At 45.3% G+C, this 57,671-nt stretch carries 45 protein-coding genes (2 of these 45 running past the window's edge); 12 read left to right on the top strand and 33 right to left on the bottom strand.

Annotation, left to right across the window (positions count from 1 at the left end):
* The 14 genes from MKY63_RS12200 to MKY63_RS12135 all read right to left on the bottom strand — a co-directional run.
* Positions 1-47, bottom strand: the beginning of a protein-coding gene (locus tag MKY63_RS12200) for an FAD-dependent oxidoreductase (protein ID WP_339813022.1). It extends 1,318 nt beyond the left edge of the window; 47 of the gene's 1,365 nt are visible here — the first part of the coding sequence; it begins with the start codon at positions 45-47; its stop codon lies beyond the left edge, outside the window.
* 335 nt (positions 48-382) lie between these two features.
* The gene (locus tag MKY63_RS12195) at positions 383-2,017 is read right to left on the bottom strand and encodes a formate--tetrahydrofolate ligase (RefSeq protein ID WP_339813019.1); all 1,635 of its coding nucleotides are present in this window, start codon (positions 2,015-2,017) and stop codon (positions 383-385) included.
* Between the two features lie 248 nt (positions 2,018-2,265).
* Positions 2,266-2,742 (bottom strand): glutathione peroxidase, encoded by a 477-nt coding sequence (locus tag MKY63_RS12190; protein WP_339813016.1) that lies wholly within the window; start codon positions 2,740-2,742, stop codon positions 2,266-2,268.
* 141 nt (positions 2,743-2,883) lie between these two features.
* Positions 2,884-3,750, bottom strand: coding sequence for a M15 family metallopeptidase (locus MKY63_RS12185; protein ID WP_076123968.1), 867 nt, complete (start codon positions 3,748-3,750; stop codon positions 2,884-2,886).
* Between the two features lie 200 nt (positions 3,751-3,950).
* Positions 3,951-5,756 (bottom strand): DEAD/DEAH box helicase, encoded by a 1,806-nt coding sequence (locus MKY63_RS12180; RefSeq protein ID WP_339813013.1) that lies wholly within the window; start codon positions 5,754-5,756, stop codon positions 3,951-3,953.
* Positions 5,757-6,146: 390 nt separating this feature from the next.
* On the bottom strand, positions 6,147-7,814 hold the full coding sequence (locus MKY63_RS12175) for an AarF/UbiB family protein (RefSeq protein WP_339813011.1): 1,668 nt from the start codon (positions 7,812-7,814) through the stop codon (positions 6,147-6,149).
* On the bottom strand, positions 7,815-8,162 hold the full coding sequence (locus MKY63_RS12170) for a phasin family protein (protein ID WP_036681962.1): 348 nt from the start codon (positions 8,160-8,162) through the stop codon (positions 7,815-7,817). It abuts the gene before it with no gap.
* Between the two features lie 98 nt (positions 8,163-8,260).
* Positions 8,261-8,899 (bottom strand): ThuA domain-containing protein, encoded by a 639-nt coding sequence (locus MKY63_RS12165; RefSeq protein WP_339813009.1) that lies wholly within the window; start codon positions 8,897-8,899, stop codon positions 8,261-8,263.
* A 205-nt stretch (positions 8,900-9,104) separates the two neighbouring features.
* Positions 9,105-9,917: a uroporphyrinogen-III synthase gene (locus MKY63_RS12160; protein ID WP_339170288.1), complete on the bottom strand. Its 813-nt coding sequence runs from the start codon at positions 9,915-9,917 to the stop codon at positions 9,105-9,107.
* A 103-nt stretch (positions 9,918-10,020) separates the two neighbouring features.
* The gene (locus MKY63_RS12155) at positions 10,021-12,024 is read right to left on the bottom strand and encodes a methyl-accepting chemotaxis protein (protein WP_339813006.1); all 2,004 of its coding nucleotides are present in this window, start codon (positions 12,022-12,024) and stop codon (positions 10,021-10,023) included.
* 229 nt (positions 12,025-12,253) lie between these two features.
* A complete protein-coding gene (locus tag MKY63_RS12150) occupies positions 12,254-12,649 on the bottom strand; it encodes a transcriptional repressor (RefSeq protein WP_076123979.1) in 396 nt (131 codons plus the stop codon).
* Positions 12,650-12,740: 91 nt separating this feature from the next.
* Positions 12,741-13,838, bottom strand: coding sequence for a Ger(x)C family spore germination protein (locus tag MKY63_RS12145; RefSeq protein WP_339813003.1), 1,098 nt, complete (start codon positions 13,836-13,838; stop codon positions 12,741-12,743).
* On the bottom strand, positions 13,835-14,935 hold the full coding sequence (locus MKY63_RS12140; RefSeq protein WP_076179205.1) for a GerAB/ArcD/ProY family transporter: 1,101 nt from the start codon (positions 14,933-14,935) through the stop codon (positions 13,835-13,837). The genes MKY63_RS12145 and MKY63_RS12140 overlap by 4 nt, the downstream gene beginning before the upstream one ends.
* Positions 14,935-16,293, bottom strand: a complete 1,359-nt coding sequence (locus MKY63_RS12135) for a spore germination protein (RefSeq protein ID WP_339813001.1) — start codon at positions 16,291-16,293, stop codon at positions 14,935-14,937. Before MKY63_RS12135 ends, MKY63_RS12140 begins: the two co-directional genes overlap by 1 nt.
* Positions 16,294-16,452: 159 nt before the next feature.
* On the opposite strand from MKY63_RS12135, the gene MKY63_RS12130 reads away from it, so the two are divergent.
* From MKY63_RS12130 to MKY63_RS12120, 3 genes are all read left to right on the top strand, one after another.
* Positions 16,453-18,000: an FAD-dependent oxidoreductase gene (locus MKY63_RS12130; RefSeq protein ID WP_339813000.1), complete on the top strand. Its 1,548-nt coding sequence runs from the start codon at positions 16,453-16,455 to the stop codon at positions 17,998-18,000.
* Between the two features lie 147 nt (positions 18,001-18,147).
* Entirely contained in the window at positions 18,148-18,867 is a 720-nt protein-coding gene (locus MKY63_RS12125; protein WP_036681981.1) for a 3-ketoacyl-ACP reductase, read from the top strand.
* A 1,039-nt stretch (positions 18,868-19,906) separates the two neighbouring features.
* Positions 19,907-20,218, top strand: coding sequence for an antibiotic biosynthesis monooxygenase (locus MKY63_RS12120; protein ID WP_038573690.1), 312 nt, complete (start codon positions 19,907-19,909; stop codon positions 20,216-20,218).
* A 522-nt stretch (positions 20,219-20,740) separates the two neighbouring features.
* Here MKY63_RS12120 and MKY63_RS12115 read toward each other — a convergent pair.
* From MKY63_RS12115 to MKY63_RS12085, 7 genes are all read right to left on the bottom strand, one after another.
* Positions 20,741-22,966, bottom strand: a complete 2,226-nt coding sequence (locus MKY63_RS12115; RefSeq protein WP_076099695.1) for an MMPL family transporter — start codon at positions 22,964-22,966, stop codon at positions 20,741-20,743.
* Between the two features lie 211 nt (positions 22,967-23,177).
* The gene (locus MKY63_RS12110) at positions 23,178-25,076 is read right to left on the bottom strand and encodes an ABC transporter ATP-binding protein (protein ID WP_076099696.1); all 1,899 of its coding nucleotides are present in this window, start codon (positions 25,074-25,076) and stop codon (positions 23,178-23,180) included.
* Positions 25,073-26,833 carry an ABC transporter ATP-binding protein gene (locus tag MKY63_RS12105; RefSeq protein ID WP_036681991.1) on the bottom strand — a complete coding sequence of 587 codons (1,761 nt, stop codon included), beginning with the start codon at positions 26,831-26,833 and terminating at the stop codon, positions 25,073-25,075. The genes MKY63_RS12110 and MKY63_RS12105 overlap by 4 nt, the downstream gene beginning before the upstream one ends.
* A complete protein-coding gene (locus MKY63_RS12100) occupies positions 26,826-27,203 on the bottom strand; it encodes a MarR family transcriptional regulator (RefSeq protein WP_162164270.1) in 378 nt (125 codons plus the stop codon). Before MKY63_RS12100 ends, MKY63_RS12105 begins: the two co-directional genes overlap by 8 nt.
* A 423-nt stretch (positions 27,204-27,626) precedes the next feature.
* Positions 27,627-29,027 carry a DNA-binding protein gene (locus MKY63_RS12095; RefSeq protein WP_076099697.1) on the bottom strand — a complete coding sequence of 467 codons (1,401 nt, stop codon included), beginning with the start codon at positions 29,025-29,027 and terminating at the stop codon, positions 27,627-27,629.
* 164 nt (positions 29,028-29,191) lie between these two features.
* Positions 29,192-29,461, bottom strand: a complete 270-nt coding sequence (locus tag MKY63_RS12090) for an aspartyl-phosphate phosphatase Spo0E family protein (protein ID WP_076099698.1) — start codon at positions 29,459-29,461, stop codon at positions 29,192-29,194.
* A gap of 114 nt (positions 29,462-29,575) precedes the next feature.
* Complete coding sequence (locus tag MKY63_RS12085) at positions 29,576-30,505, bottom strand: LysR family transcriptional regulator (RefSeq protein WP_036682015.1); 930 nt, start codon at positions 30,503-30,505, stop codon at positions 29,576-29,578.
* A gap of 111 nt (positions 30,506-30,616) precedes the next feature.
* On the opposite strand from MKY63_RS12085, the gene MKY63_RS12080 reads away from it, so the two are divergent.
* Both MKY63_RS12080 and MKY63_RS12075 read left to right on the top strand, forming a co-directional pair.
* On the top strand, positions 30,617-30,991 hold the full coding sequence (locus tag MKY63_RS12080) for a CidA/LrgA family holin-like protein (RefSeq protein WP_036682017.1): 375 nt from the start codon (positions 30,617-30,619) through the stop codon (positions 30,989-30,991).
* The gene (locus tag MKY63_RS12075; protein WP_036682019.1) at positions 30,985-31,668 is read left to right on the top strand and encodes a CidB/LrgB family autolysis modulator; all 684 of its coding nucleotides are present in this window, start codon (positions 30,985-30,987) and stop codon (positions 31,666-31,668) included. Before MKY63_RS12080 ends, MKY63_RS12075 begins: the two co-directional genes overlap by 7 nt.
* 77 nt (positions 31,669-31,745) lie before the next feature.
* On the opposite strand, the gene MKY63_RS12070 is transcribed toward MKY63_RS12075, so the two are convergent.
* Together MKY63_RS12070 and MKY63_RS12065 are read right to left on the bottom strand one after the other, a co-directional pair.
* Positions 31,746-32,714 carry a Gfo/Idh/MocA family oxidoreductase gene (locus MKY63_RS12070; protein ID WP_038573694.1) on the bottom strand — a complete coding sequence of 323 codons (969 nt, stop codon included), beginning with the start codon at positions 32,712-32,714 and terminating at the stop codon, positions 31,746-31,748.
* Positions 32,715-32,767: 53 nt separating this feature from the next.
* Positions 32,768-35,080, bottom strand: coding sequence for a helicase C-terminal domain-containing protein (locus MKY63_RS12065; RefSeq protein ID WP_076099699.1), 2,313 nt, complete (start codon positions 35,078-35,080; stop codon positions 32,768-32,770).
* A 283-nt stretch (positions 35,081-35,363) separates the two neighbouring features.
* On the opposite strand from MKY63_RS12065, the gene MKY63_RS12060 reads away from it, so the two are divergent.
* A complete protein-coding gene (locus MKY63_RS12060) occupies positions 35,364-37,229 on the top strand; it encodes an LTA synthase family protein (protein ID WP_038573700.1) in 1,866 nt (621 codons plus the stop codon).
* Between the two features lie 114 nt (positions 37,230-37,343).
* Here the strand turns inward: MKY63_RS12060 and MKY63_RS12055 are convergent, their stop codons facing one another.
* A complete protein-coding gene (locus tag MKY63_RS12055; protein ID WP_051491215.1) occupies positions 37,344-37,775 on the bottom strand; it encodes a MarR family transcriptional regulator in 432 nt (143 codons plus the stop codon).
* 243 nt (positions 37,776-38,018) lie between these two features.
* On the opposite strand from MKY63_RS12055, the gene MKY63_RS12050 reads away from it, so the two are divergent.
* The gene (locus tag MKY63_RS12050) at positions 38,019-39,716 is read left to right on the top strand and encodes a methyl-accepting chemotaxis protein (RefSeq protein WP_038573703.1); all 1,698 of its coding nucleotides are present in this window, start codon (positions 38,019-38,021) and stop codon (positions 39,714-39,716) included.
* A gap of 77 nt (positions 39,717-39,793) precedes the next feature.
* Here MKY63_RS12050 and MKY63_RS12045 read toward each other — a convergent pair whose 3' ends face one another.
* The 5 genes from MKY63_RS12045 to MKY63_RS12025 all read right to left on the bottom strand — a co-directional run bounded on the left by MKY63_RS12045 (position 39,794) and on the right by MKY63_RS12025 (position 49,750).
* Positions 39,794-41,809 carry an EAL domain-containing protein gene (locus MKY63_RS12045; RefSeq protein WP_038573706.1) on the bottom strand — a complete coding sequence of 672 codons (2,016 nt, stop codon included), beginning with the start codon at positions 41,807-41,809 and terminating at the stop codon, positions 39,794-39,796.
* 233 nt (positions 41,810-42,042) lie between these two features.
* On the bottom strand, positions 42,043-43,701 hold the full coding sequence (locus MKY63_RS12040) for a hypothetical protein (RefSeq protein ID WP_076099700.1): 1,659 nt from the start codon (positions 43,699-43,701) through the stop codon (positions 42,043-42,045).
* Positions 43,694-44,500: an ABC transporter ATP-binding protein gene (locus MKY63_RS12035; protein WP_036682032.1), complete on the bottom strand. Its 807-nt coding sequence runs from the start codon at positions 44,498-44,500 to the stop codon at positions 43,694-43,696. The genes MKY63_RS12040 and MKY63_RS12035 overlap by 8 nt, the downstream gene beginning before the upstream one ends.
* Positions 44,501-45,189: 689 nt before the next feature.
* Positions 45,190-48,909: an S-layer homology domain-containing protein gene (locus tag MKY63_RS12030; RefSeq protein WP_076099701.1), complete on the bottom strand. Its 3,720-nt coding sequence runs from the start codon at positions 48,907-48,909 to the stop codon at positions 45,190-45,192.
* Positions 48,910-48,982: 73 nt separating this feature from the next.
* Entirely contained in the window at positions 48,983-49,750 is a 768-nt protein-coding gene (locus MKY63_RS12025; RefSeq protein ID WP_076099702.1) for a hypothetical protein, read from the bottom strand.
* A 356-nt stretch (positions 49,751-50,106) separates the two neighbouring features.
* Between MKY63_RS12025 and MKY63_RS12020 the strand changes: the two genes are divergently transcribed.
* A complete protein-coding gene (locus tag MKY63_RS12020; RefSeq protein WP_036682429.1) occupies positions 50,107-51,462 on the top strand; it encodes a dicarboxylate/amino acid:cation symporter in 1,356 nt (451 codons plus the stop codon).
* A gap of 87 nt (positions 51,463-51,549) precedes the next feature.
* Here the strand turns inward: MKY63_RS12020 and MKY63_RS12015 are convergent, their stop codons facing one another.
* The 4 genes from MKY63_RS12015 to MKY63_RS12000 form a co-directional block, all read right to left on the bottom strand.
* Positions 51,550-52,545 carry a Gfo/Idh/MocA family oxidoreductase gene (locus MKY63_RS12015; protein WP_076099703.1) on the bottom strand — a complete coding sequence of 332 codons (996 nt, stop codon included), beginning with the start codon at positions 52,543-52,545 and terminating at the stop codon, positions 51,550-51,552.
* Between the two features lie 163 nt (positions 52,546-52,708).
* Positions 52,709-53,662 carry a 1,4-dihydroxy-2-naphthoate polyprenyltransferase gene (gene menA / locus MKY63_RS12010; protein WP_036682041.1) on the bottom strand — a complete coding sequence of 318 codons (954 nt, stop codon included), beginning with the start codon at positions 53,660-53,662 and terminating at the stop codon, positions 52,709-52,711.
* Between the two features lie 38 nt (positions 53,663-53,700).
* Positions 53,701-54,477, bottom strand: a complete 777-nt coding sequence (locus MKY63_RS12005) for a DUF6081 family protein (RefSeq protein WP_249267652.1) — start codon at positions 54,475-54,477, stop codon at positions 53,701-53,703.
* Between the two features lie 35 nt (positions 54,478-54,512).
* A complete protein-coding gene (locus MKY63_RS12000; RefSeq protein ID WP_036682043.1) occupies positions 54,513-55,430 on the bottom strand; it encodes a prenyltransferase in 918 nt (305 codons plus the stop codon).
* Positions 55,431-55,766: 336 nt separating this feature from the next.
* Here MKY63_RS12000 and MKY63_RS11995 point away from each other — a divergent pair, with 336 nt between their 5' ends.
* The 4 genes from MKY63_RS11995 to MKY63_RS11980 form a co-directional block, all read left to right on the top strand.
* Entirely contained in the window at positions 55,767-56,390 is a 624-nt protein-coding gene (locus tag MKY63_RS11995; protein ID WP_036682044.1) for a GPR1/FUN34/YaaH family transporter, read from the top strand.
* Positions 56,391-56,444: 54 nt separating this feature from the next.
* Positions 56,445-56,762, top strand: a complete 318-nt coding sequence (locus MKY63_RS11990; protein ID WP_051491217.1) for a hypothetical protein — start codon at positions 56,445-56,447, stop codon at positions 56,760-56,762.
* A 121-nt stretch (positions 56,763-56,883) separates the two neighbouring features.
* The gene (locus tag MKY63_RS11985) at positions 56,884-57,360 is read left to right on the top strand and encodes a DsrE/DsrF/DrsH-like family protein (protein ID WP_036682046.1); all 477 of its coding nucleotides are present in this window, start codon (positions 56,884-56,886) and stop codon (positions 57,358-57,360) included.
* Positions 57,361-57,485: 125 nt separating this feature from the next.
* A protein-coding gene (locus tag MKY63_RS11980) for an aminotransferase class V-fold PLP-dependent enzyme (RefSeq protein WP_036682047.1) crosses the window boundary here: on the top strand, positions 57,486-57,671 show its beginning. 1,326 nt of this gene lie beyond the right edge of the window; only the first 186 of its 1,512 coding nucleotides appear in the window; its start codon is at positions 57,486-57,488; the stop codon falls past the right edge of the window.

The following is a 57,671-nucleotide window of genomic DNA, read 5'->3' as shown; positions in this document are numbered from 1 at the left end:
ATTGCGGCGGTTCCGGCATGGGTACATCCAATGACAGCTACTTTCATTATTTCTTCCTCCTTCAAATGGACAATCGGGTTATATATTTGACTTGCATGACCGATCAATGATGGAATCTGATCAACAATGGGCTAGTTGTGATTTATTTCACTTTATAAACTGATTATATTGTGATATTTATCACATTACAAGTCTTTTTTACCTATATCCTCATATTGTTCACAATTTTAAGTTTTTTTCCGCCACTGCTGCCGAATGCGACTCCGTTAGCTTTGCCACGTGGGAGGTACATTATGATCCGCATTTGCAGGAATCCAAAGGAAGCATAAAAAAAGGCTTCCCCTCTAATACCAACAAGGAGAAGCCTTTTATTAAAACACTTTTACACCAGACCGTGAATCTCTCCGTCCTCATCCATCCATAGTCCCTCAGCAGCTGGCTTAGCTGGCAGACCTGGCATCGTAACGATATTGCCTGTAATAACTACCGCAAAACCTGCACCAAGCGAAAGGGTAATATCTCGGACACCAATCGTAAAGCCTTCCGGTGCTCCGAGTAGTCTAGGCTGGTCGGAGAAGGAATAAGGCGTTTTCGCCAAACATACTTGAAGATCATTTAGGCCAAGCCGCTCGATAACCGCCAGACTCCGCTTAGCCGCCGGAGAAAAGTTCACTTCTGCCCCGCGGTAGATCTCACGGACAATTTTGTTGATTTTGGATGAAATGTCGAGATCCTTCTCATACAGAGGAGCAAACTGGCTCGGCCCACTATTGTCCAAGAGCTTGTTCAGCTTAGAAGCCAGCTCCTGTCCACCTGCACTACCTTCCGCCCATACTTTTGAGATCGCAGCCGGCACGTTTAAATTGCGGCAGGCCTCCAATACATCATTAATCTCGCCCTCACTGTCCCCTTCAAAATGATTTATGGCAACTAAAACAGGGACTCCAAATTTACCGAGATTCTCTACATGACGTTCTAAGTTCACCAATCCCGCGCGCAGCGCCGTCCGATTCTCGGTTAGAAGCTCGCCTTTAGGCACACCACCGTTATATTTTAAGGACTTAACAGTTACGACAAGAACAGCAGCAGAAGGGGTTAACCCGGCCTGTTGGCATTTGATATCCATGAATTTCTCTGCACCAAGATCCGCTCCGAAGCCTGCTTCGGTGACTACAACATCTCCCAGCTTAAGGGCATAACGAGTGCCAATAACACTGCTGCAGCCATGAGCGATATTCGCAAACGGCCCCCCGTGCACAATAACAGGCGTACCTTCCAGAGTCTGTACCAAGTTTGGCTTAACTGCTTCCTTAAGCAGCGCTGTCATCGCTTCAACGGCCCCGATTTGCTCGGCTGTTACCGGTTGTCCCTCTTGGTCATAACCAATCAGAATACGGTTTAAACGCTTCTTGAGATCCATGAGGTTATCGCATAGGCATAACACAGCCATAATCTCAGAAGCCGTTGTAATCTGAAAGCCACTTTCCCGTACGGCTCCATTTCCGTCTCCCAGCCCTGTCACAATACTGCGCAGGCTGCGGTCATTCATATCCATGACACGTTTCCAAACGATACGCTGCGGATCCAGTCCCAGCTCATTGCCTTGGAAGATATGATTGTCAATCATTGCGGACAATAAATTATGCGCAGAAGTTACCGCATGAATGTCACCGGTAAAGTGCAAATTAATCTCATCAGCCGGAACAATCTGCGACTTTCCGCCGCCTGTTGCGCCGCCCTTCATCCCTAAACAAGGCCCAAGCGAGGGCTCACGTAAAGCAGCCACGGTCTTCACTCCTGCTGCATTCATTGCCTGCGCCAACCCGATGGTTGTTAAGGTCTTACCCTCGCCAGCAGGGGTCGGATTCACCGCAGTGACCAGAACCAGCTTGCCATCTGGCTTGTTTTTCATATCCTCCCATAAGGAAGGTGAGAGTTTGCTTTTATATTTTCCGTATAGTTCCAGATGCTGCTCGTCGATTCCTGCTTGTGCTGCTACCTCTGTAATTAACTTCATGCTTGTATAAAACCCTCCTGCCGTTATTATCCTGCTGTACTCCGCTTTTTTATGCATGTTCGCTCAGTTGCTATATTCTCTTCAAAGGATACATCGTCTTTTTAAAGCGTCAAGTATAATTTATCACAATAAAAATTCAAGGCAATCTCCATTAATCCTTTAAAAAAAGAAAATCCCCGCGAGCATCGGTCGAAACCGAGTCGAAGGGATACTTGGAAGATCACTCTGCAACTGACCCCATAATGGATCTACAGTAGTGCCTCAATATGTTGTTTCATCGTTTCCGGCGATTCTTTGGGCTCCACACGAGCTACTACATTGCCGCTGCGATCAATAAGAAATTTGGTGAAATTCCAGCTAATGTCGCTGCTGTCTCCAGCACCAGGCTGCTGCTCCTTCAAATAATTGAAAAGCGGGCTGGCATCCGGTCCATTAACATCAACTTTGGCGAATACCGGAAAGGTAACTCCATAATTAATCTGACAGAATTCCTCAGCCTCTTCACTCGTACCTGGCTCCTGGCCCGCAAACTGGTTGCAGGGGAATCCTAATACTACAAGTCCTTGATCGCTATACTGTTCGTATAGTTTCTGAAGATCTCCATACTGTGGCGTAAGCCCGCACTTACTAGCCGTATTAGCAATCAGCAGCACCTTACCTTCATACTCCGCAAACGGCACTTCTTTACCCGAAGGTGTAACGCCGGCAAAATTGTAGATCGACATCTTTATTCCCCTTCCTTCCTTGTACTTAGACTACACTACGTATCTTACCCGAACTGTAAGGGAATGCAACTTCTGAACTTTTTTTATTGCCATAGAAAAAGCAGCCCTACAAATTTCATAGGACTGCCCTCTGCGTCTATGTTATTTCGATACCGGAATTGCGTCATAATATTCTTCCAACGTAATATCCTTCTCATTGATATAGGCAGCAATGTCCTTACCTACATAACGGATATGCCAAGGCTCGTACTTATATCCGGTAATGTCTTGCTTACCTTCAGGATATCTGATGATAAAACCATATTCCCCTACATGCTTGGCCAACCACTCGGCTTCCTTCGTCCCACCAAAACAGCTCTCGGCGGCACACTTGCCATCACTTCCCGAGACATCAATAGCCAGCCCGGTCTGATGCTCGCTATAGCCAGGGACTGCACTGTAAGTACGGGCTTTTTCTTCCCCATCTCTCTCCACATAACGGTTATACAAAGTCGTCTGGGTTGCCTGTGAGCGGTATGCAGAAACGCCTGCTAAATAAATCCCGTCTTCCTCTGCACCTGCGAACATCTTCTCCAAGGCTTTAGCGGCTTCGCTGCGCATCATACGCTTTTCGATTTTCTCTTTGAATGTAAACCGGACATCAGGATAGACAAGATCCGTTGGCTTATAATTATCAGGCAAACCGTACTGCTTATTTACCATCACTGTAATACTATCAGGCTCTGCAGATATAGGATCTGGAACACTACCTGCATTATCACCGCCTGATTCAGGCGGACTAGAGGGTTCTGATGGATCTGGTGTATCCGATGGATCAGCTACTGCCGGGTCTGTAATCCCCCCTCCATCACTTTCCCCCGTATCCCCAGGCTCACCTTGAAGATTATCCCCCACATTTATATTTGAACCGTTACTCTCCGAAGCAGAAGGAGACGTGTACTTTCCTATTCCCCAACCGACAGCAATAACGACAATTAACAAGATTATAATTTTAAATTTTTTTGACATCTGTAAGTTCTTCCTCCTCGAAGCCGAACATTCTATTTATCTATTAGACAGGCTTTCTTTCATAAATGTTTCACTAAGAACCTAATTTAAAAATAAAAATCAATATGTTCCACGCTATAAAATAAAGGTTACCATAGGTCATTAGCTTCAGCGCTAACTGCCCTATGGTAACAAGTTTCATCTATAAAACTCTACTAACTTTATCTGGAAGTGCCGCGACCGCCGCTTTTAAATCCACCGGATCCATTGCTACGGCCACCGCGTGAAGATCCGCCGCCGCTGTTGCGGCCGCCTTTGCCAGCAGCGCCACCCTTGGCACCGGCGTATCCACCTTTGCTGCCTTTACCACCTTTGCCGCCTCTAGACGGGCCTGCACCGTAGCCGCTGCCTAAGCCGCCACGTGGAGTGCCTCCAGTGTAAGCACCGCCGTCCGCACCTCTAGCTACGTTCTCACTGTAGCCAGTGCTTGGTCCGCCCTTCCGGTTCGCACCGCGCGAACCGGCGCTAGGCGTTGCCGCGTTGCCGCTGGCAGACGCTTCGCCTCGGGAGGCGGAGGCGAAGGCGCCATAGCCGCCGCCTACTCGCACTACGCCGGCAGCCTTGCCGCCGCCCTTAGGAGCAGCAGCGTCATAGCCGCTGCCGCCACGCTTGCCCGCCGCCGCATCGGAACGACCGCGGCGACCTTCTGCAGGCGCGCCCCAGCCGCCTGCTTCTTTACCGCGGCCACGGCCACCTTGCCGCGCTCCGCCTTCGCCGCGCGGAGCTCCGCCGCGGCCAGAGCCGCCGGTCTTCGGCCCGCGGCCCGTGCGCGCTGCTTCAGCGCCGCCGCTTTGGCGACCGCCGTGGCGTCCGCCGCCTTGCACAGGGATGAATTCGCCAACGCCGAATTCATCCTTCTCGTAACGGCGGCGATCCAACCGCTGCGAGATGCCATGCTCGATCAAATCCAGACCCTCTTGATCACGTGGAGATACGAAAGTAATTGCAAGCCCTTTGCCTCCAGCACGGCCAGTCCGGCCGATCCGGTGAATATAGCTATCCACATCAAGCGGCATATCATAGTTAAAGATGTGAGTAATACCTTCAACATCCAGACCCCGAGCTGCTACGTCTGTCGCTACAAGCAGCTGCAGCTTCGCATCACGGAATCTTTTCATCACGCCTTCACGTTTACCTTGGGACAAATCACCGTGCAGCTCGTCACATTCATAACCGGCTGCTTGCAGCGCTTCGTTCAAATTGGATACCCGTCGTTTCGTCCGGCAGAAAATAATAGCCAAGTAAGGACGATCCCGTTCAATGAGGGATTTGAGCGCTTCTTCTTTATTACGGTCCGAGCATTCCACAACTTGCTGTTTGATATTATCCAGCGGAATCGGCGAACCACTCTTAATGATGATATCCAGTGGCTCTTTCATGTAATTAGCAGCGAGACGTTTAATCGGATCAGGCATTGTCGCGGAGAACAACATAGTCTGACGGCGATAAGGGACAGCCGTAATAATTGTCTCAACATCCTCCAAGAAGCCCATGTGCAGCATTTGATCGGCTTCGTCCAGAACGAGCATTTTTACGCCGCTAAGATCCAGCGTCTCCCGTCGCATATGATCCAAAAGTCTGCCCGGTGTACCGATGATAAGATGTCTGCCGCCTTCCAGCTTACGCAGTTGCTTCTCTACATCCTGACCACCGTAAACCGCCAATATTTTGATATCCGTGTGACGCGCCAGCTTGCGTGCCTCTTCTGTAATCTGCAAAGCCAGCTCACGTGTTGGAGCCATAATCAGCGCCTGAGGGTAAGCCCGCTCCGTATGGATCTTGTCCATAATTGGCAGCAAAAAGGCCAAAGTCTTCCCTGTACCTGTCTTCGCTCTAGCTATTACGTCCAAGCCCTGCACCAATGGCGGAATTGCTTCCTGTTGCACTGGCGTAGGCTTAACAATGCCTTGACTTTGAAGCAATGTACACAGTAATTCTGAAACTCCTAAATCTTTAAATCCCGGCAAATTCTCCACCTCACTATTTTCTCGGTTTAATTTGATTACATCTCTTTCTTAACTTCCGTCTTCAAAAGCCCTGTATGAGGCAGCCTGCATAGGCTGTCCTGTTCTGGGGCATATGCTTCAGATTCAGCTATATTCAAACAAAAGCGGAAGAACACCGTCACCGGCATCCTTCCGTCCCATGTATCCCTTGACCCGTTAAAAGAGTGCGGTCAAAGTTCGGTTTCTGGGCAGCAGCGATCCACCGGACGTTAAGACGGCACTCCATTTGCGTTCCATTCCACTTTATACAATAGAAGTAAAGTTAAGCTTAGAAAGTTATCTTTTATATTGTACTTGATAGAAAGGCATTTGTGTGAAACTGCTGAAGAATAATTATTCAAATCCCTTAAGCTAGAACCTTCCCGATTTAAAAATCGCATAGATCAGCCACAAGAACATCAGAAGTGCCACTACGCTGCCAACCTCCACTGTAGGGAAATTCCATAACACTGAAGGCTGTCCACGCATCGCAGTACCAATAATGAGTCCTGTCATGATGATGCTAAACGCGAGCATCACAATACTGAATGCTAAACGGTTACCTACCCGGTCCAGCTTACGCTCCAGATTCTGCATCTCAGGTGCCACAATCTCCACCTTTATCTTTCCCTTACTGATCAGCGCGGATAACTGCTTAGCCTGCCCAGGAAGCTCCAGCAGACTCTCTGTTAAGTCGGCTACGCCTCCCAGGAACTTACGCTGCAATCGACTGCCGCTAAAGCGCTGCTTCACAAGTTCCCGCCCAAAGGGTTCCGCCATCTCCAAAATACTGATGGTTGGATCTAAGTTGCTGATGACTCCCTCCAGCGTGAGCATTGTCTTCCCTAACATCGTCAAATCCGGCGGCAGCACTAGACGGTGTTTTCGCGCTATGCCGAACAGATCATTCAGGGCTTTGCCTATACTCATTTTGCTAAATGGAACATCATAATATTCATCCCGCAGCCGATCCATATCATCATGCAGCGCACTTCGATCAGCATCCTCAGGAATGACTCCAAGACGCAAAATTGCCCGGACCATTGCATCCGTATTTTTGCGCATTAGGGCGATAATAAGTGCAGACAGCTGCTCCTTCATCTCCTCATTCAGCCGACCCATCATGCCAAAATCAATCAAAGCCAGCTTTCCATCACCCATCCGTATAACATTGCCCGGATGAGGATCAGCATGGAAAAAACCATGAATGAAGATTTGTCTAAGCATCATTTCCACAAGTTGCTGTGCAATGGTTTTAAGCTTAACGCCTTTACTCAGCAACTCATCGCGACGACTCAGCGTTGTCCCTACCACATATTCCATCGTCAGTACTCGTGCTGACGTATAGTCCCAATAGATATCCGGGATGTACACTCCCTCATAATCCATCTGCTGATCGATTTTCTCTGCATTACGCCCCTCTTGGCTATAGTCCAGCTCGCCAAGCAGCGATTTCGAGAACTCCTCTACCATACGGCACAGCTGATATTGCCTCGCCCAGCTGAGCCGCTTTTCAGCAAGCGTGCTTAAATCTTTGAGAATTTCCAAATCCCTGCTCATCGTTCGCAGAATACCCGGACGTTGAACTTTAACAGCTACGACTTGTCCACTGTGAAGCACAGCCCTATGCACCTGACCAATGGATGCCGCAGCAAGTGGCGTATCCTCAAAAGAGTTAAAGATTTCATCCATATGCTGATCAAGTTCCTGCTCAATGATCGCGCGCACGCGGTCGACAGGAAAAGGAGGCACATTATCCTGTAGTTTTACCAATTCCTGAATAATAGAATCAGGCAGCAGATCTGAACGGGTACTGGCGAGTTGTCCCAGCTTAATAAAGGTCGGGCCCAAATCCTCCAGCACCAGCCTAATCCGCTCCCCAAGCGTAAGGCTTGTGTGTGCTTCCTGCGTTACAAGACGACGTGGAAGGGATAGTAAGTGATAGAGCCCCAGCTCTTCCACCATATAGCCAAAACCATGGCGCATAAGCGCCATGGCGATTGCCCGGTAACGTCCGGCATGTCTAATGCGTACTGCCATTTAGTCCGAACGCGTTTCCGCCGATGTTCCCTCTAGATGGGAAATCCCCTCTAGCTCGGCCAACCGGCGCTCCAATACTGCAATTCGCCCTTCCAGCTCGGCAATATCGTTTTGTACAGGCACATTCATTTCCTTCAGCACGCGTTGTACTTGCTCTTGTACAGCAGACTTGAACATACCTCGTTCTTCCTCACCACGTTCAATTAACCGATCGACGAGAGCCCTAGATTCTGAAGGAGCAAGCTCCCCACGTTTCACTAGTTCTTCAACAACCTTCTCTACTTTTTCCTTACTGACAATGGTGAGGCCCACTCCTAAAGAGATCGCTTTTTTAAACAAATCACTCATGGCACTTTCCTCCCAAAGATTCCGTTTCATTACATAACGGAGTTTATGATTAAAGTATACCCCACTGTGTACGTATTTCAAAAAAAACACAACATTGCTTAGTTAGTGACCGGAATACGGGCAGCCCAAGTAGCCGCTTGTAGAATTAGTTTACGTAGTGCCGGATGACGGAAAGAGGGTTCATGATGACCAGGCATAAGGAATACTACTCGTCCTAAACCATAGCTATGGCACCATGCAGCTGGAATCCATTGCCCATCAGATTCATATTGAAGCAGAATAGTCCGTTCTGTGAACGGGTCAAATTCAAAATGATAGGGCTCCTCATCCAATTGGAAATCTTCCACACCTTCGGTGATGTCATGTTCCAGCACCTTGAAGTTCAGGGGTTCGTAAGCTGTGTGTCCGTTAAATCGACCCCCGATTAGCTGAGCAAGCTCGTTACGTTTCGTCAGCGAAGCTCCCGTATGAAGAACAATGAGCCCTCCTCCTCCGCTTACATAGCTGAGCAAACCAGCCGTTTGTTGAGGGGAGACTGTTTCGTTCCACAATTCATTGTAAGCAATACATAGGTCATAACTTGCTAAATGCTCAATGCGCATTAATTTTTTATTTTCTGAACATTGCACGGTTAATAAATCATTTAAGATCTCGCTAATTTGTTGGTCCACTCCTTGAAGTGGATGAAACCGGGGATGGGTGTAATCACCAAGTAATAGACATTTTCTCTTGTCCATGGGATCCTCCTCCTTATTCGTTGTTATTATTCGTCACATGTTGCCTATATTCTAAGGAAAACTGCCGCGAATGTCTATGCAGATGGCAGGTATATTGCTCTTTGGGCTTATTTCTCCGGGTAAAAAAGCATCCCCGGCCATGATAACAGGCGGGAATGCTTCTGTGTGATAACGTCATTCGTGTAAAGCTGACGCAACTTGTGACTTAGCGATTCGCCGCCACATATTTGCCTAGCTCTACAATCATGCTTCCCATCCGTTCATGCTCAGGCATAATGATACGCTGTACGCCCTCTTCTTTAAGCGCCTCAGAGGTAATCCGCCCTACAGAAACAGCAAGCACTTTATCCTCAAAAGACTTCAGCATTTCTTCCAGCTTTCCCTGTTCCCGGGCAAATTGACAGAGGAAACGGAACTGTGGTGCACTCGTAAAAGCCACGGCATCAATTTTGCCTGATATGATTTCTAGAAGCAATCTTTCCAGTTCGCCCGGCTCAGGTGGGGTATGGCGATACGGCAGCACTTGGCGGGTAGTAGCCCCAGCCTCCTGCAGCCATGCAAGCATATGAGGAGCTGGATCGCCGTGCAGCTGAAGAACGACTTCTTTCCCCTGCAAATTCAGGGATTGAAGCCCACGAATCAATCCGATTGTACTTCCGTCGTCGTCACGAACCTCCGGCGTAAGTCCTCTTTTTTTCAAAGCATTCACTGTCTTATAACCCCGTGCGGCAATAATAGAACCAGAAAGTACTTCTAAGAAACGTTCTTCGATCCCCATTCGCTCAGCCATATCGAAGAGAGCATCAAGTCCCATCCCTGTAGTCAGGATCGCCAAGTAAGGAGGCTGATTGATCCATGCATTCAAACCTTCCTGCAATGCCTCATCATCAAGAAATACAGTCCCTTGAGCAGGCCGGCATACTGCCGTTCCCCCCATATTCTGAACCAGCTTGGCCATTTCTTCCGATTTGCGTGGACCCGCCAAGGCGACAGTGAACCCTTTTAATTGCTCTGCCATTTCCTATTATCTCTCCTCTCTCCATTGCCTAACCCAACATTATTGTTTATCAGTATACTTGCAAAGGAGTTCAAAAGGGAAGATAAAAAGCACGGTTCTCCTATCAGAAATCATTCTTATTGCCAGAAGCGTGGATCTTAAAGCGGCTCGCCAGCTTTTGCAGTTCTTCTGCAAGACGGCTAAGGTCGGTAGATGAAGATGCCATCTCCTCTACAGAAGCAAGCTGCTCTTGTGCGGCAGTTGCGATAGTTTCCGTATTCACAGCCGCCTCTTCCGATATGCCGCGAATTTCCCCAATAGCCTTCTCCATATCATTAGACTCCACCAATAAGGTCTGCACAACCCCGCCCATGGCTTCAATCTTCTCCGCAGCACTCTTTACTGCTCTTCGGATACGGGAGAAAGAACGACCGGAAGTATCCACAGCCTCAATGCCTTCGGATACGCGCTGTCTGGTGTCTTCCATCGTATGAGTTACCAGCAGCATTTCACTATTAATAGCGGTAATCTGTTCGGCAATCAAATGTGCGGATCTCTCTGATTCCTCTGCCAGCTTACGCACCTCGGCAGCAACCACCGCAAATCCACGCCCTTGTTCCCCGGCTCTGGCTGCCTCAATGGAAGCATTGAGGGCCAGCAGGTTGGTCTGGCGGGCAATCCCGGTGATGACGCCAACAATGCCCTCAATTTGACTGGTTCTTTCATTCAGCTTGTCAATTACACTGCCCAGCTCTCCGACCGTTTCATGGATACCATTGATTTTGTCCACCACGCTGATAACCGAATCATTACCTTCTGATGCTGAGAGTGAGGTCTTGTCCATCATTGTGGATACTTGCTCCATATATGTGGAAATCTGCTCGACCTCGCTAGCTGTAGCGGCAGTGCTCTCCATTCCTTTTCGTACACTAACCACCTGTCGCTCCGTCCCTGCCGCTACGTCCTGAATCGCTATGGTTACCTGCTCAATCGTTTGGGCAGTCTGATCCGCACTAGCCGTCAGTTCTTCCGCTGAGGAGGATACATTGCTTGTCATCTCCTGCACGCCAATGATCATCTCGCGCAAGCTGATCACCATTAATTGAAAATTCTCTGCCAGCAGCCCTATTTCATCTTTGCGGAAAACACCCATGTCTTCCGACAGATCACCATTGGCTATCACCGCAGTTGCTTTCCGCAGCCGGAAAAGCGGTCTCAAAATCGATTGAATATTAAAATAGATTACAACCAGCGCAAGCAGAACGGAAACTACAATTACAAGCAGAGCTGTATCGCGGATTCCACTAGTTGCTGAGTTAACCTCATCAATGCTGATCGTACCTCCGATTCTCCAACCCGTCAGTTCATTGACCATAAAGGTCATCTTTTTGGATGTATCCTTGAAGACATAATCGAAGACTCCTTGTTCTTTCTCGAACATTTTTTTTACAAAATCATCTGACGATTCCTGCCCGATAGCCTCTGTAGGATGAACTAGAAACTTCTTGCTGTTATCAACGATGAGGATATAACCTTCCTTGCCTACCTTAATTGAGGTCAGCTCCCCTAAAGTAGACAGGTTGAGATTCATTGTGATCACCCCATCACCGCCCTTAAGAACCGTTGATATCGCAATCGCGGTTTCTTTATTTACGGTTTGAAAAGCTGGAGAAATCACAGCCCCTTTTCCTTGCTTCAGAGAATTAATATAGGCGCTTTCCTGCCTTGGATCATAACCCTCTGGCAGCTTAGCATCTAAAGCATGAATAGCCTTGCCATTGCTTGTACCCACATAAATGTCCAGTACCTCCGGATGCAGCGCCACATATTCCTTCAGTCTGGCTTTTACAGCAGAGGAAGTCCCCCCAGATCCCTCACTGTTGATCCCCTCAGATGAAAACTCCGCGGCAAAATAAGAAATCGCATCTATTTTGGATTGAATATTAGAGTTAATGATTTCATTTACGGCTAACACACTTTCGGTAGCATTGTTCACCAGTTGATCTTCCACTTCCTGGCTGGCAGCTTGATAGGTTCGCCAGCCTATTATAATACTGGGCAGCAGCAGTATTATTAGGTATGTAAGAATTAACTTGGCACGGATAGTCATACCCGCATTTTTTTTCATAGACATCATCATCTCTCTCTCATCTGAGTCTTAGGCAAGGACACCTTTACCAGACTTAATATATAATTTTATATCTGTTTTAGGAACCGATTTTCCTCCTATCTTTCTTCGTTTTTCTCATTTTTTTTGAGAATTGTCATATAAATGCAACAAAAAAGGCCGCCTCAATGAAAGCGGTCTCTTCCGATTTACTTATTATTGCCGCAGCACAGGCTCCGGCACCTCTATCCTAATTATTCTTTTTGTTCTTACAGTTCGGGCAGACGCCCCCGAATACTACATGGGCATGACCAATGGTATAACCGGTATCCTTGGCCACTGTATTCATCCATTCACGCGGAACTTGATTCATAACCTCATCTACTGCTCCACAAACTTCACAAATGATATGCTGGTGATCATCCATACGTGCATCATATCTGCTGGCAGCTTCACCAAGCTTAAGCTCACGAATCATTTGTTTATCTGAAAGATAACGCAGAGAGTTATATACCGTACCGTATGCTAAGCTATGTCCCTGCTCTACTAGCCGATTCATTACTTCCGCAGCAGTAGGATGGTCATGTGAATTAAGGACGATATCGTAAACGGCTTGACGTTGGGAGGTCAAATTTAGACTTTTCATTACTATCATCCTCTAACTTATTTTTAGATCAAGTATAAATCTTGTGAATGGGAACGTCAATCCCATTTTTATCCACGTGTTACTTTACAAGCTACCTAATCATTCCGGAATATTTAATGTCTACATCAGCCTTCACTTGGAAATCAAGTTTAGAATAGAGTTCCTTCCACACTTTCATTTCCGTATCGTTATTAAAGTGTCTTGCTCCATAATGCAGCCCCCAACCAAAGGGATCAAGACCACTTGCTTGAATTTTGGTCAGCAATGCTAAGATATCCACTTCCAGTTCTTTTCCCCCAGCAACTGCAATTTTCTCCAGCATGCTATGAGTCACCAGATCTGGGCTACTACTCTCTTCGAGAATACCTTTTATCTTAATATGATAACGAATAGTAGCTTTTCCTTGCTCTGGTGTCACGATTTTATAGTGCGAGGATGACCTCTCTGTGTAATATTGAAACATAATTCCCTCGGAATGGGCGGGTAAGTTAGTCCGCAGATTCGGGCGTGACAGCAGATTATATAGCCGGGTCTCATTTGGCGTAAGAACCATTTTGATTTTCTCATTATTCAGCAGAGCAATTTTATCAATTAAAAACTCCTTTTCCCCTTTAGCCTCGATAATCGGCAGGATCGGATCAATCCCCTCCTCAAAAACATTTCTCATCAGCTGATAGGAATACACACTGGAAATAAATGGAGACTCCGTGCCTTGTCCACTCATAGCCAGGATAAGAGAATTCGATGGGATCCGCTCTGATTCGGGTCTTACCTTCAGCACTTGAAGTGCTTCCGGACGCCCTATTGCAAAATTAATAATAAGCTGTATATCTCTACGTCGCACGGCCCAATCCATAACATGGAGAATATCTTTACGGGCAACCTCCTCCCCCAAAATAATTGATTTACAATGGGAGTAATCAAGCTCCTTTTCCACTCTGGATTTCATTCTACGAAGCGCTTCCGAAATGCTCGAAGACTCCTCTGTCAAGATCTGCATCTTCTCATCAATCTTGGTGACATCCCCCTGAGGGATAGCAAGCTTCAAGCTAATCTTAAAATTTCCTTCTTCTGCACCTTCATCAACGCCGATCGCTAGCACAAAAATCCGCAAATCAATTTCCTTGAAGTCACAACCAGGGAGAAGCAGGAGTAAGGTAATCCCAATTCCAGCAAGCACTCTTCTCATAGCTTCCCCCTCCTAACTTTGCGATAACAATAAAACAGCAGAGCGATGATAAACATCTCACCAAACCAGCGAATTTGCAGAAACCAGGCACCAAACATGTTAAGCTGATATTGATCCAGCCCCATCAAGGACAGAACCATCGCGCTAAACAAGCCTAGGATAATCCACTCTTTCCAGCGCTCTGCTTTTGGGGACTGTTTTTTAACAGATGAAATGGCCCCTTTAAAGAGCTCTAGACCTCCATGCCAATGAACGATTACACTTACCAGAGATAAACTCAAATAGGCAAAATAAAAAATAAACAGCATCCGTTCAATAATAAAGGATTCTATCCGAATACTGTCGGCCGTCGAGAACCATGTATACACATGTTTATCAATAGCAACGGTTCCGAAATAGCCGATGGGAACTAAAAAAGTCAAGAGCAATACGAAAAGACCCTCCACCCCTAAAATCCAGACATGTTTCAGCTTCAGCCCATGAAATACCCGATTAAATATGGCCAGGTTTAAGTAACCACTGAACGAAAAGGTAGCCGCCGCAAGGCTCATTAGGTCCGGCTTATGCCAGAGATATGTAGTAATCTGCAGAACAGAATCCCAATTGAAGTCCGGATTGAGCAACGCTTTTACGAGGCCATAAATAATTAACGGTAAAGTTACGCTGAGAATGATTTCAAGCCCATACAAGAGTGATAGAGAATCAAAGCGACAGCAGATGCAGACCAAGACTAAAAAACTGATCACAACCGTATAAGGATTCGAATCCGGGCTGATAAACCGCAGCGTGATATCTACAAAAGAAAGCAATGTAACTCCCCCAGCTACACACCATAAGCCGGCAAAAAGGACCAGTAAGGTTCTGGCTAACTTCTTAGGAAGCAAAGAGTGAAATATTTCCGGAAACCCCTTGCCGGGGAATTTAGCAATCAGAACAGTAAATGTATAGACAAATAAAGTGCCCAAGATCGTTCCGATTAGTATGGACATCAAAGCACCACCAAAACGTCTGTCTATTAGTTCCCTTGGAACAAAATTAATGATGTTAATCACGCTGTTCATCAGAAAAAGACAGTAGAAATAACGGCTTTTGGCCATCAATGCCCCCCGCCCTTCTTCTTGCCCAGGTTATCGAGAAAAAACAATCGGAAATAGGGTTGTCCAAAGCTGCGCTGCTTGCATAAATACATGGCAAAGCCCACTACACAGACCACTACACCAATCAACCCTAAAAAAGCTGCGGCAAAAAGGAAAATATATTTCAGCACGCGTATCGACAAGCTCATCATATTCAGCGGAATTAAAAAATTGGATATCGCAACCGCAGAGACCAATATAATCATGATATTCCCTACTAGCCCTGCTGCCGTCGCCGCTTGCCCCAAGATCAGACCTCCTACAGTTGTAGCCGTTGGACCAATCGCCTTGGGAAGCCGTAAACTCGCCTCAGTCAGAAACTCCATCATCATAAGCATTAAAAGTACTTCCACAAAAGATGGATAAGGTACTGTTGCACGACTACCCGAAATAAGCAGTGCAATCTGCACCCGAATAATTTCTGGATTATACGAGGTGAGGGTTACATAGAATGCAGGCAGCCAAAGCGTCATGCCTACACCGATAATCCGCAACAGCTTCAGAAAACGTCCCACGATAGGAAATTGTATTTTATCATCCATGGATGTGAAAAAATCATTAAAAATAGACGGCAGCACTATCGCATAACCCGTAGTATCCAGCATTATCGCTACTTTTCCTTCAGACAAATTAAACACAACCCTGTCCGGTCTTTCGGTGATAATGGACTTGGGGAGTATTCTTAATTTATCACTGCTTATAAACTTCTCAAGTTCGCCTGTAGCCTGCAAAATATCAACCTTTAACGTCCCCATTTTCTCACGTAATTCCTTTAAAACATTCTTATCCACCCGACTGTCATCGTATAGAATCGCTATTTTTGTTTTGGAGACATCGCCGATGACCATGGTCTCCATTTTGAGATTGGTGGATTGATACCGCCGACGAATCATGTTCATATTCACTGCAATATCCTCAGTTAGTGCATCTGAAGGCCCCTGAGAAATGCTTTCTGCAGATGTTTCATTAACCCCGCTGATCTCCGTATTCATAGCATCAAAGAAACAGAACGTATTCTTCAAACCCAGAAGAATATATCCGCTAAGCAAAAGCTCAATCGCCTTATCCTTTGTAGTCGCCTCTTCACTGCCCGGATACGTCAAAATGTAATTTTGATAAGCGTTGATATTCTCCATCTCATAGAACGGTGCAATTACATTTCGGCTGAGGATCTGCGAATCCGCAACGCTTTTGATATAAAGTAGGTCGACCTGCCCAAAAGAGGTAACGATCGTCTTATCGATTAAATCCGCGAACCCGTTCAGCTGATCTTTGATCCATTCCAGAGAAATATTGTCCTTATCCTGTTGAACTGACATGGAACATCATCCCTCCTCTTTATCCTTTACGTCCCGGTTCCCACCTTATTTTGGCACTGTTTCCCTGAATTCATGCACAGCACGATTGAATGGGAAGTTTCTTTTCACAGGACTGTGGTAATAAATGAGATGAAGATTGTAAAGATGGAGGGATAATAGATGGACCCAAACCGTAAGATAACGCAAAGTCTTCCACAATTTCCGGAATCATTATGGAGAGATACCACGGATTTACCGACTTTCTCAAAGCTGGCTGAAGATATCTCTACAGATGTCGCAGTGGTAGGCGGTGGAATTACAGGCATTACAACAGCCTATCTCCTCAGCAAAGCAGGCTACAAAGTCACGCTCTTGGAAGCAGGGGAAATTCTAAGTGGCACTACGGGTTTTACCAGTGCAAAAATCTCAGCACAGCACGGGCTAATCTATCATCATTTGATAAAACATTTTGGGCAGGAACAAGCCCGGCTCTATTATCGTTCGAACAGCGAGGCTATGAATTGGATCCAGAATACTGCTGAGGAACTTGAAGTATCCTGCGGCATGAAACATGAGGCAGCTTTTCTGTACGCGGATGCTGAAGATCATAAGACGCTTAAACAACTGGAGGAAGAGTATAAAGCCTATGAACAATTGGGTCTGCCCGGAGAGTGGCTAGATAACGTCTCTATCCCTCTGATGGCCAGTGGTGCCATTAAATTACCAGGACAAGCCCGCTTTCACCCGCTGCAATATCTGAAGGGCCTGCTGAAGGTCATTCAGGATAAAGGTGGCGTAATCTATGAGCATACGATGATGGCAGATAAGGTGGAGAAGAACGATAAGCTTACGCTTTTTACTGAAAAGGACGGGTATCGGATCACCTGCCGCTACGCCGTTTCAGCTTCTCATTTCCCCTTCTACGATGGAGGAGCATTATATTTCTCGCGGCTGCATGCTGAACGTTCCTACTGTCTGGCGATCCAGCCTGAAACGGATTTTGAGGGTGGAATGTATCTAAGCGCAAGCGAACCCACCCGTTCTCTGCGTGCAGTAGAGTGGGAAGGCAGGAATCTGGTCATTGTCGGGGGAGACAATCATAAGACAGGCCAAGGCATCTGTACGATAGGACATTATGAGAATTTGGAGCTATTCGCAGGAAATCTGCTCGGCATCAAAACAATCCCTTACCGCTGGGCAGCACAGGATTTAATCACCTTAGACAGAGTGCCCTACATCGGCAAGATTTCGGACAACGCAGAGATTTATATCGCCACAGGTTTTGGAAAATGGGGCATGACAAGCGGTACGCTGGCCGCACAGATCATCTCGGATCAGATTCAGCGCAAAGATAATCCGTATACCGAATTGTACGATCCGTCCCGCTTCAAAGCTGGCACCAGCCTAAAAAACTTCATCGTGCAAAATGCCAATGTGGCAAAAGAGCTCGTGGCGGGCAAAGTGGAAATCGTCCATAAAAAGACAACTGATTTGGAAGCTGACGAAGGAGCCGTTGTGTTCCATGATGGCAAACGTGTAGGAGCTTATAAGGATCCAGAAGGTAAACTTCATCTGGTGGATAGAACCTGCACCCATATGGGCTGTGAATGCGAATGGAACAACGGGGATCGCTCTTGGGATTGCCCTTGCCATGGTTCCCGCTTCTCCTACGATGGCGAGGTTTTAGAGGGCCCAGCTTCGGTACCGCTGACGAAACTCCATGAATAATACTTTTCATGAAAAAGGCGTTCGGTTTCATGAAATTCGCAACCCGTTTTCTTAGGGGCGATTGTAATTGCCCTATAGCATTCAGGTATAATAAGACTTGAATGAAGCAGCTGCTTCAAAAAAGTTTGAAGGAGAGTGACGATAGAGATGGATTTGAGAGGAAAGAGTGTTGTAATTACTGGTGCAGGCAAAGGGATCGGAAAAGCCTTGGCTATGGCACTGGCTAAGGAAGGTGCTAATTTAGGCCTGATCTCCAGAACTTCAGGTGATCTCGAAGCGTTAAAATCAGCCTTAACGGAAGTATATGACGTTAAAGTCAGCATTGCCGTGGCCGATATCGCTGTACGCGAAGAAGCTGAACGTGCTGTTGCTTCCCTGCAAAATGAGCTTGGAGCATTTGATGCATTAATCAACAATGCCGGGATCGCAAAATTCGGCACTTTAGTAGAAATGGACCCTGCAGACTGGGAGCGCCACATCCAAGTTAATCTTTACGGTACTTATTACGTAACTCGTGCTGCACTGCCTGCGATGATTGAGAAAAATGGCGGAAATATCATCAATATTTCATCCACAGCCGGAGAACGCGGCTTCGCGACAGGCTCTGCTTATTGCGCGTCCAAGTTCGCTCTCATGGGCATGACCGAAGCCCTCGCACAAGAAGTGCGCAAACACAATATTCGCGTCGTAGCCTTGACTCCAAGCACGGTCAACACTGGCCTAGCTTCCAATGCTGGACTCAAAATCGGTGATGAAGATCGCATGATGCAACCTGAAGATGTTGCTGAATTGGCACTGACAGCTTTGAAGCTGCCGGATCGCGTCTTCCTAAAAACAGCAGGACTGTGGACCACCAATCCGCAATAAAATCGCGCTGGACGCGTAGGGAGCCGGATGATCTGGGGTGATTGCACTTTGTGCAATAGAATCGCTCTAGACGAGGGCGAAGCCTTGGATGATTGCACTTTTTGCAATAGAATCCCACTAGTCGAGGGTGAAACCTTGGGTGATTGCACTTTGTGCAATCAATTTAGTGGCTCCCCTCCTTTTAGGCGATTTGAGCTTGATTCTACTGTACAGAATGCAACAGACTGCATTATTCAGACAACATTCAGGCTATTCTGTTGCACATTCTGCAATGTACCTTCATTTGTGGGCTATATTAGGTAACCGGGACTGCAATTAGGTGCTAGCTGTAATGGTGGTTTTAAGTAAACACTTTGGAGTTGAGTTGCACTTTGGCCTAGAGTAACGTTACGGTTGAGGTGGCACTTTACTTACAGTAGTTACTTTTACTTGCGGTAGTACTTTTATTTGCGGTAGTACTTTTACTTGCGATAGTACTTTTACTTGCGATAGACACTTTACTTGCAGTAGACACTTGGATTTTTGGCAGGTACCTGAGTTTGCACAATACTTAACGTTTAAATAGATAATAGTTGCACTTTGTACATCTATTCAGCGCAATTAGAGGAGAAATCATACTTTAGTTGCACTCTATACAGTTAAAAGAAGGCTATTCTCGTCGATTCACCAGATTCGCACAAATTAGTTGCAGAGAATACACTTATTCGATCGTTTCTGGTGTGACGGATAATTTAAGTGTACAAAGTGCAATTAAGCGCCCGCGTTCTTGTGTCTTTTGGGGTGGTCTTTTATTTTGTTAGTTGGTTTGTGGTTTGTGTATTGTGTTCTGTGCCTTGTACCTTGTACCTTGCGCCTTGTCCTTGTGTCTTGTGCCTTGTGTCATATACCATTGCTCCGTACTTTCGGGTGTAATGTGCTTTTGAGAATCACGATGTTACCTTGAGGTCTTGATGTTAATTTCCAAGGTTCTCATGTTATATTTTTTCGATTCACAATGGCCTGAGAATATACTAACTTTCTGATCGGAGGTTTATCTATCATGCTGGTAGTAACTAATACTATTAAAGTAAAAGAAGGTCATGGCGAAGCTATTGCTCAACGTTTCGGAGGAAATAATGGTGTACAGGATATGCCTGGGTTTGTACGTATGGAGGTATGGCGCGGAAATGCCAAAGAAGGTATCGAGGAATTAAAAATCTGCACCGTATGGGAGAATGAGGATGCGTTCAAAGGCTGGACCTCCAGCGATTCCTTCCGTCAGTCGCACCGTGGTGCTGGTGGTAATGACGCAATCCTGGGTGCTTCCATCGATAAATATGAGCTAATGATCAGCCGCACGCCTGGTAACTAAGTATTAGGACTAACCAATCGGAGTAGTAGCTAGATTGGACCAGCAGTGTGTACGGGATTGTTGCCCGATAAGTACAGTAACTAATTAACTATTACTGCTAGGTGGGCTAATTATCTTTACCTCTTGGTTAACCAATGCAGCGGGGTAAGTATCTATTACCTCCTGGCTAACCAATGCAGCGCGCTAGTTAACTCTTACCGCCGGGCTAGCCAATACAGCGCGCTAGTTAACTCTTACCGCCGGGCTAGCCAATACAGCGCGCTAATTGTCTTTTAACACTGGGTTAACCGTTACAGCGGGCTAATTAACACAGTTATCGCTTCTAAATGCTAATTGCTACAGTAAAAACTTAGAGTAATTATCGTCCAGCAGACTTATTGATTAGCCTATTAGATACAGTTCAGTTAGTTGGTACAACCAGCACTATTATCCAGCGATGTCCTGGACCTAAGCCTAAAACAAACAGGGATGTCCGGAGCCAATATGGCTCTGGGACATCCCTGTTTGTTGTTTATAAACTCATTATTTACTTACATCTGGCTGAGGAGTCTCCACCTCTTGATGTTTACCCGGCCAGAACGACCAACGACCAAAGAGCGTCGTAATAGCTGGTACAAGGAACGGACGAACCACGAAGGTATCCAACAGAACACCAAGAGCGGTGATGATACCGAACTGCACAAGCACCTGAATCGGCAAGCTTGCCAATACAGCAAATGTACCTGCCAGAATGAGGCCGGCAGAGGTAATTACCGAGCTGGTCTCATTCACACCTTCCGCGATAGCCTGCTTAAGCGGCATGGTTTTACGCTTTTTCCAGATATTCGAGATCATGAAGATGTTGTAGTCTTCTCCAAGTGCCACCAAGAAAACAAAGGAATACAGTGGGATCGCTCCCTGAATGGCATCTGCTCCCATCACATAGTGAATGATAATCCAGCCTAAGCCAAGCGCTGAGAAGAAGGAGAGAATAACGGTGCCGACCAGATAGATGGTGGCCACTATTGAACGCAGATATATCAACAACAGTAAGGTGATCATTCCGATGACCACGGGGATAATCAGATCGGTATCCCGATCTCCAATCTCTTTAGTGTCGTGCTGTGTTGCCGTCTGTCCGCTTACCCACACATGATCCGCAGGGTTCGCAACGTCTACATCGATTAATGCCTGCTCTGCGGTAGCAAGAAGGGTGGGAATATGCCCCATCGCTTCTAGTGAATAAGGATTGCTTTTAAATTCAATATCAAAACCAACAATATCTTTGTTTACTGCCCCCTGCTGCGGATCGGAAACCGTGTCCACATAGGTAAGTCCGCCAAGAATGACCTTTAGATCCTCTCCACTCGCTTTTCCTTGGGTATCAATAATCAGCTTCGCTGGAGCCAATTCTCCGGGAGAGAACTGTTTGCCAATAAGGTCGAACCCTTTGCGGGACTCCATATTTTTAGGAAAAGAGGATAGGATATCATACGTAAATTTGATGCCACTGGAGAATGAAGCCAGAATCCCCAGGCCGATAACGGTCACACCTACGATAGCCCAAGGCCGGGTTACTACCAAGCCGCCAATGCCCTTTTTACGGGAAACCTTGGGTTCAGGAACAGGTTTGCCTTTAGCCTTAGCCCGTTCTACCTCCATTTGCGGTGTGCGCGGAATGAATGGGAAGAACGAGGTCCGTCCGAAGATCGCCAGCAGTGCTGGTACGAGGGTTAGACTGGCAATTCCCATGATGAAGATCGACACGCTAAATGGAATGGCAAAACGATGATAAGCTCCATACTTAGCCAGCAATAATGCGAACAGCGCGAGCACGACGGTGAAGCCGCTCATAGCAATTGCACCTGAAGATTCGGTAATGGAGCGAAGAAGGGCACGACTCTTGCTCTCCTCTACCTTCAACAACTGCCGGAACCGTGAAATCAGGAACAGACAATAGTCCGTACCAGCTCCGAATAACAAAACGGTCATAATCGAGATCGCCTGTGAATCCACTGTGATCCAGCCTTCTTGCGCCATTTTTCCAAGAATCGGGCTAGTTACGCCATAAGCGAACCCAACCGCAATAAGCGGAATAAACGCCAATATCGGCGAACGATAGATCACCAATAAGAACACCAGCACAAGCATAACCGTAGCAATTAACAAGGAAACGTCTGCGTTTTTGAACAGCCCTGTAGCATCTATGGAGATGCCCACTGGACCCGTAACACGTAAACTCAGGTCTTTTCCATCTACCTTAGCAGCAGAGGGGTCTCCGCCCGTCTCCGTGTTTATGATCTTCTTCATTTCTGTCACAGCTTCGCCGAGCTGATCACTATCTGCCGTTTTATCAAAAAGCACTGGGGTTACCAGCGTACTAAGATCCTCAGATAACGAGGCTTGTAATGCTTGTGGCGGCAGTTGTCCTAATGGTGGAACAAAATTCTGATGGGGCAATGGTTGCTGCTCCAACTTCTTGTACACAGCAGTGATATGTACTAAATCATCTTGTGAAAGCCCGCCTTCTCTATGCCATACGAGCAGCGCAGGCACTCCACTTCCACTAGGGAATTCTTGCTCTGCAATAGCTGCTGCCTGTACCGATTGTGAATCATCTGGGAGGTTAGGCGCATTATTAGCAACCTGAGAATTCACTGCAGGCCATAACAGGGTAAGTGCACCTACAAGCACTATCCATACGAGAAGAGTAATCCACTTCGTCTTTTTTCCTGCCACCCATTTTCCGTAGCCTGACATTCCCTTCATCCTCTCCTTTACCTTGCAGCCTTAAAAATGAGCCGCCGGTCATTTTTTATTCTATCATATATATGCTTTAATTTTTAATCAAACTTTTTTTATTTTTCAGAAAAATTAAAGCACCTCATCACATATAAAATACCCCTCTCTTCACATAAAAAATCAGCATCATGTGAAAAGAGGGGTTTATGAGTAATTATACTTTTTTCTTCACTTCAATTTAGCCTACGTCCAAATCCCCTTCAGAGAACTGACTGTTATAGAGATCCGCATAGAATCCGCCTTGTGCCAGCAGTTCTTCGTGGTTGCCTTTCTCGATTACACTACCTTGGTTCATGACAAGGATGAGATCCGCATCACGAATCGTCGAGAGACGGTGGGCAATAACGAAGCTTGTTCTGTTTTGCATCAGCGCATTCATCGCTTTTTGAATCAGCAATTCAGTCCGTGTGTCGACACTGCTCGTTGCTTCATCAAGAATGAGGATCGATGGATCAGCAAGAATAGCGCGAGCAATAGTAATCAACTGCTTCTGTCCTTGTGAAATATTAGAAGCTTCTTCATTTAACACCGTATTGTAGCCAAGCGGAAGTGTGCGGATAAAGTGATCAGCATGCGCAGCCTTGGCCGCCCGCACCACATCAGCTTCTGATGCACCTTCACGACCGTAAGCAATGTTATCACGAATCGTACCGTTGAAGAGCCAGGTATCCTGAAGCACCATACCAAATTTACTGCGTAGGTCACTCCGTTTCATATCGGTAATGTTGACGCCATCAATGATAATTTCCCCGTCGTTAAGCTCGTAGAAGCGCATCAACAGGTTAATCAAAGTGGTTTTACCAGCACCAGTAGGACCGACAATAGCTATAGTCTGACCTGGACTAACCTCAATATTCATGTCCTCAATCAGAATAGCATCCTCTTTATATCCGAATTTCACATGACGGAACTCAACGGAGCCTTCCGGAGCACCTTCATCAAGCTTCACAAGTGTAGTATTAACTTCTTTGACTTCCTCTTCTTCATCCAGAAGTTCAAATACACGTTCTGCGGAAGCAATGGTGGATTGAATAATGTTAGCAATATTAGCCGTTTGTGCAATCGGCTGGGTGAACTGACGTGAATATTGAATGAAGGCTTGGATATCCCCGACATCAATCATTTTTTTAGTAACAAAAATACCACCCACAACACAGATAAGCACATAACCCAAGTTACCGATAAACATCATAAGCGGCATAATCATACCCGACATAAATTGGGAGCGCCAGCCAGAATCATATAGCTTATCGTTTATTTCATCAAAATCTTTAAGCGACTGCGGTTCGCGGCCGAAAGCTTTAATAATCCGGTGCCCTGTATACATTTCCTCTACATGACCATTCAACTGACCAAGCGATTTCTGCTGTCTCACAAAATAAGTCTGCGAACGTTTGGAGATCGCCATAATCACAATAAAGCTGAGTGGCAACGTAGTAATCGTGATTAAAGTCAGCCATGGGCTGATGGTAAGCATCATCACAATAACACCAATAATAGTGACGATTGAGGTAATCAGCTGCGTTAAACTTTGCTGCAACGTGGTACTGATGTTATCCACGTCATTCGTAGCACGGCTGAGAATTTCCCCGTGTGTACGGGAGTCAAAATACTTTAAAGGTAAACGCTCCAGCTTGCTGTTGATCTGCTCACGCATGTCATAAACTACCTTCTGCGCTACTCCAGCCATTACATATTGCTGAATGTAACTAAACAAAGCACTAAGCAGATACAATCCCGCGAGCAGGATCAGAATATCATTAATATATCCAAAATCAATGGAGGCACCCTCTACACCCATCAATTTGCCGTAAGCACCTTCGAACAGTTTGGTTGTAGCTTTACCCATAACCTTCGGACTGAAGATACTGAACACCGTACTGGCAATCGCCATAATTAGTACAATAATCAATTGAACCATACGTGGGCGTAAATATTTGATCAAGCGACGAAGTGTACCTTTAAAATCTTTAGCCTTTTCTGCCGGCATCCTCATTCCAGGACCGCCACCCGGTCCACCCGGACCTTTATGGCCGCGGGGAGCTGCAGGCTTATGTTCTCTGTTTTGTTCGCTCATGCTATTTCCTCCTCTGACAGCTGCGAGGATACGATCTCGCGGTACACATCACTGCTCTCGAGCAGTTCACGGTGAGTGCCCATTCCAGCAATTTCACCCTCATCAATTACAATAATCCGGTCCGCATCCATAACGGTGCTAACCCGCTGAGCTACGATCAATACGGTGGATTCCGTAGTTTCAGCTTTGAGAGCCGCGCGAAGTTTGGCATCTGTCTTGAAATCAAGAGCTGAGAAGCTATCGTCGAACAGATACACCTCAGGTTTTCTCACAAGCGCCCGAGCAATGGACAACCGCTGTTTCTGACCACCAGAGACGTTATTCCCGCCCTGGGCAATTTCCGAGTCAAACCCATCCTTCATCGCGGATACGAAATCGTAGGCTTGAGCCACCTTGGATGCATGAATGATTTCTTCATCCGTAGCATCCTCTTTACCGTAGCGGATGTTCTCATTAATCGTACCCGAGAACAATACTGCTTTTTGAGGGATGTAACCGATTTTGCTCCGCAGCTCTTCCTGTGTCATCTCACGCACATCCACTCCGTCTACGCGTACAGCACCTTCATTAACATCATAGAACCTTGGAATCAGGCTAAGTAGCGTAGATTTACCCGATCCGGTACCCCCGATAATTGCGGTAACTTCACCCGGACGAGCACTAAAGCTAATTTTGGAAAGTGCAGGCTGTTCTGCCCCTGGATAGGAAAAAGATACATTCTCAAACTCAACAAAACCACGTAAAGAATCGCGCCCGTCTTTTTTAGTAGCTTGAGCTGTTGTATGCAGTTCACTCTCAGTAGGATCTGTAAATTCAGGCTGCATATCCAGTACCTCATTGATACGCACGGCTGAAGCTGAAGCACGCGGAATTAAAACGAACATCATCGATACCATAATCAGAGAAAACATAATTTGCATCGCATATTGGATAAATGCCATCAGGGACCCAACTTGCAGATCGCCGTCACCAATTCGAATTCCACCAAAATAAAGAATAGCAATCATAGAAAAGTTCATTACAATCATCATCAGCGGCATCAGGCCGGCCATGATTTTGTTGACCTTGATAGCTGTATCCGTAAGATCACGGTTAGCTTCGGTGAAGCGTCTATTCTCATGATCAATCCGGTTAAAAGAACGAATAACACGAATACCTGTCAGATGCTCACGCAGCACCAGGTTTAATTTATCAAGCTTAATCTGAATGGCTTTAAACAGTGGCAGACCCTTCATCCCAATAAAGAAGATCGCCCCAACAAGTACAGGAATAACGACTACAAAAATCAATGATAATTTAGCATCTTCAGATACTGCCATGATGATACCACCAATCATCATCATCGGTGCCCCGATCATCATGCGCAACATCATAGTAAGTACGGTTTGAACTTGTGTAATATCATTTGTTGTACGTGTAATCAAAGACGCTGTACCTAACTTATCGAATTCATGCAGAGTGAAATTCTCTACATGATTAAAGACTCGAGCACGCGTGATTTTACCAAACCCAGCCGCCACCTTTGCCGATAAGTAACTGGCAATTACCGAACATAAAGCACCGCCACCTGCAACCATGAGCATGAAACTACCTATTTTCCAAATATAAGCGCGATCTCCTTGAACGATCCCTTTGTCGACGATGTCAGACATCAGAGTAGGAAGGTATAAATCACCCATGGACTGCAAAAATACAAGGATTAATACAGCACCAATAGCTACCCTAAAAGGCTTCAGTTGTTTAAATAATTTAATCAAGCTTCTCATCTCCGTTCATTTGTAGCCTATCCCAATCAGGTGGTGGATTATCCTCAACGTATTCATGTACTTTAAGCAATAGCTCTGTGAGCTGTTTAGTGTCTTTTTCGCCTAAGTGTTGTACAAGCTTATCAAGCATCACATCACGATAATGTTCCGCTTTTCGTGTGAGTTCTTTTCCACGTTCCGTCAATTTTACGCGTACAACTCTTCGGTCCGAAGGATCCGCGTGTCTTTCCACCATCTGTTTCGCTTCAAGACTGTTAATCAGCTGCGTGATGGTAGGAGGAGTGAATCCAAGTAGTCGGCTGATTTCAGACACTTTAAGACCCTCTTCATCAGAATGATTCCATTTTTCAATGCATATCATTAAAGTCATCTCACTTGGCTTGTGGCCCTCAACGCCCTTTTGCCATTGAGCTTTATGCAGGCGTTTCATCGCCGCAAAAAGCCCGTGTGCGACTGAATTTTCAGTATTTTCTGTATTTCCTCCGTTTATCCCAATTTCCTTCACCTCTATTTTAGTTAGGTCAACTAATTATTAAACACTATATTATTTAGGCTACCTAATTATATTTTCGCCGGATTGCTTTGTCAAATTATGAATACGCTATCAATTATTACGAAAAAGAAAACTCCCCAGCACGAGTGCAAGGGAGTAGTTATCGGTTTATGTATTGCTCTGTATTTTAAGGATTGAATAGATGTTTTCATCCCTTAGAACCAAGCTCCGTGCTCATAGGTTGTAATGCCTCCATTACTTCCAGAGCCCACAGGTCCAATGATAATGAAGCTAAACAATGCTAACACGCTTACCATCATCAACAGTGATTTTTTCATTTTTTCTCACCCCCTTTACTAGTTCTCTATATTTATCCTGTTGAGAAGCAGTAGCGTAATCCCTGCTCGTCTCAAATAAAGTTATACAATTAATGAAATCTTTTCCGTTGTTTTGCTTTATAGATAACTCCAAAGATTTCAGAAGATAATCTACACCTGTGCTATAACATTGCTTATTTATTTCATAGATTGCTACTTGATAGTACAAACGAAATACACGATCTACATTATTAGGCTCCTGGAACCCTTCAAACCTCAACATTTCTCGTGAGAATCGTGTAAGTACACTGTCAGCAGAGAACCCGTAACGATTAGCAGCATCCATAATAGTTATAAGTCCAGCTAAGATTTCACCTGGGTGATCTGCTAAAAAGGCCGCGTAGGAAGATAGAACATCCACATTACCCATCAACAACTCAATTGTGAAACCATTGCCCATTGCGAATAACCGAAATTGTTCTACCGCCTGACGACCTTCTTCATTCATCATTTCAAACCAGCCAAGATCTGCGTAGCCTGCAGTATACTTTTTAGCTTCTTCATATTTACCTTGCTTGGTCAGCGAAATTGCTTTAAGCAAATACCCATGACCGTAATAAACCACTAGTGGACGTTCCGTATGAAGAACTTCCTTACGTTTATCCACATTACTTCGCAGTTGCTCGCGGTAAACAGCATTAGCCAGCGTTCTTAGCTCATCAGCGAACGACTCCATTTTATTCCAACGACGAAGATCGAAACATAACTGTGTCAAAGTTAAGAGACCATCCAATTGCATATTTTCTGGTAGACGATTCCTGAAAGGTTCAAAAGTAATAACTGCATGCAACTTCTCGTCTGAATCGACGATGGATAAAATTGCTCTAAAAATACGATAATGACTTATTGCGAGCCGCTCCGAGTAACTGTCGGACTCATTCTCAGCTACAATTTTATAAAAAAATATCGATTCATCTATTTTACCTTTTTTAAACAATTTATCAGCTACCGAATAAACGATATCCAGAGACTTCGGATATTCCAGTAATCTGCTTAAAGTGTCCTCAATACAAGGCTGTTTGCCCAATTCAGCACAACGAATCAAAAAAGGCTCCACTCTACGGCGTGAGACCTTCTCATCATTGAAGCATTCATCAACATATAGAGGATATAACCAACCTTCTGGAAAACCAAAGGCTTTTATAATTGCATCTACTTGTCCCAAGGACATAGGCTTCGGCGGATTTCCATGCAGAATTGCACTGAGGCTGCCTCGATTCAGGCCACAAATTTTTGAAAATGAGGCGAGATTATGGCCGGAGCGGGACAAATTTTTCTCAATTTCTGAGCGTATAGTTGTTAACTTTCCCTCCACTCGGCACCCCCAAAGTTTGACTTGAAAAGATTCTATTAATTGACATTATAGGTGAAAGTTATGGATTGTACAACAAATAGATTGTACGACAAATAGAGGAGCCTAATACGCTCCTCTAGATCAGTAACATCTTCATAGTATTATAATTCTATGTTGTTGGTAGTTTAGCTAACAGTGATGGCGGTTTTGGAACTTCTACTATAGGATGTAATGCCGGCTTTCCGGTTGCGCAAATTTTCCATCATCTTATTTTGTGCCAGCAAAATATAGCTGTCTAATCGCTCACTGAGCTCTAAAACAGCACGGTCACTAAGACTCCGTTGCTCTGCAACCTCCAGCAATTCACATCTAAGACTTTCTATAGTTACAAGTAGCTCATCTTCTTTATAATCTTTTCTATGATTATTCTTGGAGGAATTTGGATTTTGTGTCACATCTCTCTCCTTCTCTCTATCAACATCTTCTCCTATCATAAGTCATGATACCAAAAAACATATTTTCAAAAAAAAGAAAAATTGTAGAGCTTCTAACAAAAACGGAATTACTATTTATTCAGAGTCCTCCGCATGCTGGTCAGGGAGCTCATTGGGATACTGTTCTCGCAAAAGTCCCTTTGCAAAAGAAATCCATTCGCGTGCCGCAAAAGATAAATAACGGTCTCTACGCCACGCCATAGCAAGCTGCCACGGAATTACCGGATCCGTCAAAGGCACAACAACTAACCGTGATCGATCCATATCCCGGCATATGGTCTCTGGCAGCAATGCGATTCCCATACCGGCAGCCACCATGCGGCTAATTAAGTCCCATTGGGAGCTCTCATAGATTACCTTAGGCTGAAATCCCGCCTTCACACATTCCGTAATAATCCGATCATGCAGCGTAAAATCCTCCCGGAACAGCACAAACTCCTCTTCGGCCAATTCACTTAACGGAACAAAGTCTGCACCGGCCAGCCGATGTCCTACAGGTAAAATAAGATTCAGCTTCTCTTCAACAAAAGTGAAACAATGAAGTTTGGCTGTATTTACAGGCAGCACAACCATTCCGATGTCCAGCAAGCCCGTTTCTACATCTTCTTCCACTTTTTTCGCGCCATCCTCATGCAGACGAATAGTAACCTGCGGATAACGTTTATGAAATTGACCAATCACCGAAGGAAAAAAGCTCGCCCCTACCATTGGAGGCAGACCGATGCGGATGTGGCCCTGCTCCAAATTTCGTAAGCTATCCAGCTCAGAAGACAAGCTGGCGAACGACTCCACGATATTTTGCGCTTTGGTGAACAGAATTTCCCCCGCATCTGTAAGCCGGACACTTTTCCCTTCACGGTAAAACAAATCCGCCTCCAGCTCGATCTCCATATTCCGGATCATTTTACTGATCGTTGGCTGAGAAATATATAAGGATTCGGCAGCCCGAGTAAAGCTTTTCATTCGTGCTGCTTGGACGAAATATTCTAATTGTCGGATATCCATCTTCCAACCTCCGATACATAGACAAAAGGAATGTCATTTATTCAATCTATTCATTTTACCTATGAAAACAATTGATGTAAACTTTCATTATCATGAAAGGAGCGAAGCCTTATGAAAAAGATTGTTATAGGCTTGCTGCAGGTAGCGGGACTTACCCTATTCTCATTACTAATCAATGCTGTAACCCCATTATTGCATATCCCTATTCCCGGAAGCATACTCGGAATGATTATATTGTTTCTTTTGCTTGAGTTTGGTGTCATTCATCTGAATTGGGTTGAAGTTGGTGCTTCTTGGCTACTGGCTGAGCTCCTGCTGTTCTTTATTCCATCTGCTATTGGCGTAATGAAATACGCGAATATTCTGGAAACTGATGGTTTACGAATCCTCGCGGTGGTCATTTTGGGTACGATTGTTGTAATGGCCAGTTCCGGATTACTTACCAGTAGAATTTACAAAGCAAAGGAGCGGAAAGGATCATGTTAAACGCTCTGTTATTCTTCGGTCTTACGGTTGCTGTGTATCTACTGGCGAAACGCATTTATGCTTCTAGTGGCAAAGTGTACACCTCTCCATTGATCATTACACCAGTGCTTATGATTATCTTCTTACTCATCACAGGCATTACTTATGATTCTTACAATGCGGGAGGCAAATGGCTGACGGATTTGCTGCAACCGGCAACTATGGCCTTTGCAATCCCTTTGCATAAAAACTTCAAGGTGCTCAAAAAGCACGCCGCCGAAATTGCGGCAGGCGTGCTGTCAGGGACGATAACAGCGGTGATCTCTTCTATTCTGCTCGCCAAATGGCTGCATGTCAGCGGCGATCTGGCAGCCAGTCTGGTTCCACGTTCGGTGACTACGCCGATCGCTATGAGCATCTCGCAAAGTATCGGCGGTGTACCGAGTATTACTGCAGTCTTCGTCATCATTACCGGGATACTCGGTACAATGATGGGCCCTACAGTGCTCCGCATCTTCCGCATTGACAATGAAATCGCGCGTGGTGTATCGCTGGGAACCGCTGCGCATGGTACAGGAACATCCAAGGCCTTCGAGCTTAGTTCACTGACCGGAACCATCTCCAGTATTGCGATGATTCTGTCCGCGCTGTTATCCATAGGTGTGGCGCCAGCTTTACTCGCGGTATTCCTCCACTAGGCTAACCCAGCTTGAGCCAAGGACATGTCTCTTTAGCACATCTAAGGCGACATGTCCTTTTTTTAAGAGATCTAAACCTAGAATTTAACCGGAAGTCCACTTTGTGCTGAATCGTAAGCCGCGCAGGTTACTTTAAGCGTCTTGAATCCATCCTCATAGTCACTGAGAATACGTGAACGATCACCTGTCCGTACAGCATGCAGAAAAGCTTCACTTTCCACTAAATATGGATTTCCTGTGTTTTCAAATTCGGTGCTATTGCCACTTCGCACTTCCAAGAGACGATCCGGGTTCCAATCCAGCAATCCCCGATCATTATAGAAACTAAGTCCTACACTTCCCACCGGATCAGGCAGTACACATGTATTTGAAATATTAGCTATGATTCCATTCTCAAGCTTCAGAGATACGGTACCTACATCGGCTACGCTCACACCTTCATGCTGCTCATGCATAATTCGGTTTCCGAACATGCCGTATACTTCTTTTACCTCTCCTGCCAGATAACGCACTAAATCGACGATATGAGTAGTCTGCTCGGTGAACTGTCCTCCGGATTGCTCCTGATCACGCCACCAAGCTACGCCCGGCATGCCGCCCATCCACTGGCCCATAACCATACCGATCTTATCACCACGTAGTGTTTCCTTGAGCCGTCTGACATTCTCTTGATAACGGAAATGGTAACCTACCGAGGTCAATAAATTATGTTCTTTAATATCTTGCAGCAAGCTCGCAGGAATTTCAGTAGTCATACTAAGCGGCTTCTCTATAAAAAAAGGAATATCCCTCTTGATTAATGAACGTTCAATCGCACCATGAGATTGTGGAGGCACACAGATATAAACAGCATCAAGCGTCTCTGCATCCAACATCTCTGTAATATCACCATATCCAGCAGCTCCGTATGGACGTGCCATATCTTCGCCTTTGGCTTTACTGCTTCCACAGACTGCCTGCAACTGGACATCATCCATCCCTGCCAGCAAATCAGCATGTACCTTAGAGAACCAACCCGTACCCACAATACCCACTTTTAATGTCATATTATTTCCCCCTGCCGATTGATTATGAATACCCTTTCGTAGATTATAACCTCTTACGAGCGGATAAGATAATCTCTCCATTCTTCGGGGAGCAAATGCATATATGGACTCTGCAAAAAACGGTCATCAGCCAACACGATAATGCCCGTATCCGTCTCGCTGCGAATCAACCGGCCTCCGGCTTGCAGTACCTTGCACATTCCCGGATAGACATAGGCATAATCAAAGCCATTTTTTCCTCTGGCATTAAAATATTGACGCAGCAGATTGCGTTCAAGACCAAGCTGTGGCAGGCCAACGCCAACAACCATAACCCCATTGAGGCGATCCCCTGGCAGATCCACACCTTCTGAAAAAATTCCTCCAAGTACAGCAAATCCCAATAACGTCTCGTCATTGTCTGGACTAAATGCAGCTAAAAAACTTTCTCTAGCTTGCTCACTCATGCCCGTATCCTGCATCAATGTCCGGATTTCAGGGTAATTCTCCGTAAAGGCCTGATATACGTTTTGTAAATAGAGGTACGAAGGAAAAAACACCAGATAATTGCCCTTCTTGGAGACCATTTGGCTTAGTGCTTTAGTCAACGGAACTAGGGAAGCTTCCCGGTCATGATAACGTGTGGAGACAGGTAAGACGGTTACTTCCCACTGCTCCTTCTGAAAAGGAGAAGAAACAGTTAAACTGTAATCTTCCTCCACCGCACCAATCATATCCCGGTAGTAAGATAATGGAGAAAGTGTAGCTGAGAACAGGATCTGACTACGAAAGCTCTTGGACATCTGCCGAAGCAGATGCGAGGGATCCAAATTGAATAACTTGAGATAGACATCCCCTCTACGAACCTCAGCATAGGTAATGTAGCGTTCATCATAGGTCTTAAAGGTGCGGAGCATTCCCTGAACTGCAAAATATGTATCCAAGAGGACATTTTCCCCTTCATCTTCTCCATTCAGAGAGACAATGCTGGAGCTGGGGTGAATAAGTTCCTGTTCCGCCTCCAAAGAAAATATCTCAAGCAAAGCTGGCAGCTCCTCCGGGAACGAGTCCCACTGCCCTTGCCCCTCTTCATTGCAAATTTTGCGAAGGGAGATGAAAAAAGCATTCACCGATTTAGCGGCTTTACTCAAACTCCGGTTCATTTCTTTATATTGGCGCTGGATCTCCAGGAAAGGGGCTTTCAGCAAAGAGGCGGAGAACATTTCCCGTCCCCGGTCTACCAGATTGTGTGCTTCATCTACTAGAAGTACCGTTTCTCTCTTTCTTTCCTCTGTTAGCCGTTTCAGACTGATGCGAGGATCATATATATAATTGTAATCGCAGATCACAGCATCACAGGCATAGGCCGCATCCAATGAGAACTCAAATGGGCACACTTTGTGTTTGTGAGCATACAGTGCAATGGTGTCTCTGCTCATGAGCGTCTCGTGCTCTAACAGATCCATCAACGCCTCGTTGATCCGGTCATAATAACCATCCGTATAAGGACAGGAATCCTTACCGCAAACCCCCTCTTCGCGAAAACAGGCCTTCTCTTTAGCGGTAATAGTGATGACATGCAGCTGAAGTCCCTGCGTTAGCAACAGCGAGATGGCTTCCTGCGCGGCAAAACGGGTAACCGTCTTTGCCGTTAAATAGAACAATCCCTTAGCTTGTCCTTCGCCCATCGCTTTAAGGACAGGAAACAACGTCGACATTGTTTTCCCAATACCTGTGGGTGCTTGAGCGAACAGACTGACCTTTTCCACGACGGACTTATATACGGCTCCTGCAAAATGACGTTGTCCCTTTCGATAAGAGGAGAACGGAAAGCTCAACTCCCGAAGACTCTGCTCCTTCTTAGCCTCATGATGAACCATCATCTCGGCGTACGGAGCATATCTAGCTACTGTGTCATTCACAAATGAAATCAGCTCTTCAAAAGACAACGTTCGGTACAAGCTTTTTTGCTCATCAGTGGCCCGGTGGACATAGGTAAGCTTAACCTGAATAGAAGAAAGCTCTTGCTCCAGAGCTATCATATATGCGTACATCAGCGCCTGTGCCCAGTGAACCTCATGTCCCTCATCCAGTAAATCCAGCAGTCCGGAGGTTGACTTGATTTCTTCGACCGTAAAGCTCCCATCCTCCGAGACAAGCAATCCATCACATCGCCCATCTACAACATAAAGCAGGTTTCCATAAGAAATTTCCGTTTTCAAATAAACCTCTTTGCGGTCACCTTCCTTATATTGCTTTTGGATTTTCTGATGAATTCTTGTGCCTTCGACCATAGCGCCCGTTCCATGAAAGCCAGGCTCAATGCTTCCGCTGCGAAAAACATATTCAACGAGAGTTCTAACTGATAAAGCTACTGTAGAGCCCATCCGGCATCACATCCTTTAATTTTCCATATATTCTTTTTGCTCCCAATCGCCATTTTAGTCCTGAATTCGTTGTATAACCCTGCATGAGAGCAGGAGCGTCAGCTTCAACCCTATGTGTTTAACTTTACGCACTCCGCTAAGCTTATACTTAGGTTCTCGATTTTTGACATTCTATAGCTAGCCCTGCATAATAAATTTTATTACTATGGAATTATTTTGTCTGGGGCGCTGTTTCTTCCTAGCCGGGAAATAGCGTTTTATCATGTAGAAAGAAGGCGAAGCTGTGTCATCCTTTAACTTTAAACAGTGGATCGTTAAACCTTTTGTGTTTTTCACAATAATTTTTATTCTAAAAGCTTTCTTGGCATGGGGCGTAATCTTTGACGATATATTGCCCTGGAAATCATTATTAACTGAAATCCCCTTTGCTTGGGCGCTCTTCTGTATCATTGAACGTTTTGGTTCCAAGCGCAAGCTCGGATATTACATGACCGTAAATTTATTAGTGACAGCCATTTTCTTCGCAGCCATTATGTATTTTAAATATTATGGTGTTATTGTGACTTACCATGCAGCGGAGCAGGTGAATCAAGTCACCGCCGTCAGCAACAGCGTATTCTCACTAATGGATCCATACTACCTGCTGATTTTTACAGACATCATTATTCTCGGAGTTTATTTCTTCTTTAATAAAAAAGGCCGGGTCTATAAGAAAGAGAATATCAACCGCCGCCGTGGCGGAAAACTTAAGTACAGCGTTCTGTTTGCAGTCTCACTTGCTTTATGCCTGTTCAACATCTTGCCTAATAAGGCCAGCATGAACGAAATTAAGAAAGCCCAGGAAATGGGAATTCTTAATTATGAAGCCTATACGATCTTCGCTAAAGAAGAGCCTGAGCTAGTCAATTCAAGTGACATTACACAAGATGCCATCAATAAATTGAAGGGGATTAATACTACGGCTAGTTCTCCACTTCAAGGCATCGCGAAAGATAAGAACCTTATTATTATTCAAATGGAATCTTTCCAGAATTTTTTGCTAGGACTTAAATTAGACGGTCAAGAAATTACACCGAACCTGAACAAGGTGATGAAGGACAGTCTTTACTTCCCTAATTTTTATCAAATGGTTGGTCAAGGGAATACGTCGGATGCAGAGTTCGTAGTTAATACTTCCTTCTACATCCCTCCACGTGGAGCGGCAACGATGTCCTATGTAGATAAGGTACTGCCGAGTCTGCCACGTGTGCTTAAAGAAAATGGTTATCAGACTGCAACCTTCCACACCAATGTCGTAGAATTCTGGAACCGCGGCGAGCTGTATGACTCCCTGGGCTTCGATCATTATTATGATCGCAAATTTTTTGGTGAAGATGATGTCTTTTTCTTTGGCGCTTCTGATGATACGCTCTACAGTAAGACAGCCGACAAACTAAAAGAAATGGACCAACAGGAGCAGCCTTTTTACGCTCAAGTCATTTCAATGTCAGCGCATCACCCTTTTACTATTCCGGAAGAAAAATACCGTATGGAGCTGCCAGAGCGTTATGAAGGTACTTTTGTTGGTGACTATATCCGTTCCCAGAACTATGCGGATGATGCTTTTGGACATTTTGTAGAAGAGCTTAAAGCGAAAGGTGTCTGGGACAATAGTGTAATCATGATTTATGGAGATCATATGGGATTGCCGATTTATTCCCTCGATCATGATGATAAAGAATTGATGACTGAAATCTATGGTCATGAATACAGTTATGCGGATATGATGAACATCCCTCTGCTTATTCATGCAGGTGATGGCGTAGCGCCGCAGACCATTGATGAAGTAGGCGGAGAAGTGGATATCATGCCAACCGCTGCAAGTCTGCTTGGGATTTCATTAGAGAATAACGTATATTTTGGTCAAGATCTACTCAGTCAGACTTATAATTTGCTGCCAGAACGATATTATTTACCTTCTGGTTCATTCATTGCCAGCTCAGGATTGCTTATTCCTGGTAACAGCTTTGAAGACAACACTCAGTACTCTATTTATAACGATGGAACAACACCAAGTGCCACTGAGGACGAATATAACCGTGCCTTGAGGCTTTTACAGCTTTCTCACAGCTATATCACTCAGTTGCCTGACAAACAACCTAAACAATAAATTACAGGGCGTAGGCAACCAACGAACAAAAACAGCAGAGCAGCGATTCTCCAATAATGGAGAACCGCTGCTCTGCTGTTTTTTATAAAGATATCCATTCCGAAGCTTAGCTGACTAACGCTCCTGGTCCTCGATCATACGGTAATACTCTGCAAAGTTGCGTAGTTCTTCGGGCTTCAGTATGGACAAATGCTCTGCCAGCAGTTCTTTGGACCGGAAATGTCCTTCTTCCAGCACCTGCTGACCCTTCTCGGTGATCGTTACTACAACCGCTCTCCGATCCTTCCCATCCGGCTCACGCTTGATATAACCCAGCACCTCCAAACGGTCCAGCATCACCGTCACTGCACTGGATTTGACCTCCATACTTTCTGCCAGCTGTACCACCCGCGACTTCTTTTCTTTCGCTATCATATTTAACAGACCCATCTGAGGCACCGTAAGTCCGAGTTCTTTGTGCAAAGACATTTGAGACATAATCTTACGCTGTACTCTCCACATGGATAGTCCAAGACGATCAATTAACGGATCTATTTGATGTGGCATATTTGTTCAACCCCAATCCGTTTTTAATAACTCAAGCGTACCACTAGAACTGGTAATGATTCAATGGTTTTGTCTACTAAACCATTGAAAGCATGCTGGAAAGCGCAAACTTCCACGAATCTCCAATTTCCGACACAGAAATACTATATTCCATGTAAGGTTATGAGCATATCAATGCGATATAATCGTAGAGGTGAGAGCTATTATCACTGAGAACATAATTTGTCAAGGTTGGTGCGAAGAATGAAATTAGCAACTAAATTAACTTGGATGATGTTCATCGTCTTACTTCTTGTAGGATCATCCATCGGGTTCTTCGGATACCGTACAGCTTATAAGCAAGTAGACGAAGCCGCAGGTATCGAATTGGTAGGATGCGCTAATATTACAACCGGCCTGATTGACCCCGCAGATATTTCCGCATTGTTGGCAGGCGATCAAAGTAAACTGGAGGCTGTAGAGGATCGAATCGGTTGGATTGTGGCACATAAGGCTATTTTTAAAGAGGCATTCATCTTATCCTTAGACGGAAAAGTACTTGCCGCAGATTCAAGCTTCCAGGCTAGAGGTTATAAAGCAGGCGATACTTTTTATTTTTCAGATGAAGATAAGCAAATGATTACTGAGCATAAGCATTCCTCCTACTCCAAGGTTTATACATACGAAGGTACCTCACTTAAGACAGGTTACGGCCCCATCTATCAGGATCATGATCCATCCAAACCTATAGTTGCGCTGATGGCCATTAATTTCGATGGCTCCATAATTCAAGAAAGAACCCAAGATATCATAGTTCAGCCCTTTATTATCGGAGCTTCCATTCTGGTTATAGCTATCGTAGCAGCTTATCTGTTAATCCGCCGAATGATAAGTCCGTTAACGAAGCTGTCTAAAGGGGTCAATCTTGTTGCACAAGGCGACCTTACTCATAATCCTATTTTATTCAACAGCAAGGATGAGATTGGTACATTAGCCCGTAATTTTAATGACATGACCCAAAGCCTGCGCTTGCTTATTACCGAGGTCAATGAGACTTCCATGCAGGTAGCTTCCTCGTCCGAAGAGCTCTCTGCCAGTGCACAGGAAACCAACCGGGCCGGTGAGTACAGCGTCAATGTTACAATTGAGCTTGCGGATAGCGCGAATTCACAGCTGCAGAATATGGAGGGCGAATATAAGTCTGTACAAGACCTGTCTCGCTTCATCACAGAGATTGCAGGCAATGCAGATAACGCGATGAATAATGCGGTCAGCAACGCTAATAAAGCCCGTACAGGCCGTGAAGCAATGGATTCCACCACACAGCAGATGAGAGTCGTAAGTGACAGCATTACCGACCTAGCAATCATTATTGAAACCTTGGGTGGTTATTCCAAAGAAATCGAAAATATCGTGGGTACTATTGCCAGCATCGCAGAGGAAACCAATCTCCTGTCCCTAAATGCAGCGATTGAAGCCGCAAGAGCTGGAGAAGAAGGAAGAGGGTTTGCGGTCGTTGCCCATTCCGTGCGTAAGCTTGCTGAGCGCTCAGCCCATTCCGCTGCGCAAATTGGCCAGCTGGTAAACATCATCGTGAATCAGATGGATCAAGCAGGAGAAACAATGAAACGCTCTACAGAAGAGATGGAGCACGGCAGAGAAATGATTGCCACGGCAGGCCAGTCCTTCTCGGAGATAGAAATGTCTGTCTCGGGAATGGCCTCACAAAGTCAGCAGATCTCCGGAACAGTTCGACAGCTTTCGCTAATTTCCGACCGTCTCGTTACAACCCTTCAGAATATCGTAAATGTCGCTAATCAGACAGCCAGCAGTGCAGAGACATTATCCGCTTCCTCAGAAGAACAGCTTGCCGCGATGGAAGAAGTTGAGTCTGCAGCAGCTTTCCTGTCCTCACTAGCTGAGAAGCTGCAAATTCTGATTGAACGATTTAAGGTTTCTTAATAGCAAAGGGGCTAGCGTCCAAGCAGAGAAATTCTGCTTGGACGCTAGCCCCTTGTTCTATGTATTGAGATCATCTGCTACGATACTGCTGTATTCGCTATAAACCACTGGCCCAGCTCATGCACCGGCATTGGCCGCCCATAATAATAACCCTGCATCACTCTGCAGCCTAAGGATTGCAGCAGCTCAATCTGCTCTGGTGTCTCCACACCTTCCGCCACGACCTCCATATTAAGATTGGTGGCAATCGCAATGATATTACTGATAATAGCTTTCTTGGAATGCATCTTGCTCTTACGAATAAACACTTGATCAATCTTGAGTGTGTTCACTGGAATCTCATCTAAATTACCAAGGGACGAAAAGCCTGTCCCAAAGTCATCCAGTGATACCCTTACCCCAAGTGCCCGAAGTCTGGATAGCTGCGCAACCGTCTCTTCCATGTTATTCATCGCAATGGACTCTGTAATCTCCAGTTCAAGGAAATGTGGTTCTAGGCCTGAACGTGTGAGTGCTTCTTCTACAACATCGTATAAGCCCCCACCCTCAAACATCCGCGCTGACATATTAATAGAGACTGCGACATTTGCTATCTCTTCCTTATGCCAAAGCATGTTCTGGCTGCATACATCATGCAGCATCCAATAGGTAATGGGGACAATTAGTCCCGTTTCCTCTGCGATGGGAATGAATTCCGCGGGAGAAATTATCCCATGTTCAGGGTGCCGCCAACGCAGCAGTGCTTCAAGACCCACGGTAACGTTCATATACGAATCCCATTTCGGCTGGTAAACAACCATAAACTCGGAGCGTGCCAGCGCTTTACGAAGATCCTTCTCCAGCGACATCCGTCTCAGCTGATGGCGGTTCATCTCCTGATCGAACACACTGAATTTATTCTTACCCGAATCCTTAGAGGTATAAAGAGCTGTATCGGCTGCCTTCATTAACGCTGAGCGGTCAGTTCCATGCATAGGGGTCATACTGATCCCCACGCTTGCAGTAACATATAGCTCATTACCTTGAATACTGTAATATTTCTTAAGCTCATATAAAATGTGCTCTGCTTCCTCTTGCGCATCCTCCACAGTACAATCTGGAAGAGCGATCAGGAATTCATCTCCGCCCAAACGAAAGACCTTGCCCTTACTTCCTACAGAGCGTCTTAATCTTATAGCGACCTCTCGCAGTAACAAGTCCCCTATATCATGTCCAAGCGTATCATTAATCGACTTAAACCGATCCAGATCCACAAAAAATACGGCGCCAGATCTACTCCCGAAAAATTCATCTTTAAAATAACGTACCAGGCCATGCCTGTTCGGAAGATCGGTTAGCGGATCATAATAAGCCATCCGTTCCAGCACATGCCGGTCCAGAAATACAGCACCACCAGAAATCGCAAGCATAAATAGCGTTACCAAGGATACTCCCATTAAAAGAATAACATCAGTCTCCATAAAAAAAGTTGTATTGCCTAGCAGACCGTTATATTCAAAATGAGTCGCCCTTACACTCGTATAATGCAATCCAGTCACCGAAAATCCGATAAAGAGAGCAGAGTATAACTTCCAGCGGTTAAAACCCACATAGTCTTTAAACTTGTGAAATAGAAATAATCCGATAAAAGACGAGAGCATAACGAGGATTACAGCACATGTCTGAGTCCATATCTCATAATGAATCTCCGCTGCGATCTTCATGGAGGACATCCCGATATAATGCATAGCAGAGATCCCGCTGCCCAGAAGAACACCACTAACTATTAAACAACTTTTTCTTAAACGTGGCACAAACGTAATCCGGAATGCCGAATAGCAGCACAATACACCAACCAATAACGATAATACAGCCCTGCCTGGATAATAATTCACGCTAAAAGGAAAACGGCTCGCCATAATCCCTACATAATGTATCGACCATATGCCACTGCCGAGTACACATGCCCCCGATATTAACCATAAGCGACGAACTTTCCCAAACGAGCGAGGGACTTGCGAGATCAGATTCAGCGCGGAATAAGCTGCAGTCGCCGCTAGCGCAAATGATAGTAAAACAATCCAAACGTTATAGTGGATTCCCATTTTATCCATTAGTTAACCTCTTCACCGGTTTTGAATACCGTAATCGCTGCAGCGTATTTCTCAAGTAAAAAATCAGTACACGAATATCAGATAAATGGAAGAGTGCGTAAAGATTATAGGTTATCCCTGAAAAGCAACTTTAGATGTATTCTACCTTGTATTCAGCCGATTGTCTAAGAAAATACTGGAATTTATACCCTTTTTTTATGTCGGCAAAAAATGTCCATATTTGACGCATTCACTCACCCCGGAAAGTTGGATATGTGACCTGTGGTTGATGGGGTTTTGGGGAAGGTCTTTCGCCATAACCATTGATTCAAAACTACCAGAACTAACAGATAGATGTAAATTCCTCCGGTAAATAAAGTGAAGACATAGTGAATACCCGCCATCCCCATCAGCAAAAACATAAGCATGAAGGCGACTCCAGTGTAATCCTTTTGTTTGGCTGCCTCATAACGCTCTGAAAAAGGTAAGCTCCGCGGATAAACACGAAAGCAGATGACTGAGAAAATCAGCATGGCGAATAATACCACTACTAAATCAGGTACAATGTGCACACCGAACAACAGAATGAACAATACCGCATCTACAGCAAATAAAGGTAAGACTAGCCGCAGCAGCGCCGCCTTAAGCATCCCACGGTAAATAGGTGTGCTATCGGGTAAAGGAATCAGCCTATAAATCCAAGCTCCTTTATAACTTGTAGAGTAGCGTAGCATCTGTATTACAGTCTGCATTAACATCGTGCAGAAATAGATTAACAAGTACACTTTTGAACCTTTAAGGGAACCATCATAACTATTCTGCAATATACCAAATATAAAAATAAACGGGAATGCGATAGAAAAGCCAAGTGCAGGATAGACCTTCAGCTTAAAATCGCGCTCATTCTTCATCATGGACCAAGTAAACCGAAAGAAAATCCCCTCTGCCGGTTCCTTACATACTCTGCGCGAGAGCCACTCTGCGAGCTGGCCCTTGTCTTTTCCACCGGAGCCTTGCTCTGCCAGCTTTTGCAAATTCCGCTCAAACTGCGGCATCAGCTTAATATAAGCTACGATCAGTACAAGTGGGGTTATCAAAGCCAGCAATGAGAGAATGAAGTAATAGGGTTCTCTCGCTCCACCAAGCAACAGTTCAAACGGAGCCGCGAACCAAACCGGAAAAATAAAGTACTGCCACCAAGCAGGATGATAAGCAGCGCCAAGCTCAGTGAGGTTGAACAACCGGGAGATGAATTGATAGCCCACCATTATTCCGATCGTTAGAAGGATTTGCGTATAATTTATAATATCCTTGAGCTTCTCCCCATCAAAAAACCGCATGATCATCAGGTAGAGCAGTGCAGTTATTACGAGGATAAAACAGTCTAACAAGACAATTGTCACCGCATACATCAGAAAAAAAGCGATCCCCTGCTTAAATAGGCTAAATACCAAAGATGGACCAGTGATCGACAATGTAACTGTCCCTAAGTAGAGAAGAACGTGGATACTTTTGGCCATATTTAAGGTGGTTCGGTTGACGGGTTTGGAAAAAAGAATATTTTTATCACGTAAATCAAGCATTACTGAAGAAAAATCAGAGATCAGGGTTGTGGAGACAAAAAACATAATGATCCCAAAGGTTAAGCTCATTTGCAGCATATAGTGATCATTGGATAGCGTTAGCGGAATTAATATTAAACCAAACAGTAAGTAAATCCACTGCAATCGCAAAGGCGAACCTTCTTTAACGTTCTCCTTTTTCTGCATACCTGCAAGCGCTGTAGGCGTTCTTCTTCCGTCCATGGTCAGTTTGATCTGCAGAATACTCCGCATGGTGTCATAATCGACTCCAAATCTTATAAATGCACCCCGCAGCTTATCCAACAGCCTCAGCACGAAGAAATCAGTCATAAGAGGATACCTCTTGCTCTTGCATGACCGCAACAAATTCACCAGCGATATCACGGTATTTATCAAATCCGGTTAATTGATTGAAAATATCTTCAAGCGTCCCTTCGCGGCCTTTCTCCTTCAGCTCCGCAAAACTTCCGTCCGCCACAATATCCCCGCCATCAATCAAAATGATCCGGCTACTGATTTTCTCAACCACATCCATGATATGTGAGGAGTAAAAAATGGTCTTCCCCCGTGCCGCCAGCGATGCAAAAATCTCCTTCACTATCATCACGCTATTAGCATCCAAACCACTCAGCGGTTCATCCAGGAATAAAATATCGGGGTCATGCAGCATGCTGGAGATAAGCAGCACCTTTTGCTTCATCCCTTTTGAGAACGAAGAAATCCGCATATCGTAAGACTTCTCCAAACCTAGCAGTGTGGTTAATTTTTTGGCCTTGTAGTCCGCCTCCGCACGACCTAGCCCATACAGCTCGCCAACAAAGGTTAGATACTCTCTTGCAGTGAGGCTATCATATAATTCGGCTACCTCCGGCACATAACCTATACGTTTCTTGTAAGAAACATCTCCATCAGCAATATCCTTACCGAAAATCTCCACTTTACCGTTATATCCTTCTACCAAACCGAGCATAATCTTCACCGTTGTACTCTTGCCTGCCCCGTTAGGGCCGATATAACCAATAATTTGTCCTCTGTATACCTTAAGATCAATTCCCTTTAGCACCATTCGGTCTGTATAGTTCATCCATAAACCTGAAATCGCTATGACCGGATCGTCAGCTAAACCCATACCTCAATCCCCTTTCTAGTAACTAATCAATAATGTGAAATATTACTACTTTATGTAATTACAATAATTGTATCATTTAGTAGAATCCTCTTCCATGATTTAGTCTGCTAATCTTATGTCTAGTTAAATAAAGAGTGGCCATTAGGCCACCCACTAGAGATTTATAGCGAAAGGCAGCGCCACGGATGCCACGAAATGGCTGTTGGCACCCCCTTTATTTGAGCACACCGGGCTAAGATCAGAGTATGTTTGGTCGGGTAGCATTTTTACGTAAGAGAGCGAGTACGCTATCGGACACAGCTGACCTTATACGCGGATTTTTACCACATTTGGAGTGCTAAAGGACCCCATAGTCGCTATCAGCATGAAAAACACCATAAACGCACCTTTTTCTAAGCGATAGCGTCGCTGGAGTCCGAAACTATGCCCCAAAGGCTGGAATGTGGAAAATAACGTCATCTGGGTCCGAAAGCCGCGCCGATAATGAATGAGCTGCTGAATCAAGCGGGCAAGAGGGCAAGCGTGCAAGCGGACAGGGCAAGGGCAACCAGCCAGCTAACAAACAAAAAAACAGAGCAGCGATACTCCAATAAAAGAGGAATCGCTGCTCTGCTGTCTTAGCCAAACCGAGTCGCCGCATTCATAGTTGAACGCTACTTACGTGACGTCCGCTATGTCTTAGTGGCTGATTATTTGGATAGCAAATTGTAAATAACCTGTGCTGCTTCTGCTCTTGTAGTGACTTCTTTCGGATTGAGTTTACCGTTCGCTCCGGTCACTACACCTCTCTCTACCAGCGCTTGAAGGGCTTCTTGTGCATAACCAGCGATCTGTCCAGCATCACTAAAGCCGGCAAGCGTGGCCGCTGTCTTCTCAGATGGCAGTTCACCTAGCGCTACAAGCGAGCGGTACAAGAGTGTAAATAGCTCCTGCCTAGTGATCTGAATCTCTGGCTGGAATTGATTATCACCCGAACCCGTTGCTACCCCAAGACGCTTAGCTGTAGCAAGATAATTCGTATAATACGTATTGCCTGCATCTGCAAAATTATCAGCAGCAATGGCATCCGGTGTGATGTCATAAGCCTTGAGCAACAAGACGATGAACTGCCCTCTAGTGATTGCAGCATTAGGACTGTAATGTTCAGCATCCGTACCAGATGTGATACTACGTGCTGCCAAGAAACCTACTGCATGGCTATACCATGAGGCATCTGGAACATCTGCAAAGCTCACTTGATTATATCCAATAATATATTGGGAGAAATGTGTGGTTACGAAATCTACAGTTCCCTTAGCGGTATTGTAATTTCCACGTACATTGTCCAAACTTCCAGTGCTGTTAATGTGATACACAATAACCGCATCTGACCGTTCTCCCGCTTGCAGCACGTACGGTACGCTGACACGAACACTGCCCCCACCGAAGGTGGAAATCGTGCTTTCACCCGCTATAACCGACAAGTCATAAACCGGTCTGTCTCCGAGAACAGCCTTGCCTTCTGCCGTTAATGACACCTTCGCGATTCTAATAATGATGTCTCCGGCATCTGAAGCTGCACTAATGCTTGCCAATGATTTGGCATCAAACGTAATCGTACCCACATTCTCATAATCAATGGTAATCTCCGCCTTCGTTCCGGCGGCTAACTCATTAATTATGCTTCTTGGAAGAGTAAGTTCAGCTGTTTGAGTATCTGAAGTAGCTGCAACACTAATTTCAAGAACAGCTTTCTTCCCATCAGCTTCTGCCTTCTTAGCGAGACTCACGAATTCAGCAGCCGTTTCTTTTGTGATCGTTGCAGTAGTCACTCCTGTGGTTTTATCCGTTTTAGTTGCTGCTGTTGCTGATAGGTTCACGGTACTCCCTGCTGTTGCCGTAGCAACCAGTTGAGGGCTTGCTGATGGTGTTGGTGTAGTCGTGCTCGGTGTAGAATTGCCACCTGTTCCACCTGTTCCAGGATCTGAAATAGGCACATAGGCCGGAACAACAATGTCAGTCGCTGGACTTGCCTTATAACCTTCTTTGGCTGCGTATCTCACTTGATACGTGCCCGGTATTAATCCTGTGATTTCTTTATCTGGTGCATACACATAATTAGTTACACTCGACAGCTTATATTCTAAGGCTGTCGTGGTTCCCGTAATTCTTCCATCATTGTTCGCTGCTGAGGTAGGAGCAACTCCCTGTAACCCAGTTGGAGCTGCTTGTTCCGCAGTGAATGCTGGAACGATTACATCTGCTGCTCTACCCGCGTTAAATCCTTCTTTAGCTGCGTATCTTACCTGATAGATACCCGGCACCAGTCCAACGATCTCTACATCTGATGCGTAGACATAATCGGTAACCGTAGACAGCTTATATTCCAGCGCTTTCGTAGTTCCTATAATTTTACCGTCGTCATTGGCTGCACTGGTTGGTGCTATACCTACTAATCCTGTAGGTGCCGCTTGCTCACCATATGCCGGGACTTCAACTGTAGCGTCTTTACCTACGCTGTATCCCTCTTTTGCCGCATATCGCACATTATAGAAGCCCGGAGTAAGACCAGTGATAGCTGTACCTGTTACAGGTTTATAATCAGCTTCTCCAACGCCTTTATACTCCTGTCCTTCAGCAGAACCCGTAATTTGCCCATCATCATTAGCTTCAGAAGTAGGTGCTACGCCTACCAGTCCTGTCGGGGCTGCTTGTTGATGGGTGTAAGCAGGAACTTCCACACTTACGTCTTCGCCAGCATTATAAGGAATGATTGTGGGTCCAGCTGCGGAAGTTGGCCCTTGATAGCCCGATGTAGCGGCATATCTTACCTTATAAACACCAGGTGCAAGCCCTGTAATGGCTGATCCCGAAGCTGGGGTGTAAGCCTCGTCTCCAGCAAGCTTAAATTCCAATGCTGCACTGGTGCCTACAATTTGCCCATCCTTATTGTCGGCCGCTGTTGGTGCTACACCGGTAAGTCCTGCCGGTACAGCTTCGAGTCTGGAGAATATTTTATCCAGCGCTGTTGTAGTGTTATTGTATCTGGCTCCGATTGGGTAATTAGCCTGCACGTAATCCGGTTGGATATTCGTCCAGCTGTACATAAGTTCAACATGCCCTAGAATCGGTGAATTTTTGCCTCCTGCCTCCTTGTTGTCCTTGTTATAAGTGAACAGATATGGAACTTGAAGTCTGTCTCCGCTCACGGTGTTTCCAAGTCCATCTACATAACTAATTACAGTTGGTTTGGCAGCTGAATTGTTTTCGGTCTTGATATTGGTCAGATAAGTACGAACCAGATCAACATAAAGCTGCGCATACGGATGATTAGTGGTTCTAATCTGAAGCTCATTATTATTATGCGGATTTGCACTGCCCTTAGTGCCGCTGTTGTTATTAGGCTCAGCAACGGTCACACCAGCATCCAACTTAGTGTCGAAGAAGTAGATCTTATTGATATTATGTTTTTTGGCATATTCGTTGATATATTTAATCACCGCTTGCGTGTTAGGGCACCACGACCCGCCTAACAAAATCGCATAGTTTCCCTCACTCGCTAAAATTTGCTTCAGCTGATGATAGGTCACATGTTCATAAACAAGCGTGCCATCCGCTTCGTTGAAGATCGTAGGTTTTCCCTCATTTTCCCCTTCATAGTTCTTATTAAATGCAGCCTTGATATAAGCCGACTCGTCGATAGTGTCATATCGGGAAGCGGCACCCAGCACCTCACTTACTGATGTTTTATACGTATTAACCTTCGCCGCATCAAGTGTTCCGTTCGTCAGGAACTCATTCCACGAATAGCTCTTATCCAGGTAGGATACGACAGGAGCACTATTTCCCTGTGCATCCTTGTGATCCTTGTTGTATACCAATAAGAATGGAGACTCGAGCTTGTTAGCAGTCACAACTTCCCCGTTTTTATTGGTATAGCTGACATTGCGTTCTGGATCATCTTTGGAAGACAGATTTAAATTCTTCAAATACTTGTTGACCAGATCAACATATTTATAGGCAAATTTATTATTGCTGTCTGCAATCTGAAGGGTGTCCCCGTCCAGCTTAGTATCAAAGTTATAAATCGTAGAGATGCCATATTCCTTGGCTGCCTCGTTGATAAAGCCGATATCGGCCTGTGTATTCTCGCTCCAAGCGCCGCCAACCAGAACAGCGTATGTGCCTTCACTCTCAAAAAGATGAACGATATCTTCATACGTTGCTGTTTTAAATACATGGTTAGCATCATTTAGATGGTCATAGACATGACTGAAATAGTCAAACTGGTTAACGCCACCTTGGGAAGAGGTTATAACCTCTGCGTTATCCGGATTAGCATAAGCTCTTCCTGCCTGTGTAGGCAGGAAGAGCAGGGAGGCTGCCAGCAGCAGCGTTACAATTTTTTTGATAGTTAATGGTCGTATCATTATGTGCACCTCGCCTTAAATAGGTTTATGGGATGAATGGGCTGAAAGGAATCCTGAATGAGCCTGCTGCTCATCAAGGACAAACCTCTTCCTCAGCGGCTGGTGCCGGTGCGGGTGCCTGAACCGTTTCCGCTGGAGCAGCTGCTGGTGCGCTGACCGTGGATGCAGGTGCAGAAGACGATGTTTTCGGTTGAGAAGACTCAACTACCGGAGCCGGGGTCGCTTTAACTACCTCTGTTGTAGAGAAGGTTATAGCTTTTTTGGAAGGTGTCTCCGTTGCTTTTGCTACAGGAGCGGCGGTTTCCTTAGGCTGTTCAGATACAACAGGAGCTGCGGTCGGCTGAACGGCTTTAGCGGTTACGTTTGCTTTTGGAGCAGTCGTAGGCGCAGCAGTTGGCGCAGGCGTTGCCGCGCTGGTTTGCGGTTTAACAGATGCAGATACCGTTGTTGCAGCTGTTGCCGTCTTAGCGGTGTCCGCAGCCGGGGATGCGGTTGCTTTAGGCTGAGCTGCGCCCGCTTCTGGAGCTGCTGAAGCAACAACCTTCGCCGCAGAATCAACAGCTGCTGGGGCCGCAGTAGCTTCTGCCGTGACTGTCTCTGCTGCTGGAGCCGAAGCTTCCGGCTGGACAGCTTCTGTTACAGGAGCTGCAGTAGCTTCTGCCTGAACAACAACTGCTGCCGCAGAAGTAGCTACTGGTAAAGCTGCTGCGGTTACTGCTGTATTACTACTCTCTTGAATGGGTGCTGCCTCTGCTGTTTTTTTGTTAGCGGATACCGCGGCATACGTCAATGCGGAGAAGACGATAGCGGCGGCAACCAAAGAGATCGAAAGCTTTTTCATATGTGTACCATCCTTTTCAAATAAAATAAGAGACCCCTTCATTACATTCTTGTACCTTAAATCCGTAACTCTCCCTTCTCTAAAGTTAAAAAAAAGAGACTCAACGGGACGCAATTTACGCGTCTTTCGTTGAATCTCCGGCTGTCCAGTCGATTCCAATTGGCTTGTGATTAAGTTCCATATTATTCATGCCATAGTGCCTTGTCAATCAATTTTTATTTTTCACATCGTTTTTATCGGAATTAATTATTTTTAACATATAATTACATTGACTTTACTATAAATTCTATATAGATTGATCTCAATAGGATTAATCACATTAAAAAACTAGGTTTAAGGGGGTATTGGTAGTGAACATAGATAACAACTTATTATCCGCCATCGAAACGAACTGGTATGGATTTGTCGCTTCCATATTTGTGTTTGCAATTTTGTTTCTACTGGCACGTAAACGAATTGGATTTGGCACCCGGGTACTCATCGGACTTGGCATCGGACTTATTGCCGGTATATTCTTTCAATACTTCGATTTAGAGACCAAAGCTATTAGCACATTCGGCAGCATTTATGTCAGCTTGATCCGCATGCTCGTCATTCCTTTAGTATTCGTACTCGTATTAAACAGTATTTCTTCCTTAACCAATCTGGAGTATCTACGCAAAATCGGGATCAAAACCTTCGCCTGGTTCCTCGGAACAACTGGCATCGCTTCTATTATCGGCCTATCGGTTGCGCTGCTGTTCAATCCCGGCCAAGGTATACAACAAGATGTACCCGCAGATTTTGCAGCCCGGGAAATCCCGACCTTCTCCCAGGTTATCCTCGATCTTGTTCCATCTAACCCTGTTAATGAAGCAGCTACGGGTAAGGTTGTGCCTCTACTCATTTTCGCCATCTTCTTAGCAGTAGCTATAATCAAGATTGGCTCCAAGAAACCCGAAGCAGTCAAACCTGTACGTGATCTTATTGAATCCCTAACACTGATACTGCATCAGGTTGTGAAATTCATTATTCGCCTGACCCCTTATGGCGTATTCGCACTGATTGCCGGAATCACCGCACGTTATGGCTGGGAGACGTTGCAGGAGCTAGGCAGTGTAATTATAACCTCGTACGTAGCAATGATTATACATTTTGTACTTATCTTTGGCGGATTGGTTCTATTAGTAGCGAAGGTGAATCCAATTCGTTTCTTCCGCAAAGTGTATCCAACCATTACTGTTGCCTTCACAACCAGAAGCAGCTATGCAACACTTCCGGTCAATCTCGAAGTTATTACGAAGCGGCTTCATGTCTCCCCACGGATCGCGAGCTTTATCGCACCGTTAGGGGCATCTGTGAACTTTAATGCGTGCGGTGGGATTTGGCCAGCTATTGTGGCTGTATTTACCGCTCAAGTATTCGGTATTGATCTGAACTGGACCGACTATATTACACTGGTATTAGTAAGTATTATTTCTTCCATTGGTGTAGCTGGCGTACCTGGACCTGCCGTAATCTCCACCACGGTAGTCTTAACTGCTCTCGGCCTGCCGCTTGAAGGAATCGCTATCGTTGCAGGTGTTGAAGCGCTCATCGATATGGGCCGTACCGCTGTAAACGCAACTGGAACAGCTGTAACAGCTCTGTTAGTAGCTAATTCCGAAGGTGAATTTGACCGCGAAGCGTTTAATAGCAATGATGACGATGATATTCTCTTGAGCACCGTTTAAAAGCTGAGACTGTAAAAACCTCCGGAAGCTGCGTATAGCAGAGCGCCCGGAGGTTTTTTTGCATAGATTCATATTGGATTCATCTTCTTATAGCATACTAATTCTTTCCCGCTTTTTAGCAGAAGCTAGACAAGTCTCGATCAATTGTATGCCCAGCACTGCATCCTCAGGTGCAAATAATTTTTTTCCTGTAAATACTGCGGCGGCAAAATCATCGACCTCCCGTGTATAGGGATTCGCCCCGGTGGCATCAACCCGTCTTACCCCTTCTCCCGTATGCACAAAAAATTCGGCATCCTCATCTCTAGCATTAAAAGGCATAGGCACTTCAATCATTCCATCGGTCCCCAGAATCTCTAACAGCTGGCGGTTATATGCCCACATCCCGCAATCAAAAATCAGGCTTAGCCCCTTCGGAAACTCTACCAGCCCTGAAGCCATCATATCTACATTGTCATGCTCCGGAGAGAACATAGCCTGTACTGTCACGGCTTCCGGCTCAGCTCCGAACAGCAGTCGTGCTGCACTTAGCGGATAACAGCCGATATCATAAAGCGAGCCGCCGCCCCAAGCGGATTTAAAGCGAATATTAGAGGTATCTGTAGCGTCATTATAAGTAAAAGTGCCTCGAATGGAGCGTAATTCGCCAATTTCACCGCTAGAGATAATCTCTTGCAATTCCGCAATCCGAGGATGATGCCGATACATATAAGCTTCTGCCAAATGGACTCCAGCATCATTACAAGCTTTTACCATCTCAGCCGCTTCTTCACTGTTCAGCGCGATCGGTTTCTCACATAAGATATGTTTGCCAGCTTCCGCCGCACGGATTACCCATTCCCGATGGAGGTGATTTGGCAGTGGAATATACACTGCATCAATATCCTTATCCGCCAGTAATTCCTCATAGCTGCCGTAAGCTTTATCTATTCCGAACTCTGCGGCTACAGCGCTGCTTTTTTCTAAACCGCGACTGGCTACCGCTGTAATCATTCCCGTCTGCGAATCCATTATAGCCGGCATCACTGAACCTGTCGCAATCTGCGCGCAGCCCATGATTCCCCAGCGAAGTTTTTGCACCATCGTTGCTAACCTTCTTCCTTATAGATTACTTACTATACTTAAAGCCACCTTATCATAGAATGAAACGTTTCTCTAACAGAAAGAAGCCTGCAAATTGCAAAAAAACAGTGCCAAAAGGAGCGCCAACCCCGATAGACACTGCTTTTTTATAAAATATGAATTTTTATATTAGTGCATTTAACAGCACAGCCGCACCCAGCACAACTATACGTGCAAGGTTCATCAATACGAAGTTTTTGACGGCAAGAATAAAGGTACTCGCCTTCTCCTGTTTCTCTGTGAACAAGGCAATATTTCGGCGCAGCGGGATCAGCGTAAGTAGAATCAACAGAACCAGAATAGGGTTAATCCCTAAGATCAGCAGCACTACAAGATCCAGATAAGAGACATAGTAGAGATATTTAAAAAGCACAAGCGCATTGCGGCGGCCAATGTACACCGGAAGCGTATACCTTCGATTCTCCACATCCTCATCAATATCACAAATATTATTAGCGAGCATAATCCCTGCGATCCCCAAAATAGCGGGCACGGAAAACCAGAAAAGGTACAGCACTTCCACGATGTTGATATTCAAGCTGACCCAGCCGTTCTGGAGCAGCAGTGAAACCACATGCTCATCCGTATGGATATAGGCAGAGATAAAAATAATAACAAAGCCCATAAACAAACCGGAGAACAGCTCACCTAACGGCATCCGCGAGATGGGAATCGGCCCGAACGAATAAAGTATACCGATCAAGAACGACAGTCCACCCAGCAAAAAGACCAGCAAACCCGTCTGAGTGACAAGCGCAATCCCGCCCCCTGCTGCCAGCGCCAGCAAAATCACAATCGTCGCCACGACGGTGCGCTCTTTTAGCTTAAAATGAACAATCGCATTATGTGTCTCGTAGCCGTAGCCGTGGGTTTTAGAAGCTTTTTTGAAATCGTAATAGTTGTTAATCGCCGTCGTCGCCATATCGAAGCTAAGCAAAGACACGAACATCAATCCAAAACGCAGTACGTAAAAATCCTCAAACCGGTACAGGGCGTACAACGTTCCCATTAGAAACGGAATAATACTGGCTACCTTCGTCGGCAGCTCCACAAATCTTAGAAAGCTTTTAATATTCACACCATACACCCTTATCTGTCAAATGAGCCTGCAAGGCATTACTGTTCAGTTGTTGTAACCGTCACTGGGGACCATTCTGCAATAACTGTTTGTCCATGTACAGACACACTGCCTTCAGGACTCAGATCCTTCTCTGTCATAATTCCGAGCGCTACAGTGAAGTTATTGAATTTAAGCGGAATATTTTTCTCGCGGCGTACTTCCTTGCCGTTCAAATAGAATACAGCCTCATCATTGCCACGGTGATAGGTAATACGGTACGTATTGAATTCCCGTGGTTTGAAATCCGTATCTTCTTTAAAGATGCAGAAGTATTTCGTTCCAGTGCTTTCTGGTACTTGTACACCCGGGAACGGCAAAATACCATATACACTAGCGTATTTATCATTTCCCGCGAAGAAATCAAGCGCAGCGCCTGTCGTGAAATCCAGCAGGTTCAGCGATACATATCCATCATACAGATCTCCAGGTGCAGTTCCTTGTGTACGGCAACGAATTTGCAGCTCAATGCTAATCTCTCCTGCTTCCGGAATCTCCACTGGCTTGGCTGAATAATACATGTGCTTGGCATTGTCCAGAATTTGCACTTGATGATTCTCGCGAGATAACTTCGCACGTACATACAGGGTGTCATTACGAACGATAACTACAGCCTCCGGCTCACGGTAAGCCCAAAATGATCCGTCAGGCAGTGTAAATCCACCCGTCTTCCAGACCTTTCCTTCTTCTAAAATGGAGTGGAAATCCCCAAGAACCATGCGATTGCCTTTAACTTGTTGTTCTTCTGCCATCAATACCTTGTCCTTCTTTTCCATGAAAGCTCACTCCTTCTGTAGTCCATCTATTAGTATCAGATCAAGCCTTGAATTAATAAAGTTATTGCCATTACTACTCCGCAGCGTACAGAGGCTTTTTGTGAAGCACCCATCAGCGGGATATAAGCCGGCGAAGCATTATGTTGCTTGAGACTACTGTAAATGCGCAGCGGCCAGAAAGCTGTAACCAGCGCCAGCAGTGCGTAAACAGGAAGTACACCCAACAGCACACAGACTATCACCGAAGCGTAGCCAGTGAAAAGAAGTACACGTGAGAATACAAGTGCCTTTTGTTCTCCCCATACTACAACAAGCGTAAGCTTACCCGCCTGCTCATCCGCTTTCCAATGTAGAAAATGGTGATTAAACAACAATAATGTAGTTAAAAATCCGACAGGCAGCGAGAGAATTACAGGCTTCATGCTAAACTGACCGGTTTGTACGAAATAGGAGCCTAATACAGGCATAATCCCAAAAGCAATAAAAATGGCCATCTCACTATAACCTTTGCCGCGATAGCCATAACGCAGTGGCGGAGCCACATAGAAATAAGCGATTAAAGCACCAACAAGTACAAACCAAAGGATATTCCAACCGCTATATATACTAAGAATCCCACCACAGATAAGGGCAATCGCCAGCATACTCCAGGTCATCCTTGCATAAAAAGACTCCGAGAGGATCCCACCTGTCAGTAGCCCGGAGTTTGTGCTGATTTCACCAGCGGAATTCTTTGCTTCTGTATCGGTTCCGTTGCGGAAGTCCCACAGATCATTCACCATATTGGAGAACAAATGCGCCGAGATCGCCCCTATTAATGTAAGAATAAATAAAACCGGATGGAATGTCCCTTCCCATACATATGCCCCAACGGTCCCCAAAACAATCGGGATGAGCATAACAGAAAAACTCCAAAACCGGGTCGCCTTGGTAAATAATGTCCATTTGTTCACTTCAAGCTTACCGCCTTTTTTCATATGATTTGATAATAATTATCACTGACTATTATACATCAATTTTCGATAGATTGTGAAGATTATCACTGCATATAATGTCTATTCTTGACATAATATTTCCGTTTGTTTGGTCAAGTAACTTGATAATGGAAGATAAAAATGTAAACAATTCCTTATTTCACGCAGGACCCCTATTTTACGACAAAAAATGAGTGTTGTTTTATAGGCAAGCACATACCGATATGATATGATAGGCAAGCCTATGAACAGCGCCCCTTACGGGCTGTTTTTAAGAGCGTAAAACTATATATAATAATGGAGGCTTTTACTGTCATGTCAGCGCAATCCCCTAACACCCAATCTGTCAAAATCGTCACTGCCGACCCTAGCGCCATCGGGCTATTCGGACTGGCTATTGTCACATTGGTCGCTTCTTCACAGAAGCTTGAATTTACAACAGGACTTAGCTATGTTATTCCTTGGGCTATCTTCCTGGGAGCATTCGCGCAGCTATTCGCCGCCATTCAGGATGCTAAGCACAACAATACCTTTGGTATGACTGCCTTTGGCGCCTACGCTTTCTTTTGGTTCGGCATGGCTAGCAGCTGGCTAATCAAGCTTGGCGTATTTGGACCAACGCTTGCGGAGGCTGTAGATCCTAAGCAGCTCGGATTTGTATTTCTGGGTTACTTGATCTTCACACTCTTTATGACGATTGGTGCCGTTGAGGCAAATAGAGTTCTGCTTATCATTTTTGTATTGATAGATTTTCTCTTTATCGGACTAACCTTTGATTCCTTTGGGATCGCTCCAGAATTCTTCCATAAGCTAGCTGCTTGTGCTGAGCTTGGTATTGGTATCGTGTCCCTTTACGGATGTGGAGCATCCGTGCTAAACGCTCATTTCGGCCGCAGCTTCTTACCGATTGGAGCTCCGCTGGGCATCTTCAAAAAATAGAAATTGTTCTGATCTGAAACTAATACTTTTGCAAGCCGAAAGGATGCTGAGACTATGCATGTCCTGTCCTCTTCTGAATTAGCGGTAACTGCTATTTTCGCCCTTATTCTCGCAGTTATTGCCTACCTGATCATTCGGAATATCCCGAAGATGGTTGGTGATATTGCGGCTTTTCGCAAAAGAACACTGGTTTGGACCCAAGTTTCACTAGTACTAACGGTGCTTCAGTTGAATTTCAAAGCAGGCGATTGGCGCTTTTCTATCGTCCTTGGACTCATTGTGTTATTTACCGGAGCTATTTGGCTGTCCGCCCGTTATTACGACATCAGTCGCAATGCAGATCCAGAATCTAAAGATCCTGAAGTACATTAGTAAATCTCAAGCTCCCGAAAGGGGGCTTTTTTTTATAATTTCAGAAAGCTTCTTCGCATAGTTCTCCCCACCACAACCATACTAATGACATTCTAATAAAAGTAACGGGAGGATTATCAGGGTGAGCAAAAAAATCAATCTGCTAATGTTCAGTGGGGAATACGACAAAGCGATGGCTGGACTGATCCTAGCGAATGCAGCAAGAGATATCGATGTCGAGGTTACCATGTTCTTTTCATTCTGGGGTCTATTTTTGGTGCGTGATCCGGAAAAAATGACCCTTGAGGACAAGAGTATCTACGAGAAGCTGATGGATGTTATTACACCGAAGGGCCCTGGGCAGCTGCCGCTCTCTCATCTGAACTTTAGCGGGCTGGGACGAATGATGCTGGAGGAAATGATGGAGGAACAAGGCGCACCGAAGCTGATTCATTTTCTAAAAGGGGCTCGTAAAAAAAACATCAAATTCTATGCCTGCAAGCTTTCTGTGGAGATCATGGGCTTTAAGCCCGAGGAACTGCTGCCAGAGGTCGAAATCATCGATGCTGCGGCATATTTAAAAGATGCTTTAGAAAGTGATGTACAGTTATTTATTTAAAGTCTGACTAGGCTTTAACCCAATCCCCCATGCAGGCATATACTGTTGCCATAGAAACTACTGGCACGCCGAAAATACACCCCATTAACTTAGCACTGACGGCGTACGGGCTGGAGGGAATATCCGTGCTAAACATCATCCACGCCTCTTCTGCAGAGACGCCCGCTTCATTACAAGACCATTTTGATACTTTTCGTGGTCACACCATCGGCATTCGGCATCAGATCACCACCCCATATGGCAGACAACCGCTTCTGTATGCCGATTGGACCGCAAGCGGGCGCCTATATGAACCGATCGAACGCAAGTTG

Source organism: Paenibacillus sp. FSL R7-0189 (assembly GCF_037969925.1).
Lineage (GTDB): Bacteria > Bacillota > Bacilli > Paenibacillales > Paenibacillaceae > Paenibacillus_AQ > Paenibacillus_AQ odorifer.
The sequence above is the reverse complement of the archived record's forward strand: the minus strand, read 5'-3'. Positions and strand labels throughout refer to the sequence as shown.

Coding starts and splice junctions, on each gene's coding strand:
- MKY63_RS12110 (WP_076099696.1), bottom strand. CDS start 25,076: ATGAGCGAACAAAACAGAGAACATAAGCCTGCAGCTCCCCGCGGCCAT.
- MKY63_RS12070 (WP_038573694.1), bottom strand. CDS start 32,714: ATGACATTAAAAGTGGGTATTGTGGGTACGGGTTGGTTCTCTAAGGTA.
- MKY63_RS12045 (WP_038573706.1), bottom strand. CDS start 41,809: ATGGATAAAATGGGAATCCACTATAACGTTTGGATTGTTTTACTATCA.
- MKY63_RS12115 (WP_076099695.1), bottom strand. CDS start 22,966: ATGAAGGGAATGTCAGGCTACGGAAAATGGGTGGCAGGAAAAAAGACG.
- MKY63_RS12085 (WP_036682015.1), bottom strand. CDS start 30,505: ATGGATATCCGACAATTAGAATATTTCGTCCAAGCAGCACGAATGAAA.
- MKY63_RS12170 (WP_036681962.1), bottom strand. CDS start 8,162: ATGAGTGATTTGTTTAAAAAAGCGATCTCTTTAGGAGTGGGCCTCACC.
- MKY63_RS12075 (WP_036682019.1), top strand. CDS start 30,985: ATGTTAAACGCTCTGTTATTCTTCGGTCTTACGGTTGCTGTGTATCTA.
- MKY63_RS11990 (WP_051491217.1), top strand. CDS start 56,445: ATGCATGTCCTGTCCTCTTCTGAATTAGCGGTAACTGCTATTTTCGCC.
- MKY63_RS12080 (WP_036682017.1), top strand. CDS start 30,617: ATGAAAAAGATTGTTATAGGCTTGCTGCAGGTAGCGGGACTTACCCTA.
- MKY63_RS12040 (WP_076099700.1), bottom strand. CDS start 43,701: ATGACTGATTTCTTCGTGCTGAGGCTGTTGGATAAGCTGCGGGGTGCA.
- MKY63_RS12140 (WP_076179205.1), bottom strand. CDS start 14,935: ATGGCCAAAAGCCGTTATTTCTACTGTCTTTTTCTGATGAACAGCGTG.
- MKY63_RS12130 (WP_339813000.1), top strand. CDS start 16,453: ATGGACCCAAACCGTAAGATAACGCAAAGTCTTCCACAATTTCCGGAA.
- MKY63_RS12030 (WP_076099701.1), bottom strand. CDS start 48,909: ATGATACGACCATTAACTATCAAAAAAATTGTAACGCTGCTGCTGGCA.
- MKY63_RS12160 (WP_339170288.1), bottom strand. CDS start 9,917: ATGGCAGAGCAATTAAAAGGGTTCACTGTCGCCTTGGCGGGTCCACGC.
- MKY63_RS12190 (WP_339813016.1), bottom strand. CDS start 2,742: ATGTCGATCTACAATTTTGCCGGCGTTACACCTTCGGGTAAAGAAGTG.
- MKY63_RS12035 (WP_036682032.1), bottom strand. CDS start 44,500: ATGGGTTTAGCTGACGATCCGGTCATAGCGATTTCAGGTTTATGGATG.
- MKY63_RS12165 (WP_339813009.1), bottom strand. CDS start 8,899: ATGGACAAGAGAAAATGTCTATTACTTGGTGATTACACCCATCCCCGG.
- MKY63_RS12005 (WP_249267652.1), bottom strand. CDS start 54,477: ATGGAAAAGAAGGACAAGGTATTGATGGCAGAAGAACAACAAGTTAAA.
- MKY63_RS12125 (WP_036681981.1), top strand. CDS start 18,148: ATGGATTTGAGAGGAAAGAGTGTTGTAATTACTGGTGCAGGCAAAGGG.
- MKY63_RS12155 (WP_339813006.1), bottom strand. CDS start 12,024: ATGAAAAAAAATGCGGGTATGACTATCCGTGCCAAGTTAATTCTTACA.
- MKY63_RS12025 (WP_076099702.1), bottom strand. CDS start 49,750: ATGAAAAAGCTTTCGATCTCTTTGGTTGCCGCCGCTATCGTCTTCTCC.
- MKY63_RS12150 (WP_076123979.1), bottom strand. CDS start 12,649: ATGAAAAGTCTAAATTTGACCTCCCAACGTCAAGCCGTTTACGATATC.
- MKY63_RS12195 (WP_339813019.1), bottom strand. CDS start 2,017: ATGAAGTTAATTACAGAGGTAGCAGCACAAGCAGGAATCGACGAGCAG.
- MKY63_RS12145 (WP_339813003.1), bottom strand. CDS start 13,838: ATGAGAAGAGTGCTTGCTGGAATTGGGATTACCTTACTCCTGCTTCTC.
- MKY63_RS12065 (WP_076099699.1), bottom strand. CDS start 35,080: ATGGGCTCTACAGTAGCTTTATCAGTTAGAACTCTCGTTGAATATGTT.
- MKY63_RS12120 (WP_038573690.1), top strand. CDS start 19,907: ATGCTGGTAGTAACTAATACTATTAAAGTAAAAGAAGGTCATGGCGAA.
- MKY63_RS12100 (WP_162164270.1), bottom strand. CDS start 27,203: ATGATATGCATTGAAAAATGGAATCATTCTGATGAAGAGGGTCTTAAA.
- MKY63_RS11995 (WP_036682044.1), top strand. CDS start 55,767: ATGTCAGCGCAATCCCCTAACACCCAATCTGTCAAAATCGTCACTGCC.
- MKY63_RS12185 (WP_076123968.1), bottom strand. CDS start 3,750: ATGTCAAAAAAATTTAAAATTATAATCTTGTTAATTGTCGTTATTGCT.
- MKY63_RS12175 (WP_339813011.1), bottom strand. CDS start 7,814: ATGGCAGTACGCATTAGACATGCCGGACGTTACCGGGCAATCGCCATG.
- MKY63_RS12135 (WP_339813001.1), bottom strand. CDS start 16,293: ATGTCAGTTCAACAGGATAAGGACAATATTTCTCTGGAATGGATCAAA.
- MKY63_RS12050 (WP_038573703.1), top strand. CDS start 38,019: ATGAAATTAGCAACTAAATTAACTTGGATGATGTTCATCGTCTTACTT.
- MKY63_RS12055 (WP_051491215.1), bottom strand. CDS start 37,775: ATGCCACATCAAATAGATCCGTTAATTGATCGTCTTGGACTATCCATG.
- MKY63_RS12015 (WP_076099703.1), bottom strand. CDS start 52,545: ATGGTGCAAAAACTTCGCTGGGGAATCATGGGCTGCGCGCAGATTGCG.